Source organism: Nitrospiraceae bacterium (assembly GCA_019637075.1).
In the GTDB taxonomy this organism is placed as follows: Bacteria; Nitrospirota; Nitrospiria; order Nitrospirales; family Nitrospiraceae; genus JAHBWI01.
The window spans coordinates 230686-288356 of sequence record JAHBWI010000002.1 but is presented as its reverse complement, the minus strand read 5'-3'; the positions used below and the strand labels follow the sequence as shown (position 1 = coordinate 288356).

The 57671-nt window shown below is 60.3% G+C and carries 50 protein-coding genes (2 of these 50 only partly in view); 33 read left to right on the top strand and 17 right to left on the bottom strand.

Translation table 11 applies throughout. From position 1 onward, the window contains the following. The 3 genes in view from KF814_05545 to KF814_05535 are tightly spaced (at most 16 nt apart) and all read right to left on the bottom strand, a layout consistent with a single transcriptional unit that may run on beyond the window. Positions 1-15, bottom strand: partial view of a LamB/YcsF family protein gene (locus KF814_05545; GenBank protein ID MBX3235596.1) — the 5' portion only. Its footprint begins 762 nt before the window's first position; only the first 15 of its 777 coding nucleotides appear in the window; it begins with the start codon at positions 13-15; its stop codon lies off the left edge, out of view. Continuing rightward, positions 12-722, bottom strand: coding sequence for a 5-oxoprolinase subunit PxpB (gene pxpB / locus KF814_05540; protein ID MBX3235595.1), 711 nt, complete (start codon positions 720-722; stop codon positions 12-14). The genes KF814_05545 and pxpB overlap by 4 nt, the downstream gene beginning before the upstream one ends. A gap of 16 nt (positions 723-738) precedes the next feature. Beyond that, on the bottom strand, positions 739-2019 hold the full coding sequence (locus tag KF814_05535) for an MFS transporter (GenBank protein ID MBX3235594.1): 1281 nt from the start codon (positions 2017-2019) through the stop codon (positions 739-741). 304 nt (positions 2020-2323) lie between these two features. Here KF814_05535 and KF814_05530 point away from each other — a divergent pair, with 304 nt between their 5' ends. Beyond that, the gene (locus KF814_05530) at positions 2324-2962 is read left to right on the top strand and encodes a DnaJ domain-containing protein (protein MBX3235593.1); all 639 of its coding nucleotides are present in this window, start codon (positions 2324-2326) and stop codon (positions 2960-2962) included. A 65-nt stretch (positions 2963-3027) separates the two neighbouring features. Here the strand turns inward: KF814_05530 and KF814_05525 are convergent, their stop codons facing one another. From KF814_05525 to KF814_05515, 3 genes are read right to left on the bottom strand one after another with little or no spacing between them, the layout of a single operon-like run. Beyond that, positions 3028-4236 (bottom strand): amidohydrolase family protein, encoded by a 1209-nt coding sequence (locus KF814_05525; GenBank protein ID MBX3235592.1) that lies wholly within the window; start codon positions 4234-4236, stop codon positions 3028-3030. Next, positions 4233-4838 carry a DUF3365 domain-containing protein gene (locus KF814_05520; GenBank protein MBX3235591.1) on the bottom strand — a complete coding sequence of 202 codons (606 nt, stop codon included), beginning with the start codon at positions 4836-4838 and terminating at the stop codon, positions 4233-4235. Before KF814_05520 ends, KF814_05525 begins: the two co-directional genes overlap by 4 nt. After that, positions 4835-6052, bottom strand: a complete 1218-nt coding sequence (locus KF814_05515) for an alanine--glyoxylate aminotransferase family protein (protein ID MBX3235590.1) — start codon at positions 6050-6052, stop codon at positions 4835-4837. Before KF814_05515 ends, KF814_05520 begins: the two co-directional genes overlap by 4 nt. A 202-nt stretch (positions 6053-6254) precedes the next feature. Between KF814_05515 and KF814_05510 the strand changes: the two genes are divergently transcribed. Beyond that, the gene (locus KF814_05510; protein MBX3235589.1) at positions 6255-7748 is read left to right on the top strand and encodes a CPBP family intramembrane metalloprotease; all 1494 of its coding nucleotides are present in this window, start codon (positions 6255-6257) and stop codon (positions 7746-7748) included. 25 nt (positions 7749-7773) lie between these two features. Here the strand turns inward: KF814_05510 and KF814_05505 are convergent, their stop codons facing one another. Further along, entirely contained in the window at positions 7774-8379 is a 606-nt protein-coding gene (locus KF814_05505) for a helix-turn-helix transcriptional regulator (protein ID MBX3235588.1), read from the bottom strand. Positions 8380-8669: 290 nt separating this feature from the next. On the opposite strand from KF814_05505, the gene KF814_05500 reads away from it, so the two are divergent. Next, complete coding sequence (locus tag KF814_05500; protein ID MBX3235587.1) at positions 8670-9989, top strand: hypothetical protein; 1320 nt, start codon at positions 8670-8672, stop codon at positions 9987-9989. 28 nt (positions 9990-10017) lie between these two features. Here the strand turns inward: KF814_05500 and KF814_05495 are convergent, their stop codons facing one another. Further along, positions 10018-10839 (bottom strand): hypothetical protein, encoded by an 822-nt coding sequence (locus tag KF814_05495; protein MBX3235586.1) that lies wholly within the window; start codon positions 10837-10839, stop codon positions 10018-10020. A gap of 97 nt (positions 10840-10936) precedes the next feature. Between KF814_05495 and KF814_05490 the strand changes: the two genes are divergently transcribed. From KF814_05490 to KF814_05465, 6 genes are all read left to right on the top strand, one after another. After that, complete coding sequence (locus KF814_05490; protein MBX3235585.1) at positions 10937-12076, top strand: sensor histidine kinase; 1140 nt, start codon at positions 10937-10939, stop codon at positions 12074-12076. Continuing rightward, positions 12073-12717, top strand: coding sequence for a response regulator transcription factor (locus KF814_05485; GenBank protein ID MBX3235584.1), 645 nt, complete (start codon positions 12073-12075; stop codon positions 12715-12717). The genes KF814_05490 and KF814_05485 overlap by 4 nt, the downstream gene beginning before the upstream one ends. Positions 12718-12882: 165 nt before the next feature. Continuing rightward, positions 12883-13299 (top strand): response regulator transcription factor, encoded by a 417-nt coding sequence (locus KF814_05480; protein MBX3235583.1) that lies wholly within the window; start codon positions 12883-12885, stop codon positions 13297-13299. Between the two features lie 17 nt (positions 13300-13316). Beyond that, positions 13317-13517 (top strand): hypothetical protein, encoded by a 201-nt coding sequence (locus tag KF814_05475; protein MBX3235582.1) that lies wholly within the window; start codon positions 13317-13319, stop codon positions 13515-13517. Between the two features lie 55 nt (positions 13518-13572). Next, positions 13573-13998, top strand: a complete 426-nt coding sequence (locus tag KF814_05470) for a hypothetical protein (protein ID MBX3235581.1) — start codon at positions 13573-13575, stop codon at positions 13996-13998. A gap of 81 nt (positions 13999-14079) precedes the next feature. Then, the gene (locus tag KF814_05465) at positions 14080-18498 is read left to right on the top strand and encodes a DEAD/DEAH box helicase (GenBank protein ID MBX3235580.1); all 4419 of its coding nucleotides are present in this window, start codon (positions 14080-14082) and stop codon (positions 18496-18498) included. A gap of 150 nt (positions 18499-18648) precedes the next feature. Here KF814_05465 and KF814_05460 read toward each other — a convergent pair whose 3' ends face one another. Both KF814_05460 and KF814_05455 read right to left on the bottom strand, forming a co-directional pair. Further along, complete coding sequence (locus tag KF814_05460) at positions 18649-19494, bottom strand: universal stress protein (GenBank protein MBX3235579.1); 846 nt, start codon at positions 19492-19494, stop codon at positions 18649-18651. A 67-nt stretch (positions 19495-19561) separates the two neighbouring features. Continuing rightward, the gene (locus tag KF814_05455) at positions 19562-19963 is read right to left on the bottom strand and encodes a DUF3015 family protein (protein ID MBX3235578.1); all 402 of its coding nucleotides are present in this window, start codon (positions 19961-19963) and stop codon (positions 19562-19564) included. 548 nt (positions 19964-20511) lie between these two features. On the opposite strand from KF814_05455, the gene KF814_05450 reads away from it, so the two are divergent. Further along, positions 20512-20943, top strand: coding sequence for a hypothetical protein (locus KF814_05450; protein ID MBX3235577.1), 432 nt, complete (start codon positions 20512-20514; stop codon positions 20941-20943). A gap of 59 nt (positions 20944-21002) precedes the next feature. Here KF814_05450 and KF814_05445 read toward each other — a convergent pair whose 3' ends face one another. Both KF814_05445 and KF814_05440 read right to left on the bottom strand, forming a co-directional pair. Continuing rightward, a complete protein-coding gene (locus tag KF814_05445; GenBank protein ID MBX3235576.1) occupies positions 21003-22352 on the bottom strand; it encodes a DUF2330 domain-containing protein in 1350 nt (449 codons plus the stop codon). Then, complete coding sequence (locus tag KF814_05440) at positions 22349-23248, bottom strand: RnfABCDGE type electron transport complex subunit D (GenBank protein ID MBX3235575.1); 900 nt, start codon at positions 23246-23248, stop codon at positions 22349-22351. The genes KF814_05445 and KF814_05440 overlap by 4 nt, the downstream gene beginning before the upstream one ends. A gap of 250 nt (positions 23249-23498) precedes the next feature. On the opposite strand from KF814_05440, the gene ada reads away from it, so the two are divergent. Together ada and KF814_05430 are read left to right on the top strand one after the other, a co-directional pair. After that, a complete protein-coding gene (ada, locus tag KF814_05435) occupies positions 23499-24581 on the top strand; it encodes a bifunctional DNA-binding transcriptional regulator/O6-methylguanine-DNA methyltransferase Ada (GenBank protein ID MBX3235574.1) in 1083 nt (360 codons plus the stop codon). Between the two features lie 97 nt (positions 24582-24678). Further along, a complete protein-coding gene (locus tag KF814_05430) occupies positions 24679-25323 on the top strand; it encodes a hypothetical protein (GenBank protein ID MBX3235573.1) in 645 nt (214 codons plus the stop codon). Positions 25324-25345: 22 nt separating this feature from the next. Here KF814_05430 and KF814_05425 read toward each other — a convergent pair whose 3' ends face one another. Together KF814_05425 and KF814_05420 are read right to left on the bottom strand one after the other, a co-directional pair. Beyond that, entirely contained in the window at positions 25346-25600 is a 255-nt protein-coding gene (locus KF814_05425) for a hypothetical protein (protein MBX3235572.1), read from the bottom strand. A gap of 280 nt (positions 25601-25880) precedes the next feature. Then, positions 25881-26816, bottom strand: a complete 936-nt coding sequence (locus KF814_05420; protein MBX3235571.1) for a PAS domain S-box protein — start codon at positions 26814-26816, stop codon at positions 25881-25883. Positions 26817-27441: 625 nt separating this feature from the next. On the opposite strand from KF814_05420, the gene KF814_05415 reads away from it, so the two are divergent. From KF814_05415 to KF814_05395, 5 genes are all read left to right on the top strand, one after another. Continuing rightward, on the top strand, positions 27442-28518 hold the full coding sequence (locus KF814_05415) for a TonB family protein (protein ID MBX3235570.1): 1077 nt from the start codon (positions 27442-27444) through the stop codon (positions 28516-28518). An 86-nt stretch (positions 28519-28604) separates the two neighbouring features. After that, positions 28605-29027 carry a hypothetical protein gene (locus KF814_05410; protein MBX3235569.1) on the top strand — a complete coding sequence of 141 codons (423 nt, stop codon included), beginning with the start codon at positions 28605-28607 and terminating at the stop codon, positions 29025-29027. Positions 29028-29389: 362 nt separating this feature from the next. Further along, positions 29390-31540, top strand: a complete 2151-nt coding sequence (locus KF814_05405; protein ID MBX3235568.1) for a TonB-dependent receptor — start codon at positions 29390-29392, stop codon at positions 31538-31540. Between the two features lie 50 nt (positions 31541-31590). Continuing rightward, positions 31591-32397, top strand: a complete 807-nt coding sequence (locus tag KF814_05400; GenBank protein MBX3235567.1) for a DUF4198 domain-containing protein — start codon at positions 31591-31593, stop codon at positions 32395-32397. A gap of 1 nt (position 32398) precedes the next feature. Beyond that, on the top strand, positions 32399-33196 hold the full coding sequence (locus KF814_05395; protein ID MBX3235566.1) for a PepSY domain-containing protein: 798 nt from the start codon (positions 32399-32401) through the stop codon (positions 33194-33196). 9 nt (positions 33197-33205) lie between these two features. Here the strand turns inward: KF814_05395 and KF814_05390 are convergent, their stop codons facing one another. Then, complete coding sequence (locus KF814_05390; protein ID MBX3235565.1) at positions 33206-34006, bottom strand: hypothetical protein; 801 nt, start codon at positions 34004-34006, stop codon at positions 33206-33208. 300 nt (positions 34007-34306) lie between these two features. On the opposite strand from KF814_05390, the gene KF814_05385 reads away from it, so the two are divergent. From KF814_05385 to KF814_05340, 10 genes are all read left to right on the top strand, one after another. Continuing rightward, the gene (locus KF814_05385; GenBank protein MBX3235564.1) at positions 34307-35695 is read left to right on the top strand and encodes a hypothetical protein; all 1389 of its coding nucleotides are present in this window, start codon (positions 34307-34309) and stop codon (positions 35693-35695) included. Between the two features lie 11 nt (positions 35696-35706). Next, positions 35707-36477, top strand: a complete 771-nt coding sequence (locus KF814_05380) for a c-type cytochrome (GenBank protein MBX3235563.1) — start codon at positions 35707-35709, stop codon at positions 36475-36477. A gap of 253 nt (positions 36478-36730) precedes the next feature. Continuing rightward, positions 36731-38761, top strand: coding sequence for a HAMP domain-containing protein (locus KF814_05375; GenBank protein MBX3235562.1), 2031 nt, complete (start codon positions 36731-36733; stop codon positions 38759-38761). Beyond that, complete coding sequence (locus KF814_05370; protein ID MBX3235561.1) at positions 38740-40134, top strand: sigma-54-dependent Fis family transcriptional regulator; 1395 nt, start codon at positions 38740-38742, stop codon at positions 40132-40134. The genes KF814_05375 and KF814_05370 overlap by 22 nt, the downstream gene beginning before the upstream one ends. A gap of 155 nt (positions 40135-40289) precedes the next feature. Further along, positions 40290-41495, top strand: a complete 1206-nt coding sequence (locus tag KF814_05365; protein MBX3235560.1) for a sigma-54-dependent Fis family transcriptional regulator — start codon at positions 40290-40292, stop codon at positions 41493-41495. 545 nt (positions 41496-42040) lie between these two features. Continuing rightward, positions 42041-44659, top strand: a complete 2619-nt coding sequence (locus KF814_05360; GenBank protein MBX3235559.1) for a multicopper oxidase domain-containing protein — start codon at positions 42041-42043, stop codon at positions 44657-44659. A gap of 119 nt (positions 44660-44778) precedes the next feature. After that, the gene (locus KF814_05355) at positions 44779-45363 is read left to right on the top strand and encodes a hypothetical protein (protein MBX3235558.1); all 585 of its coding nucleotides are present in this window, start codon (positions 44779-44781) and stop codon (positions 45361-45363) included. A gap of 19 nt (positions 45364-45382) precedes the next feature. Beyond that, positions 45383-46153 carry a carboxypeptidase regulatory-like domain-containing protein gene (locus KF814_05350; protein ID MBX3235557.1) on the top strand — a complete coding sequence of 257 codons (771 nt, stop codon included), beginning with the start codon at positions 45383-45385 and terminating at the stop codon, positions 46151-46153. Continuing rightward, positions 46150-46671: a hypothetical protein gene (locus KF814_05345; protein MBX3235556.1), complete on the top strand. Its 522-nt coding sequence runs from the start codon at positions 46150-46152 to the stop codon at positions 46669-46671. Before KF814_05350 ends, KF814_05345 begins: the two co-directional genes overlap by 4 nt. Beyond that, complete coding sequence (locus KF814_05340) at positions 46671-47078, top strand: hypothetical protein (protein ID MBX3235555.1); 408 nt, start codon at positions 46671-46673, stop codon at positions 47076-47078. The genes KF814_05345 and KF814_05340 overlap by 1 nt, the downstream gene beginning before the upstream one ends. A 151-nt stretch (positions 47079-47229) precedes the next feature. Here the strand turns inward: KF814_05340 and KF814_05335 are convergent, their stop codons facing one another. After that, positions 47230-47856, bottom strand: coding sequence for a hypothetical protein (locus tag KF814_05335; protein ID MBX3235554.1), 627 nt, complete (start codon positions 47854-47856; stop codon positions 47230-47232). A gap of 23 nt (positions 47857-47879) precedes the next feature. Continuing rightward, entirely contained in the window at positions 47880-48776 is an 897-nt protein-coding gene (locus KF814_05330; GenBank protein MBX3235553.1) for an SUMF1/EgtB/PvdO family nonheme iron enzyme, read from the bottom strand. A gap of 483 nt (positions 48777-49259) precedes the next feature. Between KF814_05330 and KF814_05325 the strand changes: the two genes are divergently transcribed. From KF814_05325 to KF814_05300, 6 genes are all read left to right on the top strand, one after another. After that, positions 49260-54002 carry a multicopper oxidase domain-containing protein gene (locus tag KF814_05325; GenBank protein ID MBX3235552.1) on the top strand — a complete coding sequence of 1581 codons (4743 nt, stop codon included), beginning with the start codon at positions 49260-49262 and terminating at the stop codon, positions 54000-54002. 119 nt (positions 54003-54121) lie between these two features. After that, complete coding sequence (locus KF814_05320) at positions 54122-54889, top strand: carboxypeptidase regulatory-like domain-containing protein (GenBank protein ID MBX3235551.1); 768 nt, start codon at positions 54122-54124, stop codon at positions 54887-54889. 3 nt (positions 54890-54892) lie between these two features. Then, positions 54893-55393, top strand: a complete 501-nt coding sequence (locus tag KF814_05315; protein ID MBX3235550.1) for a hypothetical protein — start codon at positions 54893-54895, stop codon at positions 55391-55393. Positions 55394-55396: 3 nt separating this feature from the next. Further along, positions 55397-55960, top strand: a complete 564-nt coding sequence (locus KF814_05310) for a hypothetical protein (protein ID MBX3235549.1) — start codon at positions 55397-55399, stop codon at positions 55958-55960. Then, positions 55935-56408: a hypothetical protein gene (locus KF814_05305; protein MBX3235548.1), complete on the top strand. Its 474-nt coding sequence runs from the start codon at positions 55935-55937 to the stop codon at positions 56406-56408. Before KF814_05310 ends, KF814_05305 begins: the two co-directional genes overlap by 26 nt. Positions 56409-56838: 430 nt before the next feature. Beyond that, positions 56839-57671, top strand: partial view of an ATP/GTP-binding protein gene (locus KF814_05300; protein MBX3235547.1) — the 5' portion only. 148 nt of this gene lie beyond the right edge of the window; 833 of the gene's 981 nt are visible here — the first part of the coding sequence; its start codon is at positions 56839-56841; the stop codon falls past the right edge of the window.

Genomic DNA, 57671 nt, shown 5'->3' with positions numbered 1-57671 from the left:
AGGGGAGCTGCTCACTGAAGGTCCCTGGTAAGGTTGTCAAACTCAGCTACATCGATCGGGACGAATTTCACCCGGTCGCCCGGTTGCAACAGGAACGGTTTCTTCCTTGTGACGCTGAAGAGCTCGAGCGGCGTGCGTCCGATGATCCGCCATCCACCGGGGCTATCCTGGGGATAGATCCCGGTTTGCGCGCCGGCTAGACCGATCGATCCCGCCGGGACGTGCTTGCGCGGTGTCGAAAGCCGGGGCATGATCAACGGCTCGGCCACAGTCCCAAGATAGGGAAATCCTGGACTGAAGCCCAACATGTATACGCGGTATTGCACGGACGTGTGCAGATCCACCACTTGCTCGGGAGTCAGGTCGGCATGGGTGGCGACGTCTTGAAGGTCCGGTCCTGCAGCACCACCGTAGAGGACGGGAATCGTGTGGCTTGCGCCTTTGCGCTTCGCCCGCTGCGACGGCTGGGCAAATAGTTCAGCGAGGTGAGCTGTCAATTCATTCGAGCTGAGGGTCAATGGATCGAAATAGATCGTGATGGAACGGTAGGTGGGCACGATCTCCTCGATGCCCGATAGTCGCAAGCGTTCAAGTGCCGCCGCATACGCGAGCACCTGGTCATTCACCGCGAGGTCGATACGATCGCCGAACTCGACGGTCAGGGCCTGGTCCCCGAGGGACAGAATGCGAGGGGTAGGGTATGAACCGCGTGGTCCCAGCATTGTCGCAGGCCTCTCCTTACTCCGGTAGCGGCTTCCCCTTGGTTTCCTGAGCGAACGGCAATGCCACCAGACCGACGATATAGATCAGCGCGATCGTGCTTGCCGCCTTGTTGAAGGATCCGAGCGCGGTCACCAGCCAGCCGGTGATGAAGGGGGCGGCGGAGGCCAGGACACGGCCGGCGTTGAAGCAAAAGCCCGCACCGGTGGCTCGAAGACGTGTCGGATACAGTTCGGGCAGGTAAATGGGAAAGCCGCTGAAGATGCCGTTGTTGAAGAAGCCGAGCATCGGCAACAACCAAAGCACATCGCGATAATTGGACGAGAACAGGTAGACGACGGGGAGCATCACGAGACTTCCGAGACACATGATGCCGAACATGACTCGCCGCCCCACTCGATCCGCCAGCGGACCGAAGCTGAGATAGCCCAGCAGCGCCCCGACGTTCAGCATCATGATCGCATGGCTCACCGAGACGGTGGCGGAGGCCGGGTCCAGGCCTTTGATTTCCGGCATCGCCCGCACGAGGGTCGGTGTCCAATTCGTGGCGCCCCAGAGCCCGAACACCGCGACGAAGGCCAGGATCGAGCCAACCCAGGTGTTACGGCTCAATGTCGGTCCGAAAAGTTCCTGCAAATGTGTGAGGCTGCCGGCGGTCGAACCTGATTCACGGTCGTGCGCCTGAACCCACCGCTCCGGCTCCTTCACCCACCAACGGACCAGGAGGGCGACGAAGGCCGGCACGATGCCCACGAGAAACAGCGTGCGCCATCCGTAGTCTTTCAAGAGCAGATTGAACGACGCGGCAAGGAAAAAGCCGGCCGCCCAAGCCGACTGCAGTACCCCGGCCGCCTTGGCCCGACGATCCTCGGGCCAGGTTTCCGCGACGATTGCCGCGCCGGCCGCCCACTCACCACCGATCCCCAACGCGGTCAGGAATCGATAGATCGCCAGGTGCCACCAATCCTGGGACAGAGCGGCCATGCCGGTGAACAGCGCATAGATGAGGATGGTGGCAATCAGGGTCTTCGTTCGGCCGAAGCGATCTGCAATCAACCCGAAGCAGATCCCGCCGATGGCCCAACCGATGAGAAAGATCGAGAAGATAATGCCGCCATACCAGCCGATCTGCTCGGCCGACGCGGCGCCGTCTCCGGACCCGTTATGGAGGAGATCATGCAGAGCCGGATGCAGGACGATGGCGTAGATGGTGGCGTCCATCGCGTCGAAGACCCAGCCGAGCCAGGCCACGAACAAGACGAGCCATTGATACCGAGTAATTCCCTTCGTCCACGACACTGCAACCTCCTTTACGCTGGAATTCGGACCGCGCAAGGCTACGGGGGCGACGCGGCACTGTCAAGCCGATGGGATCAGATCGGAACAGGGTGAAGCGTATTTCACTAGAGGGGACACAGCATATAGCGAACGGCCAATGGCAAAGCCGAAAAAGACTCACTGCAAGCACTGCGAGCAATACGGTGCTGTGCCAACTGCCTCGGACCTTCGCGCCAGTCGTAAACGCGAGACAAATGACGCTTCACGAGATACGCCTTAGGGCTGATGAACGAGGCAGAGCCTGCATGCTATAGTCTGCCTCCATATGCCGCGTCTCGACTATTACCGTGTCCTGGGAGTCTCGCGCGAGGCCTCCGACGAGGACATCAAGAAGGCCTATCGCAAGCTCGTTTTCCAGCACCATCCGGACCGCAATCCTGGCAACACGCAGGCGGAAGAGAAGATCCGGGAGATCAACTCGGCCTATGAAGTCATCGGCGATCCCGATCGTCGGCGCACGTACGACCGTCTCCACTGGGGGGACGAGCCGCGCGGCGAGTCGGCTGATCCATCCTTCATCCTCCATGAAATGGAGAAGAAGTTGGCCGATGAAGGACGCAAGGAGATCTTCGCGATCCTCATGAAGGACCTATCTCGGGTCAAAGCGGAACTCAAGATCGTCCGGGAGCGGACCGTGGCGGAACAGGGCTACGATTCGTTCAAGGAATCCGTCATTGAAGAACGCGCGGCAGAGGTCATGGACGAGTTTCTGACGGCCGAGATGGATGCGCGCAAGCAACGGCTGGTGGAGGTGGCCCTGCAGATGATGATCTCACAGGGCGTGGCCAAACGGGGGGACGAGGGCGGTGTCCGGTCGCTTCGCGGACGACTGGAGGACGCGTTCCGGAAGGGGCGGATCACCGGTTTCCTGACCGCGCTGGAGCTGTTGTATGAAAGACGGTAGTCGGCAACCGTCACACGGAAGACGAAGACATTCCTTCTCTTGCCTTGCAGCTCACATCTTACATCTCACGTCTTAGACAGGGGACCAGCCACGAACCGTCCCCGCTGCATGACGCCGACCAGTTTGTCCTTCCGGCGGAGCAGTTCGATTTTCTTCAAAGGGTTTCCCTCGATAAACACCAAGTCCGCTTGTTTCCTCACGGCGATCGATCCGATTTCCTGGTCCAGCCGCAGTAAGCGGGCGGCAGCCGACGTGCCGGCGATGATCGCCTCCATCGGCGACATGCCGAAGGCCACCATCCGCTCAAACTCCTGAGCATTTTCTCCGTGATGATTGAACGGGGTTCCCGCATCCGTGCCGAATGCGATGGGCACGCCTCGGCGCCGTGCAGACCGGAAGCTTTTTTGATGCTGTTTCACCATGCTCCGAGCCTTGTCCCGCGCACTATCGGGAATGCCGCATCCGGCCGGACAGGCTGCGGTGGTCGCCAGGGCCGACAAGGTCGGTACCATGTACACGCCGCGTTCCGCCATCAAGCTCCCTGCTTCCTCATCCAGCAACGTACCGTGCTCGATGGAATGGACCCCGGCACGGACGGCATTTTTCATCCCGCTCGACCCGTGGGCATGGGCGGCAACATGTCGCCCGTGGGCGTCGGCTACTTGTACGGCGGCTGTGAGTTCCTCCACCGTCATTTGTGCTTGGTCGGGAGAGGTGCCGGGAGTCAGGACGCCGCCGGAAGCGATCAGCTTAATGACTTCGGCGCCGGCATCGAGTTGCGCTTGCACGGCGGCCCGGACCGCTTCCACTCCGTCCGCTTCGCGGCCGATGAATCGGGCATGGCCGCCCGGCATGCAGATCGCCAGCCCGGCTGCGACGATGCGGGGCCCTGCCGCCAGGCCCTGCTCAATGGCCCGTTTGAGCGTAAAAATTCCGTGATCTCGAAACCCCACGTCCCGCACGGTCGTGAAGCCGGCTTCCAGGGTGCGGCGCGCCAGTTCCGTCGCTTTCACCAGGCTTAGGGCGGATGATTCTTGCTCGCTCGCCGCCACGACGTCGGCCTCTGCGCCGAGGCAGAGGTGTACGTGGCAGTCAATGTAGCCGGGAAGGACGGTCAGACCGCGGCCATCGATCTTGGTGCTGCCACGGGGGATTCGAACCGTACGGTCAGATCCCATCCCGGTGATCCGTTCTCCGTCGACTAAGAGTGTTGCGCGTTCCACCGTGTTTCCGAGGCCGGTCAAAATTCTCAGGTGTTGAATCGCAATCGTCATGTGCCGGTCTCCGAAATGGGGATAGTGATGATGAGTCCGCCCATCACGTCGTTGAGTTTGTAATCCCGGCGTGGGCTGTTGGCATGGGAGTTGTGGCAAGAGACGCAAGTCTCCGCAACGGCTCGATCTGCATAGATTCCCTGGAAGTACCGGACCCCGCCTTGCTGGAAAAATCCCGTGAAAGGTTTCTCGGGGGCCTTGGAAACGGCTTCCAGCCCACGACGTTCGAACTCGCTGTTGGGGCCGTTCCACACATAGATCGGGGTAAGGCTGGCCAGGCGGAAGCTGAATTTGAGGTCCTTCTGCGCCACGAGGCGGCCGGATTCCAAGAGGAATTGAGCCGGCAACGGCAAGCCCTTTTCTTCCTTCCAATGCTCGACGGCTTCAACCACCCCCTGGTTGTGAAGCTTTTCAACCACGTTCTGCGTGTAGTTGGCTCGATTGGCGTCGATGAGCGCCTGGATGAACCCGGTCACGCGCTCAGGGGAAACCCGATCCTCCTTGCGGGATTCCGCTACCGCTAGGGCAATCACCCAGTAGGTAACTGTGGCGATAAATCCGGCGACCGCCGCGCTGATGATCCATAACCCGCTTCGATTCATCCGGACCTCCTTGTCGACAACTCGGCTGCCTCATAGGCCTCGACCGCAGCCTGAACGGCGCTTCCGGGGTTCGTCAGCCAGCTGTGTTGAGCGAAGATCTCTTCGAGCGCGTTCAACAACGTCAAGACGTGGGCTTGCTGGGAGGATTCCCCCATCAACCCAATGCGCCACACTTTGCCTTGAAGAGGCCCTAGTCCTCCTCCGATTTCAATGCCGTGATCGTGTAAGAGTTGTGCCCGAACCAGTTTGTCCTCGACCCCCGCCGGCAAGGTTACGCAATTGAGCATCGGTAAGCGGAGACCGGGCGGAGGCAACGGCATCAGACCCAAGGCTTCCAAACCGGCCAGCAGCGAGCGACTGTTCAGTTGGTGCCGAACATGGCGCGTTGCAAGGCCCTCTTCCTGCACTAGGCGGAGCGCCTCCCGCAAGCCATACAACATCGAGATGGGCGCCGTGTGGTGGTAGGCGCGCTTCCCTTCCGCCCAATAGTCGGCCACCAACGTCGCATCGAAGTACCAGCTGACGCAGGGGGTTCGTCGCCGAGCAATGGCCTCCATGCCTCGGGGGCTGATGGTCAGGGGGGCTAGTCCTGGCGGACAGCTCAAACATTTCTGCGTGCCACTGTAACAGGCGTCGATCCCCCATTGGTCGACTTCGACCGGTACGCCGCCGAGCGAGGTCACGGCATCGACGATCAGGAGTGCGTCGTATCGTCGGCAGAGGGAGCCTATCTCCTCCAGCGGCTGCCATGCGCCGGTGGAGGTTTCGGCATGGACCAAGGCAACAGCCTTTACAGGTGCCGATTGAGCCAAGGCGGATTCGATAGCCTCGATGGGGATGGGTTCGCCCCAGGAGGCTTCAACGCGTATGGCTTGACCGCCGCAGCGTTCGATCGTGGAGGCGAGCCTCATTCCGAATACGCCGTTCACCCCGACGACGGTTCGGTCTCCAGGCTCGATGAAATTGACGACCGCCGCTTCCATGCCTGCGGAACCGGTGCCCGACACTGCAATCGTGAAGGGGTTTTGCGTTCGAAAGACGAAGCGGAGCAAGCTCTGGATTTCGTTCATCAACTCGAGGAAGACCGGATCCAAATGTCCCAAGAGCGGCTGAGCCAATGCCCTCAGAACCCGATCATGCACCTGGCTAGGCCCTGGGCCCAGGAGCAGACGTTGAGGCGGAGCAAAATCGCTGAAGGTCTTTGTTGGAGCCATACGTCGTCGTGAATGTAAGCCGCAATCGCCGGTGGTAGCAACCGTTGTCCAGTCGCGGTTCCGGGCACCTGCGCCGCCAGTATAGCGAAAACCGGATGGGTTCAGCTATGAGGCAATCCGTACGGCGGGACCCTGGGCGGTTGGCGGGTTCGGCTTCGCGCTGAGCGGATGCGGTGGTATACTCCGCTCGCACGAGGAATCTGTGGAGTTCGACGACCAGCTGTCGCAACATACTGCTTCGACCTCTCCGACGCCCGAGTGCGTCGGCGCGCCGCCTCCTCCCGTCTACTACAATCCCAAGTTTTCTCGGCTGATCACGTTGCTGTCGGCGGTGGTGTTGCTCGCCTCGATCGGGGTGGTCGTGTGGCTTGCGTTCGAGGTGCCGCGGCTCGGCCGCGTGGCCGATGCGGGCCGGGCGCTCGACCACATGGTCGGCCGCCTTATGGACACTGAGGAGGGGTTCAAGACACTGCCGCCCTGGGAACGGTACCTCTACGAAATGACGATGGGCAGCGACGTCAACGAACGGACGCAGGCAATCGAGTGGTATCAGGAATTGGTGGAGGAGTCGGCGGATCCCATGGCCGATTTGCACCTGGCCATTCTCGAGGGCGAGGATGGGCGACTCGACGATCTGCGTCGAAAGGTGCCGCAGTGGGAACACCTGGGCGAGCCGTACCCCTTATACGCGGACCTGATCGCCTCGGGGTATTTGCGTGGGCATCTGTCTCCGGACGAAGCGCTGGACCTTCAGGCGGAGCTGGCGGAACAACCTATCACGGGATGGTTTTATGGGCGGCTGGCGACCCATCTCGCGGAGGTGTCCGGTGACCGTGCGCTGCTGGCGACGCTGCAGGATTCGGCCAATGCCAGAACCGGGGCGCTGTTGTGGCGGTCGCGCGCATTCGCCGTGGCGGAGATCTGCTTGATGGTGCTGGGCGGTACCGTGCTGGTGCTGTGGTTTGCGCGCCGGGGGCGAACCGATATGATTCGCGTGGCTGCCTCGGAACTACCGCCTCTCTGGGCCGGCAGTCTGGGCGTCGCGGTGCTGTTGCGCGGCGGAGCGATCGGGGCTTTGCTGACGATGGCGTTTCTTTTCGCTTCCGCCGATTACTCCTCGGTGCGCGTGTTGGTGGTGCCGCTGTCGAACCTGCCGCTGCTCGCGCTGGCCTATTACCACCTGCTTAGGCCTCAAGGACAATCGTTCGGGGGCGGATTTGGCCTGCGCATCGAGCCCCATCATCTGGGCAGGCTGCTACTGGCTGTCCTGGCTGTGGTCGCGGCGGGACTATTGGGAGAATGGGTCATGGGTCGGATTGCCGAGCCTCTCAAACTCTCCAGTCACTGGACCGAGTGGTTCGATGCGGATCTTGTATGGGCGCCGCCCTCGGTGCTGGTCATCAGCTTGATGGAATATGTGGTGTTCGCGCCTCTGTTCGAGGAATTGGCGTTCCGAGGCTTGCTGTTCGGCGTGTTGCGGCGCCGGTTTCAGTGGGGACCGGCGGCGGCGACGAGCGCGGCGATTTTTGCGATCGCGCATGGGTACGGAATCATCGGTTTTTTCAGTGTCTTTTGGAGCGGGATTGTGTGGGCCTGGGCCTATGAGCGGACGGGAAGCCTTTGGCCTGGCATGATCGGCCATGCGATCAATAATCTGCTGGTCTGTCTCAGCGTGATGGCGCTGTTGCGGGCGTGAAGGGAGAGAGCCGATACCGACGGCCTTATGCGCGTCGGCGGACCGTGACGATCAGGATTTGAGACGGTTTCCGGCTCCCGTTTCGCCAGCAGTGCTGATGTCTAGCCGGAATGCAGGCAGCATCTCCACGCTTTAATTGATGGATTTCCTCTCCCAGCGTCAGTTCAACGCTCCCCTGCAAAATCACGGCTAACTGCTCTCCGGCTCTCGTGTAGGGTTTATGCCCACTTCGCCCTCCGGGTTGAATCGTAATCACCATCGGCTCCAGCTGGCTGTCCTCACCGACGGGTCCCAGAGTTTCGATCTTGGCGCGCGACCACTCACTCTGGACGACGGGCCTGGCGTCGGCGCGAATGACGGAGGGGGAGGATGGGGCGAGGGCATGGAAGAACTCGCCCAGCGTCATGCCGAGGGCAGAGGCGATTTTCTCGGTGGAGGCAATCGAAGGGGATGCCTGACGCAGTTCCACCTGTGAAATGAAGCTGGGGGAGAACCCGCACTTGTCGGCCAGCGTGCGGACAGACAAGTGTCGGGACTTTCGGAACCGGCGAAGAATATCGCCGACGTGGGTTTCCTTAATCGGCGTCGCTGCGCCTCGGTTGGAGGCGCGTGCGGATGAACGTGCAGCCATCGTAGAAAGCCAGGACTCCAGGGCGTGAATCGGGGTGCAGATCTATCATGTTTCGCGCCCGTCCGCAACCGCCGCACACAGGCGGTATGCGTCTTGGCCGAAGATGAAGATTCGGGGTGCCGGGGAGGTCGCGCGAAGCATGTGTCCAGCTATGCTGTACATGCGTCCAGTAAGATGCTAGGTTGAATGACGATGGGAGGTGATGCTTGTCGAGGCGAACGCTGTGGCGACAGGTAGGGAGAGAATCTCCGCCTCGGCGCGGGGAACCGATCCAGCTGCGGACTGAGTCCATGACGGGAGCCGGCGTGCGGATGTTGAAGGATCGATCGGTTCAGGTGACGGTGACTGTGTTTGCGGTGGCCTTGGCCTTGTTGTGGTCGACCGGCGTTACGAATTTGCGGCACCTGTTTGACGATCTCATCGCGGTGTACCTCTTGCTCTGGGGCGCCTATGCGTTTCTGTCTGATCTCCCGCGTGCGGAAATCCGTCAACGGTTCACGTTGATGACAGCCGCCGTGCTCGTCGGTCTGGGTTGCCTGGAAATTCCCGCTGCTGTGGGATGGGTGGACTATAGAGTGCTTCTGCCTTCAGCGACCGTTGAGCTCTGGACGAAACCTGGGTATGTGCAGGACCGCGAACTCATATGGGTCCGTAAGCCCTTTTCTCGGGTGGCGGGGACCTTGGCCCGCGGAAACATCGGGGAGGCCTTATGCGTGGATCGAGAATCCGGCACCAGCTTCGATGTGCAATATGACGCCCACGGATTTCGCAACTCCCCCGATCTCAAGCAGGCTGATTTAGCGGTGATCGGGGATTCCAACGTCGAGGCTCCGATGGCGGCGGACGCGGAATTATTCACGAACCGACTTGGGCGGCAGTTGAACCGGAGCGTCGCGAATTTGGGCCAACTTGGATACAACCCCTACCAGGAATTGGCCGTACTCAGGCGCTACGCGCTCGATCTGAAACCGAACACGATCGTGTGGGTGTTCTTCGAGGGAAACGATCTGGCCGAGATGCGGTTGTATCCCGAGCGTCGAAGGATGGTGGAGGCCCGTACCCAATTTGACGTGCTCTGGGACCGGTCGTTCATGCGGAACCTTCTTGCCGCGATCGTTGCGCCGCGAACTTGTGTGCCGCACAGCCGGATTCAGCAGCAGTTCGGCAAGGTTCGAGATGAGCAGGGGCAGACGCAGCGGATGTACTTTGTGACGCCTCTTGACGAGGTGTCGTCATCCGATTCGCAGATGCTGCAGGAGACTCGCCGAGTTTTGGAAGTGGCCTATGCACTGTGCCGCGAGCGGCATATCGACTTCGTGGTGGCATTCGCTCCGGCGAAATTTCGCGTCTATCGAGACGTCGCGGATTTCAGTGAAACCGGCGATGTCATGAAACACTGGGGCCTCAACGACTTGCCCGAACGTGTGCGGTCACTTGTGGGTGCGATCGATCCCCAAATCGGATTCGTGGACCTCACTGCCGCTCTGCGTCGGGAATCCGTAAAAGGCCGGCTGACCTATTACTTGGATGATACGCACTGGACGGCGGCAGGACATCAGGTGGTGGCGGATGCGTTACAGGAAGTCCTGCGTCCTCGCTCGGAAAGGTGAGAACCGCCAGCCGGGCCGGTGAAGTCTCTCAGGACGGGGAACGAGGCTGCGATTTCTCCGGACGCTCGATGCACTCGATTGCACGATATAAGTCCGCATGGCGAAGGTCGTAGCCCAGGGAGCCGGCGAGTTTTCTATTCGAGATCCGTTTGCCGGGATCCCGTCGATCCCGGGCTTCGCTTGGCACCACTCCCCATCGCGTACGTGCTTCCTCGCAGATTTCACGCCAGGCGCGAGGTTGGCCGTCGCTGACATTGTAAGTCTCGCCGCTCTTCCCGCGCTCCAGTGCGCGAACGGCAATCTCAGCAAGATCTTCCACATGGATGAGGTTGACGAGCTTGTTGCTTGGGCCGACACGGCCTCGGCGGATCCAGTCCAGCGGGTTTCTCCCGGGCCCATAGATACCGGCAACGCGCAGAATCACGGCTCCATATTGAGTCCGGAGATGTTCTTCTCCTTGTACGCGGGGAAGCGCGTGATCGATTGGCGCCGATTCATCCAGCCAGGGGATCGGCCCGCTGGCCGGCTGGGAGTTCGCATCATAGGCCGAGGTGCTACCCAATACGACGAGAGGGCGTCCGGGGAGACAATGTGTGTGCGCAAAGGCTTGGACCTGCTCCGGGGGCGTCGCGGGAAAGGTCCAAATGAGGCCAGCTTCTTTGGGAATCGCTGTCCAGGTCGAGGGGACAGCCAGGTCAAACCGCAGTCGTCGATCAACCGGGACGTAGGGTAACTTCACGTCTGGTTCACGGCTGGTTGCGCACACGTGAATGTGGCGGCGTCCCAGGAGTTCGAAAATTACGCGACCGGTATAGCCTGACCCGAGGATGACGATCGGCGGTATGCGCATTCGTCCATCTTACCCGAACAGGGGCCTCATTTGCCGTCGGTGGGACAGCCGGCAGACATAGTTCCATTGCAGGTGATCATGCTAAGATGATCCCCCTATGCCGGTATGTTCATTTCAGAGAAGGCCGTCACGGGCTTCTTTCGAACCGGATGCGGGAGCGCCCCGGTGGCGGGAAGAGCTCATTCTTGCTGCCGGCGGAATTCTTGCCTGCTTGTTTTTTGTCCTGGATCTGCATCTTCCCTTAGGCGTAGCCAACGGGGTTCTGTACAGTCTGGTGGTCGTGCTGGCCGGCGTCTCCGAGCGACGTACGCTTCCGGCATGGACCGCGTTGGCCTGCTCGATCCTGCACATGGTTGGGACCGTCTTAGGACCTTCCTTGCCTGGACTCCCGACGTGGTTCGGTTGGGGCAACCACCTGCTAGGACTGTTTTCCATTTGGGTCCCTGTGCTATTTGTCTTTCAACGTCGGCGTACGGAAGCGCTCTTGAAGGAGGCCAATGAGCGGCTGGAGCAGCGCGTTTCCGAACGGACGGCGGATCTTGCGGAAAGCCGGTTGGCGATTCAGCGCAACGAAGTGCAGTTGCATGCCCTCACCGGCAGAATTCTGACGGCACAGGAGGAAGAACGCCGGCGGATCGCGCGGGACCTGCACGACGATGTGAATCAGCGATTGGCCATTCTCACGCTCGGGCTTCAGGGCGTTGAACGGCGGAACGGATCGGTTCCCGACGAGGTGCAACGCGAAGTCCGCAGCGCGCTACGGGGATTGGCTGCGTTGTCAGACGATGTGCGCCACATGGCGTACCGGTATCATCCGTCGATCCTCGATGATTTGGGGTTGGAAGCGGCGCTGCAACGGTTGCTGGATGAGTTTTCGGCGAGAACGGGGATCAAGACTCTCTTCGTCCGACAGCCGCTTGATCCGCCGCCGGGCAAATCAACCGCCACAGCCCTTTACCGTGTCGTGCAGGAGTGCTTATCCAATATCGTGCGGCATGCCGACGCCTCTCGGGTGGAGGTCGAACTGACCGGAGGCGGAGAGGAAGTTGAACTGGTGGTGCGGGACAACGGAATCGGATTCCAACCGCAAGTAGGCGAACCCGCGCAAGGCGGCCTGGGTCTCTTGAACATTCGGGAGCGGCTACTGGCGCTGGACGGGCATTGTCGCATTGAATCGGCGCCGGGGCAGGGCACCACCGTCTCCGTGCATGTGCCGATCGGAGAGGTGCATCCATGACCAAGCCTCGTGTCTTGCTGGCGGACGACCATACCCTGGTGGTCGAAGGGTTTCGGCGATTGCTGGAAGATCAATGCCAGCTCGTTGGCACGGTCGGGGACGGCCGCTCGCTGCTCGACGCGATCCCGCAACTCAAGCCCGACATCGTGATACTGGACATCTCCATGCCGGTGCTCAATGGTATCGATGCGGCCCGTGTCCTCAGGACCAAGCACCCCCAGATCAAGATTGTGTTCATCACCATGCATGCCGATCCGGCCTACGTTCGGGCAGCCTTTGAGGCCGGGGCGTCCGCCTATCTCCTCAAGCGCTGTGTGGGGGAGGAGCTGGCGCAGGCGATGCGTGCCGTGCGGAGCGGGAATTTTTACGTCACCCCCCTGATCACCAAAGAGGTGGTCGAGGGAATGCTCCGCGGTGGAGACAGTGCTTCGGCAATGGGGCCTGAGCTCACTACCAGGCAGCGGGAAGTGCTCCAGCTCTTGGCAGAGGGCCATACCGTCAAGGATATTGCCGGAAAATTAAGGATTTCCCCCAGAACGGTCGAGTTTCACAAGGGGCAAATCATGGAGCAGTTGAACCTCCACAGTACCGTCGAATTGGTCAAATATGCCATGGCACAGGGCCTGACCGGTCAGCTCTAGTCCTCCCCTTCTTTCGACCCTGTTTCACACAAAATACCAGCCCATATGCTCGTATCTTTACAGGCATAGACCTCGTGTTTGTACGCGTGTGGTTAGTCCTACAGGGGCCTAACATACCCATCCATTTTCGATCAGCGACTTCGTAGGGAGTTGAGAGAGAAAATCATGCGACCCCGTGTGTTGCTGGGCGATTCGTCCCGGGCCATGTTGGCCTTTATGGAGATCCTGCTCGAGAGCCAGTTTGAGGTGGTTGCGTCGGTCACGGATGGGGAAGCCCTCGTGCTGGCGGCTAAGTCCCTCACCCCTGACCTCGTCGTGCTCGATTTCTCCCTCTCATTTCTCGACGGGCTGTCGGTCGGCCGACGGCTTCAGGAACTCACTCCTACAACCAGAGTCGTCTTTTTCTCGTCCCATGAAGATCCTGTCTATGCGACGGCCGCATTCGAGGTCGGTGCGGCGGGATATTTGGTGAAACATCTGACGGGGGATCTCGTGCATTGCTTGCACCGTGTGATGCAAGGCGAGCGGGTTCAGTGTCCGGAAGGCATCTCGACGCGGACGTTGGCTCCTCGGAAAGAGTGACCCGAAGGAGGATTCGGATGGTGCGTGTCATACCGATGTGTGGTCTCTGCCGGAGGGTGCGAGACGATGGGTCGTCCGGCATGGGGATGATTCGATGGGTGGATTTCCACCACTACCTCGCGCGTCACGTCATCCCACCCTCCCAGGTGCTGTTCTCTCGCGGCTACTGCAACGAATGTTTGACCTCCTACGATATTCTCAAGACCTATGGCATGTAACGACGAGGACTCGTGAATGTGATGAGCGTCGCGATCGGCGCGTGGTGAGGGAATTATGCCGGGTGAGGCGAATGACTCCCAAACATCGACCATCGGCGTGGTGCTGTTCAGCAGCGCTATGCAGTTGCGATATGCGAATAAAGTCGCCGGCGATATGTTGGCGGTGGCGGGCCTGAAGCGACGGGATGTCCTGGACCGTCAGAGTTTTCTCTTCAAGCTGATCCTGTTGGGATCGCGCGTACGCGAGCAGTGGTGGGGCAAGGTCGAAGACCTTGTGGACGTCGATCCGGCAGCCGATCCCCTGCTGCCGGTCCGACGCTTTCGACTGACGGGCATGGCTGTGCACAGCGTCGATGAGGGCGATCGCGATTTCCAGATCTTGGTACTCATGCAAGCGGATGGTGGAATGGCCCCGAGGCCCTTGGCCGATCTCGACCAACAAGTCGAGCCATTGCCCCTTGCGCCCTCGTCGTCCTGTTGAGTTGGGGACTCGCGCCGCGGCTTGAGGTCGCCTATCGTGACCGGTGGTTTCCATTGATGCCGGATGCTACGATGACAACCCATGGCCGTCCTCCCGTTCCATTCCGTCATCGATGAGTGGTTCCGTGGGCGGTTCGGTGTGCCGACCGACGTTCAGATCAAAGCTTGGCCCGCCATTCAATCCGGTGGGCACGTTCTGATCGCCGCGCCGACCGGATCCGGCAAAACACTGGCGGCATTTCTTTCCTGTATCGACAGCCTCTTCCGGCAAGCTCTGGATCGAGACCTGCGCGACGAGACGCAGGTACTCTACGTCTCTCCGCTCAAAGCACTCAGCAACGACGTTCAAAAGAATCTCCAGCAGCCGCTCACGGAGATCGGCCAGGCGGCGATGGCGACGGGGCTGTTGCTGCCGGAACTCCGGGTGGTCGTTCGAACCGGTGACACGCCGATGCTCGAACGGCAGAACATGCTCAAGCGCCCGCCCCATATCCTCATCACCACGCCTGAGTCCCTCTTTATTCTCCTCACGGCGGAGAAGAGCCGCCGGATGCTTCGCACCGTACGCACGGTCATTGTGGACGAGATTCACGCGGTGGCACCGAACAAGCGGGGCTCACATCTGGCCCTGTCACTCGAGCGGCTGGAAGCTCTGACCAGTGCTCCGCCCCAGCGCATCGGGCTTTCGGCGACGCAACGTCCGATCGAGACCGTCGCGCGATTCTTGACAGGAGACCGGGCGTTGCCGCTCGTGCAGCAAGACGCGCCGCTCTTTGACTCCTTTGCGACCCACGAGGGTAAGGGGACGGGCGTGACCATCGTGGATGTCGGCCACCGACGGAAGATGGATCTCGCGGTGGAAGTGCCGAAGGATGAGCTTGGCGCGGTCGCCACCAATGCCATTTGGAGCGATCTGTACGACCGTGTGGCTGAACTCGTGCAAGCCCATCGATCGACGCTGGTATTCGTGAACACGAGGCGGCTGGCCGAGCGAGTGTCGCATTATCTCGAAGACAGGCTGAAGCACCTGGGCGATGGAGTCGTCGCGGCACATCACGGCAGCCTCTCCCGACAGATCAGACTCTCGGCGGAGGATCGATTGAAAGCCGGCGCGGCCCGCGTGGTGGTAGCGACGGCCTCGTTGGAACTCGGCATCGACGTGGGCACCGTGGATCTGGTGTGTCAGATCGGATCGCCTCGTGCGATCGCTACCTGCCTGCAGCGAGTGGGGCGGGCGGGGCATTGGATTCACGCTGTGCCCAAAGGCCGGCTGTTTGCCACGACGAGAGACGAATTGATCGAATGTGCCGCGCTGATCCGGGCCATGCGGGCCGGCCTGCTCGATCGGATTTCGGTGCCGCCGGCTCCGCTTGATGTCCTGGCGCAACAGATCGTTGCCGCCGCTGCCACCCAGTCATGGGACGAAGATGAGCTGTACACCCTCTGCCGACACGCGGATCCCTACCGGGAATTGGCTCGACGCGAGTTCGACGCGATTCTGACGATGTTGTCCGAGGGCATCGCAACCAATCGTGGGCGGAGACATGCGTATCTACACCATGACCGGATCAATCGCCGGATTCGAGGCCGTCGGGGTGCGAGGTTGGCCGCTATTACGTCCGGTGGTGCCATACCGGAAACCGCCAACTATGCCGTGATTGCCGAGCCCGATGGCACGGTGGTGGGTTCCGTCGACGAGGATTTCGCCGTAGAGAGCCTGGCTGGAGACATCATTCTGCTCGGCAACACCTCCTGGCGGATTCGCGGCGTCGAAACGGGCAAGATGCGTGTCGAGGACGCCCACGGCGCACCGCCGACGATCCCATTCTGGCGGGGGGAGGCGCCTGCGCGAACGGCCGATCTGTCGGCCGAGGTGGCCGGTCTTCGGGTGGAGATTGCGAACCGGTTGGATGAACGGGCCGAGTCGGCTTCGATGCTCCGGTCGTCCGCCGCAGCCTGGTTGAAGGCCGAATGTGGACTAGATCAACGCGGCGCGGAGCAGGCGGTACTCTACATTGCGTCCGGACGAATGGTCCTTGGGACTATTCCGTCACAACAGATGGTTGTCGCGGAACGGTTTTTCGATGAGAGCGGGGGGATGCAGTTGGTGATCCACGCGCCGTTTGGCGGCCGGGTGAACCGGGCGTGGGGCTTGGCCTTGAGAAAGCGGTTCTGCGTGACGTTTGATTTCGAACTGCAAGCGGCGGCAACCGACGAAGGGTTGGTCCTCTCGCTCGGCGAGCGTCACAGTTTTCCGCTGGACACGGTCTTTGCCTTTCTCAATGTGAAGACAATACGGGAAGTTCTGGTGCAGGCCGTCCTTCAGGCGCCGATGTTCATGACCAGGTGGCGCTGGAACGCGGCGCGAGCGTTGGCCCTGTTGCGCTTTTCCGGCGGCAAGAAGGTGCCGCCGCAGATTCAGCGGATGCGGGCCGAGGATTTACTGTCGACGGTTTTTCCGGACGCGATCGCCTGCCAAGATAACTTCCAGGGGGAGCGGACCGTGCGCCAGATTCCCGACCATCCGCTCGTGCAGGAAACGATCCGAGACTGTTTGACCGAGGCGATGGACATCGAGGGATTGGAAACGGTCTTGCGGGCGATCGACGAGGGCACGATCCGTTGTGTTGCGGTGGATACGCCGACCCCGTCCCTGTTCTGCCATGAGATTTTGAACGCCAATCCCTACGCGTTCCTCGATGATGCGCCGCTGGAAGAACGGCGGGCCCGCGCGGTTGAGATGCGGCGAAGCTTACCGGCCGAACTGGCCGGCAGTCTCGGCGCCTTGGACCAGGCGGCAATCGACCAGGTAGTCGAGGAATCGTGGCCGGTGGTCCGCGACATGGATGAGGCGCACGATGCCTTGTTGTCGTTGATGTGGGTGCCCGGCGAGTCAGCCCAGCTTTGGATCCACTATTTCCATGAGCTCGAGCGGAGCGGCCGCGCATATCTCCTATCGCCTCCCGTCTCACGTCTGACGTCCTCCGAGGCCTCAGGCTGGATCGCAGCAGAAAACCGGGAGCGAGTTGCGGCCTGCTTCATCACGGGTGATGAGGCGACGGTCGACGCGATCGTCTTAGGCTGGATGGAATGCATCGGCCCGACGACAAGCGCCGAGCTGGCTGCAAGGATTCATGTGTCTCCGGATGATATCAACGGCGCGATGCTGCGACTCGAATCCCAGGGGCAAGTCTTACGGGGGCACTTTCGTCAGGCGCCGGAAGGGAGCGGGGGGATACGGGATGGTTCGGCTGAAGCCTCAGGACTTTCGTCTCAGGAGTGGTGCCATCGCCGACTTCTGGCGCGAATCCATCGCTTGACCGTCGGCCGGCTCCGCAAGGAAATCGAGCCGGTTACCGCGGCCGAGTTCATGCGGTTCCTTTTCCAATGGCAACATGTCTCTCCCGGCGCCAGGCTGCACGGGGATACCGGAGTGTTGGAGGTGGTCAAGCAGCTTGAAGGGTTTGAGGCTCCCGCCTCGACCTGGGAGCCGCATCTGCTGCGCGTGCGGGTGGCCAAATATGATCCTGTCCATCTCGACCGGCTCTGTCTCGGCGGGACCGTGATGTGGGGGCGGCTCACGCCCCCTCCGAAGCTCCTCCAAGAATTGGGGGGCATGGCAGGGCGGCGTGTCGTGCCGACACGGGTGGCGCCGGTCAGTCTCTTCACGAGGGACAACGCCTCGCTGTGGCGAGGGCTTGCTATGCAGAATGTGGAGGGGATCGATCTCGATTCGAGATTGTCGTCGGTGGCTCAAGCGATTCGCACGATGTTGCAGTCCCGCGGAGCCAGCTTTTTCGACGAGGTCCTGCATGCGACGCGGCTCCTGCCCGCCGAGGTGGAAGAGGGGTTGTGGGAGTTGGTCGCGGCTGGGTCGGTAACGGCCGATGGATTCGACAATCTGCGGGCGCTCATTGACCCGAAGCGGCGGCGAGCGGACAAGGGAGATCGAAGTCGGCGACCTCGGCATGTCGGCGGGCGATGGTCGCTGCTCAGGCCTGCTGAACGCCATCAGCCGTCAGCGCTCAGCCAGATGAGTCCCAATGCACCACCGAATGCACCACAGTCATCATCGGCCAGCGAGCATCTCGCCCGGCAACTCTTGCGCCGGTACGGCGTCGTGTTTCGTGATTTGTTGGGGCGGGAATCGCTCGTGTCGGCCTGGCGGGATCTGCTGGTCTGCTATCGGCGTCTGGAAATGGCGGGGGAAATCCGTGGCGGTCGATTCGTGTCAGGATTTACCGGGGAACAGTACGCACTGCCGGAGGCGGTCGAAGCCTTGCGCGCGGTGAAGAAGCAGGGCTCGACTACCGCTTCGCAAGAGATCAAGCTGTGTGCTGCCGACCCGCTGAATTTGGTCGGGATCATTCTGCCAGGGGCGCGTGTGCCCGCCATTCCGACGAATTTCTTGATTGTTCGCGACGGCCAGGTCGTAAGGACGGAGTTGGGGAAGGATTCGAAAGGCCAGGCAGCCGTTCAGCGGCTACAACGTATCTTGTGAAGCGTCGTTAATAGTTTGTTCAAGAGTGGGTTTGCAGTCTCGCTTGCAGCGCGATGACGAATTCCGCTCCCTGCCCGTGCCATGAACCGTACGGTCCAGGCTCTCTTTTCCGTCGAGATACGAGTCACGAACCACCGACGTCGCGCCCCGCTATACCGGAATCGCCAGCAGCGGGCATCTGGCCCCGCGCAGAACCCGTTCGGTCGTGCTGCCGCGGAGAACATCCAAGAAGCTGTCGCGGCCTTTGGTCGTCATCGCAATCAGGTCGACATCGAACTCCTCACCGGCCGCCAGAATCCACTCCACCGGATGACCCTTCCCGAATAATTGCTCGAAGTGCCAACCCGCTCGTTCCGGGAGCGTCAGCACGGACGCCCCATCCTTTGCTCCTGCGTGGACCAACGTAAACTCAGCGGAGGAGCTACCCAGGCTGGTCACGAGGGCCTCAGCCATATCGAGCGCCGGTTGCGAGGGGATGTCGGCGGAGATCGGGAGGAGCAGCCGGTTCAAGGACGTGTGACCGTCCTCCAGCGAGACGAACCCCTGCACGTGATTTGGGACAAAAAGCGTGCGCACATGGGCTGCCCGCAAAACCGGTTCCGCCACAGGGTGGTGTGACCAACGAGTGATTCCCTCATGCTGGTGGGTCGTCAACACCATCAGGTCCATGGCATGTGAACTCAGATGGTCGAGAATGGCGAGTTTCGGATTGTCCGCCAACGCTCGAACTTTCTTGATCTGAAGTCCGAGGTCCACGACGTCACGCTTGGAACTACCGGCCGGAAGGACGCCCCACCGCTCCAGCGTCGGGCGCACGCGAGGAAAATCTTCGAAGCCCTCCGGCTCCACCGTCGGGTCGACGTGCATGATGGTGAGTTCCGCTCGGTGGAGCAGTGCCAGCTTGAGTGCATGGGCGAAAGCCACCTGACTGTCTGGGGAAAAGTCCGTGGGATGGAAAATACGTTGGAGGCCGACGGCATCAGGGATCGTGGTCATAGGGATGACATTCCCCCGATGCGGCCGGCGATGCCTGTTGGCGACATCCGACGTCGGTGCATGCGTCTCAGTGCGTGGCGCCCTGTTCCCGGAACCGATGGACTAACTGATCGGGCGAGCGGTCGCCGGCGGCGCGCCCCGTTTCGTAGGAGACCTGGGCGTTGGGCGAGAATTGGCCCGGATTCGGCATGTCCAGTAAGGTTTCCAGCGAGGCCAAGTATTCTCCGCGTCCCCGGGCGAGGTCCGTTTCAAGGTTCTCATGGCTATAGGCGGCAAAGGCAGCGATCTTGTGTTCCGGCTTCAGTATCCCGTCTTCATTCCACCAGGTACGGCCGGAGGTGGTGCCGGTGATATTCGAGGTCGTATCGGTCGTTTCTTTGAAGGTGGCTTTGAAACTGCAGGCGGCAAAGAGTAGTGGGACACAGAGTGTGCTGAGACATGTGGTGATGCGAGAAGGCAACGCGCGCATTTCAAGGCTCCTTCCGTCAAGGTCGTCCGGCCCTTCGATTTCGGCGCACTATACCACACTCCGGTAATTTTGTAGCGCGGCGCCAGGCCGGTATCGAAGGGAGACGCGCGGTCAGGATTTGCGGGGGCGCGGTGTTGCGGAACAGAGTGCGAGGGGGAAAATATAGTTGTGCCCTGGATTCGACGGCGAGGGCAGTTGTAAATACTGAATCGACTCTGCCTCCTGCTGTGGTGACACGGCGGGGGATTTTGTCCAGCGCGTGGCAAGCCGGTCTTCGTGCGTGGGGCGAATCTGTGGGCTACGGTCATCCATCGATGGTGTCCTTTGCGCCGTGGTCTGCGACGCGCCTCGGGTCCGATGCGTAGCAATGTCTCAACTATACCGCAATATCTGAAATTGTCATGTTGCTGCCGGAGTCCTGCGCATCGTACAGACGAGGATCATCGGAGGGCTTTCGTTGACAGACCTTCGGGGAACTATCAAAATGCCTGAGTCGGCGAGAGGCGTATTGAATCGGATGCCGGTTCCCACTCGAGGAGGGGATGAGAATGATGAGATTCGGGGCTTGGTTTACGTTGGGAGCGATCATGTTCTGGGCCGCTGCGGCAGCGGGGGAAACCCTGCCGCTTACGGCAGGGTATTACGAGGTGCAGGTGTCCGGGTTGCCGGGCGGCAGTACCGAGGCGCGTGATCGTTGTCTGACGCCGGAGCACCTCGGCGATCCGGAGGGAGTGTTCACGTATGCATTTGCCAAAAAATATACGCCGCTTCCGGGACACAAGGTGCTGAATTTCTCGGCCCAGAGCGGCAAGATCAGGTATGACGTCGATACCCCGGCGTCGAACATCCACGTCGAAGGGACCGCCTCCGCTACCGAGTTTTCCGTCCTGCGTAGCGCCAAGTCCAAGTCTGGGAAGGGAGTGGCGATGTCGATGAAGCTGGACGGGAAGCGCACCGGCGATTGTGACAAGGGCCACTAACGGAACCTGTCCATGAGGAGGCCGGGTGTGCCCGGCCTCCATCTCCGCCGTTCGTTTCCTCAATTCGACCATAACCGTTGGTACCATTTTCGCTCGCCCGGTGCAGCGGCCGTGTCGATTTTCATCGTGCGCCTGATTTCCTCGATGTTCCAGCCGGTCAGCGATGCCAAGGTTTGAGCCTCGCGTTCGTACCGCTCGCGCAACTGTTGCCGATAAGCCGTGGCGGCCGCGCATTCGTCGGTTCCCACCCAAGGATGACGAAGGATATAGCGGGCCTGGAAGTTGGCGCGGTCTGAGGTCTCCTGGAACAGCAAGTCCTCGGGAAAGTGGGTGGCATCGTAGCGGACGTGGAGGCGGGTCAAGAAAACGTTTTGCCCCTGGGGCACGGCGCCTTTTCCGCTTCGACCGTGACCGTCCTGCCAGAAGACACCCAAGCTACGTAGTTCGTCTGCCGAGAGTGGGTTGGCCGCGCAGGGGTCGCACCAATTCATGTCCCAGGCATACTCCAAGAAGACGCCCCGTTCCTGCTCCCGTTTGACCTGTTGCGTGAACAGGTCGCGGTAGAAGTCACCGAACTTGTCCTTCACGTAGAGGGGAACTTCCTGGGCTTCGGGGAGCCGCACCGTCCGATAGTTCGTCGTCTCCACCCGGCCTTGCTTCGTCAGCATGTAGATGAACAGTTCCTGGGCGCCGTCGGCATTCACAGTCCCCAGCCTGATTGGCAGCATGAATTTCGGTGATTCGAAGGCAATCTGCAGCGGTCGAAGATGCGTCATGCCGAGTTTGGCTTGTTCGCCCAGGTTAACCTTGGCGACAAAGAATTTCATGCCCTGTTTCAGGTAGCTGTGCAGTACGGGGGAAGCTCCGGAGGGGATCCGGTATCCATTTTCCGTCAGCCAGGTTTCCAGTCCGGCGCTTTCTTTCGCCGACAGGATCAGGATGTCGTATTCCCCGACCGTGTATTGCGCCTCGATGGTCACGCCCAGCGCCTTCTCACGTTCACGTGCGGCGGATGCCGCTGGCATCATGTTTTTTGCGGCGCCGAGCGCACGGTCCTCCATCATTTCATAGCGAAGACAAGGATTCGAATCGAAGTATTCCACCAGTCGCGGGGCCGAGTAGTCAGCCAGGTGTTTCATGACGGCCGGATCGCCTATGTGAATCTGTTCCTTTTCGAGGAGTGTGGGAACCGGCACGACCATCGCGAACTCCTTCACATCCCCTTTGAAATCGTTGGCCATGGTAATGACGGTTTTATTGTCATGGCGCGCAATAACAACTTCGGATGCCTTGTTGAAGAGGGAGCTGTCGGCTTTTGCGACATAGAACCCGCAAAAGGCTGAGGCCTCGCCGCTCCAAAGAAGCAGCCAAACCATCAGGGTGAGCATGGGGGGCAGCCAACGTGTCATGAGATCCTCCTTGGTTGTGAGATGGACAGTGGCACTGGAAGGGAGAGAGCCGGAGTTGAAGGCACGTGCCCGATTGAAGGGGCCTTCCATGCGTAGCGGATGCCAGGAAGCCAGCGGTCGATCACGGGGACGAGGGGTGCACAGAAGACCAGTCCCCAGAGCGGACCATTCGGGCGGAAGAATCCGAATTGGACATAGAGGGCGACCAGGGCCACGCACAGTGCGTAGAGGATCCGGCCCGCCCGGGAATCAGGTGTGGTCTTCGGGTCTGAAATCATGAAGAAGGCAAAGATGAGCAAGGCGCCGCTTTGGATTTGGTGCAACGGGATTGTGAGCGGATCGCCGAGCCAGACAGTACGGGCGATGAGGAGACCGATGTAGAACCCGAGAAACGAGATCGTCACGTCGGCCCGAGCGGCGCGGGTCACGACCAGGCTCCCCAAGCAGGCAATGAGGAAGCCGAACCACGCGACCTGCCCCCATTGTCCCGGAGAGATCCAGCCGAGGCCGCTGGCCAATAGGACGGTCAGTGCGAGGTTGGTCGGGTTAAAGATGTGTTTGTCATGCCAGCGGAAGAGAAACTTACTCCCGATCGCAATGAGCGAGGCGAGCACTGCGGCCACGGGGTCGTTGGTGCGGAGCAGGAGGCAGAGCGAAAGAGACGAGATCAGCGCGCTCTTGGGATCAAAGCGGGGCAGTCCGGCGAACCGCGTGCCGGCATACTGTGTGAGCAAGGCTGTGCTGATGGTGATGACGATCTGCCAGGTCGACAGGCCGAAGTCGAGCCGGAACAGTCCGTAGGTTAACAAGGTACTGAGGCTTGCAATTTGGTACAAGCGTGGGTCTTGCCAGTACGATAGCTTGCCTGTTTCTGTCTTCTCGTCGGCGTATCCCATCTCATCCTCCGTTCGCCCGACTTGGCCAATGTGGTCTGGGTCTCACAAGAGGAGATGGGATGAGGCCAGGAATCCTTTCACTTGATGGAGGAACTGCATAAATCCCTGTCAGGTGAAGGTGATCGTTGATCTTGCCGGTGCCTCTCACCGCGTGCCGTGGCCGATGTTGTCCCTCCAACTTTGACCGCAAGAATCGGATGGTACGAGGTTCGCGGCAGGGGTAGGATGGGACTGCCGTTGGGAGTACGCAATGCAAACCATCAGCCCACACCGCGCGTGGCAAGCCGTATTGCATCGCGATCGTCGCTTTGACGGCCGATTCGTGTACGCGGTCGGCTCCACGGGAATCTATTGCCGTCCCACCTGCCCATCCCGGCGTCCTGCCCGGGCATATGTGACCTTCTTCCCGACGGCGAACGAAGCTGAATCGTCCGGCTACCGTGCGTGCCTGCGTTGCCAGCCAGCAGCACCGGGCGGGAGCCGCAGCGACGAACTCGTTACGCAAGCACGGCGCTACTTGGATGAGCATCTGACAGAGCCGGTCACGCTGGCTTGCCTGGCCCGGGAGGCAGGGGTGAGTCCCTGGCATCTCCAACGAATCTTCCGCGAGCGGGTGGGTTTGTCTCCGAAGGCCTATCAGTCAGTCCAGCGTACGGAACGGTTGAAACGGCTCCTGCAGGCAGGCGACACGGTGACCTATGCCACTTACGACGTGGGGTTTGGTTCCGGGAGCCGCGTGTATGAGCGGTTCTGCGCCGAAACGGGAATGACGCCGGGGCGGTTCCGTGCTGGTGGCCGCGGCGTGACACTGCGGTATTCGACGGCCTCGACCGAATTGGGGCGAGTGCTGGTGGCGGCGACGGAGCGTGGGCTCGTCGCCGTCAGTCTCGGCGATGACGACCATTCGCTGCTGGCGTCGTTGCGCGAGGACTATCCCTATGCGGTGGTGTGTCGTGATCGTGTTGGGCTGCGAGGATTCCTGCAGGCAGTGTGTGACAGTCTGACGGGAGAGACGATCATACGTCCGCCGGTGAGTGTGAAGGCGACGGCGTTTCAACGATTGGTCTGGCGCGCACTGCAGGGGATTCCGCGTGGGCAGACCAGGTCGTACCAAGAGATTGCTGATTCGATTGGTTCCCCAGGAGGCGCCCGTGCGGTGGCGAGGGCCTGCGCCGCCAATCCCTTGGCGATTCTGGTTCCTTGCCACCGGGTGGTGCGAGGCGACGGCCGTTTGGCCGGCTACCGCTGGGGTATCGAACGGAAGCGACGATTGCTCGCCTTGGAGCAAGTCTCTTCAGCAGGTCGTGGCCGGCCCAGGCGGGTTGTGGTTTGATTTTCTGCGGTCCCGACTCATAGAATCGCCGGAGCCGGTCCGAAGAATGAGCAGGCGGAATTTTTGTGACAGACATGTAGCGGAAGAGGTTGATCCGATGGGAAGCGTGACGCGGCGGTTGTATCGAGTCGGGCTGATGATGGCGATCATTGGAGCGGCGGTGTGGGGTCAGTGGGCGCCCTCGGCGGAGGCGGCACGGGGTGGGGGCAAGACCGAAGTGCTGCCGATGCAGAAAGCGGCTCCGTCAGTGGTGACGGTGGACCGTCAGGCCAGCGAGCAAGAACTCCGGAAAGCCTTGCGGGAAAAAAACGGGGTTTCTGAGCTGAGCGGCAATGGATCTTTTTCGCGGGCTCCGATCGAGCGATTTGGGTTCATTTCCGCCCGCATGCTGGGAATGGCGCTGGTGACGCAGAGTCCGGACTTGGGGCTGGAGCGGGTGGCGCAGAATAGCGGTATGTTTGAGGTGCACAAACTCGCGGATGGCAGCGGGATGGTCGTGGGATTTGTGGGACGGGACAACCTGGCGGAGCTGACTGCGGCTCAACGGCCGAAGACGTTGCGTCTGGCGCTACACTCAAGCCCAACCGAGAAGGCACCGGTCATCGTGGCGGTACCGATTGTGAAGTTGGTGGCGGACCGTATGCCGTTTCGATTCGATCCCCAAAAACCGGACGGGCCGATGGTATTCGATATGGATCTGCAGGGAAGTGCCAATCGCCAGAAAGCCCAGGGCGGGCCTTAGTCTGCTTCGCCTGCACTCGCAATCAGGGCGCGACGCACTCATCTTCCAACGTTGGTTCGCTCAACGCCTGTAAGGCACGGGCCCCCTTGGCGAGCACGATACCTTCATACACCCGTCGTGCACCGGCCGACCAGGTTGGATTGAACGGCTCCCCGCGGAACGCGGCCTCGGCCGCCTTCTTTTCATCGTACGTCAGGCTACGGGGGATGGCGTCGCTTGTGCTCGAAGCGGCGGTCAGGTTTCCGGTCGGATCAGCGTTGCTGTGACTCAATGCCATGCTGCCTCCTTGTGGATCCGTGAGCGGTCTCTTGCACGTGCTCCCGATGGGTGGTCGTTTCGAAGCGTCTCTTCTTTCTATCTAACATGAAAAGCAATCTTGGTGCCAGGGCTGGTGCTTTAATGGTTGCAAACCTTGATCTTGGCCTACTCCTTGTATGGCGCGGGGAACGGCCTGTTTGACCGGCCGCATTCCACTCCAACCCCTGTGAATCCCTGACGGTTCCGTCAAGACCAGGCGTCACAATTCAGGCTACAGCTGTGTCAATTTCGAGACGGGATCACGTGATCTTGTGCTTGAGCTGCTGCATCGTCGATTCAAAACAGGTTGGGCAGTACCCGTGCGAGAATACCGCTTCGGAATGCTCGGTGATGTAGCGTTCGAATGGGACCCACTGACCGGTATCGTCCCGAATCTTTTTGCAGGCCGAGCACACTGGGAGAAAGCCCTCGAGTCGTTTCACCTTGGCGAGAGCGGCCTGCAACTCGTTGAGCAGCCTCGCACGTTCTTCCCGCGCCTCCTTTTCTTCTGTAATGTCTTGAGAGATTTTCGAGGCGCCGAGGATCGTACCCTGTTCGTCAATAATTGGAGAGACCGTCAAGGCGACGTGACGCAGTTCACCGCGCTTATTCTTTCTCACGGTTTCGAAATGCCGTACGTGTTCGCCGCGTCTGATGCGCGCGAGGATCTCAATCAATTCATCTTTTCGGTCGTCCGGCAGCAACACTGTAATCGGCTGTTTCTTGATCTCCTCGGCGCTATAGCCGTACATCTGCTCAGCCCCGGCGTTCCAGGTGTCGATTCTCCCATCAAGGGACATGCCGATGATTGCATCATCGGACGAGGTCACGATAGCCGCCAGCCGTGCCATTTCCCCTGCAGTGCGACGATAATTTCTGACGAGGAGGGCGGTCACCCAAATGCTGAATAAGGCAAGAAGGCGGTTCGTAATCACGAAAGGAGTCAGGACTTCGGTGGTCGGCAAGGGAAACGTCCCGAGGAGGACGAGCAACGTGCATAGGCTGGACAGTTGTATGGTAGAGTTCGGGCGGGTAGACCGCAGCGTAGAAAAAACAGGTGCGACGTAGAGGACTCCGACGGCGACTCCGGTCGGGGTCAGAATATCGAGCCCGAAGACCAGTCCGGTGATAATGAGCGTCGTCAGGTCGACCGGCGACAGGATGATGATCCTCCGCGCTGACTCAGTCTGCGACACGAGGGGTACAACCTTGAGTGTTGCCGGATTTCAGTTTGTATCATAGGACACTTCGTTCGGGAAAGCGAGGTAAGAATGATTGAATTGCAGTCTCGATCCAGGTTGGTGTCGTTGCCTTCGCCGGCTCGGTGTTTGGTGATGGCATAGCACGACGATGCTTCATTGGTAAGGAAGCGTAATTTCCGGATCATTCGATTCCTTGATTGGCGGGGGAGTCCTACTGAGGAAATATTCTACGGCAGTTACATGGAGCGTTCACCCCAAAGGCGATTTGGCGGCGTAGACTCCAGACTCCTTCGGTGATGCCGGTGTTGCCGCCTGCAGCGAGCTTTTGAGCGGATCCGGCATTGCATCTTCTGCATCCGACGTTCACTAGGCAATATGATGTCCCCGAGGTTAGGGATCTCTTCTGCGGAGAGGCCCTTGACAGAGCTTTCCATTATATGATATTGAGAATTGAAATCAAGAAGAGCGCGCTCCAAAGCCACCGTTTCGCCCAGCGCGCAGACTCATAAGGCCAACGGTCCCACGAGATCAGAGCCCAAGGTTGCCTTCTCGGCAGCTTTGGGCTTTTTTGTTGTCTCTCGCTCGATTGCGAAGGCGGGATTTGAGAAACGGAGCCGGTATGACACCAGTTGGAATGGGAGTGGAGTGGTCAAGGCCGGAGGATTTTCGCCGAAGCGGCTGGCTGATTTCCGTCCTGCTGCATAGCGGTGCCCTTGCCTTAGCGCTGCAAGGTGTCGTCGATCTCCAGCCAAAGCGTGAACCTGCCCCCTTTCGTTGGGATGTAGTGTTGGCGCCCACGCCTCCTCCGCCCCGTTCACCGAGCGACTCGATCCCAGTGGTGCAGCCTCCACCAACGGTCCCGCCACAACAAGCGATGCGGTCCAAGCCAGTGCCAGTCGCCCTTCCGAAACCCGTTGAGCGGCGGGTAGTGGAGCGGACGGCGATGGTGCAGCCGATACAGGCTGCGCAGACCGAACAGCGGCCGATGTCAGTGACGACTCCCGTTGAGCGGGAGGTTGCCGTTGAGACTGCGCCGCCCATTCACGCTGAGCCCGTGGAGACAAGCCACCCAATTCAGCAACTCGCCACTCAGGATCGCCCGATGGGCGAACCCATAGAGCGGGTGATGGTGCGGGAAGCGCGCGAGGCGACCGGTGTGACGCAGGCGATTGTCCAACAGGAGGTTCAGCAGGTCCATGAGGTAGAAGCGAAGGCAATGCCAGTAGCAGTATCAGCGGAGGGCGTCGCGTTACCGCATGAGGTGGCGCAGCAGATTGTGGGTCGGCCCGTGCTCGAGCCGGTAGAAGCGATCACTCAACCGGTGCCGACGGCGGAACCGCCGACCGAAACCGTGACGGTTTTGCCTGTGCCCCAACGACGGGTTGAAACGGTGGCTCCGGCGAAGGCGGACTTTGGATGGCTTGCGGAGTCGCTTTGGAAACGGATTGAGGATCTCAAGCGGTATCCCTCGATTGCTCGGTCTCGCCGTTGGGAAGGTAAGGTCATCGTCGAAGCGGTGATTCGACACGATGGGAAGATCTTGGATTGTCAGATTGCGCAAAGTTCCGGACATGGCGTGCTGGATCAGGATGCCTTGACCGTACTGCGGCGAGCATCGCCGCTGCCGCTCAAGCATCCGCTCGGACGGGATCAGGTGACGATCCTCGTGCCAATTGCCTACCGTTTAGCGGGGTAGAGTGGAAAGTCGTTCACGTGTTCGATCAAAGGAGACACATGATGGGAGAACGGGACAGGACATTCGGTGTTAAGGCCTGCCGGTTGATGGTGCGATCAGGGATCGGGGTATTGGGTCTGCTGCTTTCTGCCGGAGCGGTGTGGGCCGAATCGAAATCGGAAAGATCCTTTCATGCCGTGGCCACCGATGCAAAGGGAATCGAAACCGAAGTCAGAAATCTGTTGTTCTACTGGGAAGAGAAGGTTACCGAGACGTCGTTTGTGCCGCACGAGTTGAAGGAAGTGCCGGTCAAGCGCGGGACGGCCACAATCAAAATCAAGTTCGATGCGATTAGAACCGTCGAGGTCAAGCCTTCGACCGAAGGCGCTGCCACAGCGGTGGCTATTACGCTTCTCGACGGTAAGACCGGCGAGTTCACGATGGCGATTCCCGGCCGATTCAAGGGCCAGTCCGACTTCGGCGATGTGGAGGTGCCGGTCGGAGATCTGAAGAAGTTGGTGTTCAAGTAATGAACCGGGGGCTGCGGACAAGCGCGACCGACCAATCCGCCCGGTCGGCGGAAAGGGCTACGCCAATGACTCGGGCGACGAAGCAGGCTGCGCCACGTTCCTTGCGGCACGACGATGTACGCTGTCAGTGCGGGCAATTGATTGCCCGGTGGGATGAGCGGGGGATCGTGATCAAGTGCAAACGATGCCGGCGGTTTGTGACGATTGCTTTTGCTGCGATCAGGGGAAGTTGTCCCTTCTGAAGCGAACCGGATCGCAGTAGGCGAGATCAGTCGAACAAGGCCAGCGGACTGTCAGTCCAGAGCCCAAGCCTGCGTGAGCAGCCTTGGGCTTTTGTGTGTCCGCAACATAAAGGAGCGATCATGTTGTTGAGGTTTGTGCGGGTGGTGGGCGCGATATGTTGTCTCGTGGCGATAGTGGGGCAAGGAGCGACGGTCTTGGCACAAGACGCGGAAGCGACACCCGCAACGCCGGTCGAGGCCACAGCGGAGGGCCGCGAGGCGCCGCCCTCCAATGCGGTCAAGTTGCCCGAGGTAGTGGTGCAAGGGGCGCAGCAGCGCGACCTGCCTGATCAGGAGGCGGTGAAAGAAATCCCCGGCGTCGTCAATGTCGTGACCCGGGAGGAATTGCAGCGCGCGCGGCCTAAGAATGCCGATGAAATGCTGCGGCGCATTCCTGGGGTGACCATCATGGAGGAGTACGGACAGGGCTTGCGGCCGAACATCGGTATCCGTGGCCTCAATCCCACGCGCAGTCGCAATGTGCTGGTTTTGGTGGACGAGATCCCCGTTCAGCCGGCCCTGTTCGGCGATCCGGCCATGTACTACATGGTGCCGATCGAACGGGTCGATCACATCGAGGTCATCAAGGGTGGGGCGAGCGTGCTCTACTCGCCGAACACGCAAGGTGGATTGGTTAATCTTGTCACGAAGCATATTCCGTCTTCGCCGAGCTTTTCTACGACCAACACGTTCGGCAGCTTCAATATGTTTCAGAGCAGCACGACCTACGGCGGGCGCTTCGGCAATCTCGGGGCGCAGATGGGCTACGTACGGCGGCAGTCCGATGGGTTTCGCGAACATGGTGCTTCGCAATTGGACGACTTCACCTTCCGCTTGGAGATGAATCCGGACCTCCGCACCCGCGTCGTAGCGAATGTCGATTGGTACAACGAAACCTCGCAAACGCCTGGCGGGATCACGCCGGCGCAATTCGCGGCTGATCGAACCAGGGCAGGCAAACTACTCGATGAGTTCAAAGGGCAACGGGGCAGCATCGACGTGACCGCCATGCATGAGTTCGACAGCCATCACACGAGCAAGCTCATCGTCTACGGGAACGTGTTCGAACGCAATTGGTACATTCAGGACCAGAGCGGAACGACCGGAGCGCTCCTGCCGACCAGCACGAACTTTCTGCGCAAGTTCAACGTATTCGGCGTGGTGCCGCAACACCAGATCACCTACGGACTGTTTGGGCAGGAACACAAACTGATCATCGGCGGGCGATACCACGCTGAGCGATTGACCGACATCACCGGCATTGGGACGGCCGGATCCAAGATCTCGCGGACGACGAACAATGCGGATTTGGAAGCGATTGCCTATTCCGCCTACGTCGAAAACGTTCTGCGCATCACCGATCGATTGACCTTGACGCCGGGCTTTCGCTTCGAACAGGTCAACCAAAGCCGCGAAACTTTGAATGCCATTCCCCCGGCGACTGTGCCGAACTTCCGCAGTTCCTCCACCACGCAGGGATTGGTGTACGGAACCGGCGTGAAGTACGACCTGCCGATGGATCTGTCCCTATTCGGCCATATCCATACGACGTTTCGTCCACCGACGTTTGCGAACGCCATCGATCCCACCAACGGTGCGGATCGGGATCTCGCGGCGGAGCGAGGATTGAGTTCCGATATCGGCCTGCGCGGGCAAGTGGTGCGGGGTGTCACGGCGGAAGTCGCGTTGTTCCGCATCGACTTTTCCAACCAGATCGTGCAGGAGGGCAGCAGGCTCGTGAACGGTGGGCGGACGGTACATGAGGGCATCGAGAGTTCGGTGATCCTGGATGGAGGACAGTTGGTCGAACCGCTCGAGGGATTTGTGGCTCGGGGAAATATCACGCTGTTGCGGCCGAAGTCACTTTCTGGTGCCACGGACGGAAAGGATCTGCCGCTGGCGCCTCGGATGACCGTGTACGGCGCACTCGGGTACTTCCATCACAGCGGTCTTTCCGTCGAATTGGATGCCACCTATATCGCAAGGCAATTCACGGACCTTGCCAATACCACACCGGAGAATGTCCTTGGCACCGTGGGGGTCATTCCCTCCTACACACTGTGCAACCTGCGGCTGAACTATGAGCCGCCGAATTCGCGATGGGCGATTTTTGCCGGCATTCGCAATTTGTTCGACGAAGCGTTTATCGCCCAGCGACAGACCGCGAGCTTTGTGGGAATCCAGCCGGGGGAAATCCGAAATTTCTACGGCGGAGTCTCCGTGAGATTCTGAACAGCACGGCAGCAGGAATGAACGAACACAACAGAAGGAGCAGGGTCGCTATGAAAACCATCACAAAGGGCGGGATGTGGATGTTGGGGCTCTCGATGAGTTTGGCTGCGGCTGGGCCCGCCCGGGCCCATTTTGCTTGGATCGAGGCGGAGGCGACGGCCGCTCCCGCTTCCGGCCAAACAATGCATGTCTATTTCGGCGAGTACAGCGAGTTTCTTCGGGAAGAGCGAGGTGGGCGGCTGGATACGATGGACGGCATCCGACTGCGGGTCACCCACCCAAAGCAGGGACCGTCGGAGGTTGCCTTGAGCAAGGACATCAACCGCTTCTCCGGCAACATGTCGGCTTGTGCACCCGGTCGGCATGAGGTGGTGGCCGAACAGCGGGATGCGCCGGTGCAGGACTTACGGTCGCACGATCTCGGCGTCGTGAAACCCATGTACTACGCGCGCACGTCGTTCATTTGCCTGGAGGAAGGCAGAGTGAGCGAGCAGGAGAGGCAGGCGCCGGTGCCGCTCGATCTGGACATCATCCCTTTGAGTCGGGGGGTGAATCTGGCGACCGGCCAGGTGGCGCACGCTCCGGGCGGGGAGATCGTCGTGCGCGCGATGTTCAAGGGGCAGGCATTGCCCTCCGTCCAGGTAATCGTGCATGCGCCTATCGGATGGGACAAGGAACTGCATACTGGCTCCGACGGGGTCACGACGTTCACGCCGATGTGGCCGGGACGATATGTCCTCGAACTGCTTCACGTCGAAAAATCCGGGGGAGAGTTTCAAGGCAAGCCCTACGAGGTGGTTCGACACCGCAGCACATTGGCCGTACAAGTACGGACCGATCGTGCCGAGAGGCCCTGACATGAGCCGCGCGGGACATGAGCGGATGACGAGGGGGGCGCATCGATGGCTCGCGGCCTGGGCGGGCGGGTTTTTCTTTCTCTCGCTGATCACGGGGTTGCTGTGGGCCGATGCGCGTTTTCTCTATTGGGACGACCACTACAAGGAGAAGATGCGTGCCGTCGGCGGTCCACCGGTGACGGCTGCGAAGGTGTCGCTGCCGGACGCCATCGACCTCGCGCGGGCCGCCTCCGCGGGTCGGACGTTTGTCGAGCAGGTGGTGTTGCGGTCTGATTTCGGCCGCTTGTTGTATGAGATCCGGTTGGGTGGTGCGGGTTCATCCGTGACGGTCCTGATCGATGCCTCGACCGGCGAACGCCTGTCGCCAATCTCCGCCGAATTGGCGCCAGCGTTAGCGGAGCAGTATGTGGCACCGCCGGCGAAGGTCATCGGGGTTGACCTGGAACGGTATCAACCGCGCAAGAAGAAACGGACTCACGACGCCGTCCGAGTACGCTTCGACGACGCCAATGCGACGGAGATCATTCTGGACCGCTACACCGGGGAAATCCTCGAAGACGAAGGTCGATGGCGCAAGGTGCACTTCTTCGTCATGCAGCTCCACCAACTCAATTTCTTTGGGTTCGAGAAAACCTTACTCAATGTGCCGGGTTTGCCGTTGTTGCTGATGGGCCTGTCCGGTGTGTCCCTTTGGCTCTCACATCGTGCACGGGCACGACGAGCCAAGGCAACCGAGGAGCACCGAGTGGGCTCGCCGACTGGTTCGACGTCGCGTATGTCGAGCAGGTTGGAAGTCTGACGCGGATGGTTACTTCGCAGGAATGTCGAAGAGGACGGTGACGTCACCGCTTTCCGGTACGACAATCTCTTTCTCCATCATTCCCGCGCGAGGGTGCCAGGCTTTGACTTTGTGATGGCCGGCGGGGACGTTCGTGATCTCAAACGTCCCGGCATTCGCGGTGACGGCATAGTAGGGGTTCGTGATCGGTAAGAACCAGGCCTGCATGTAGGGGTGCTGGTCGCAGAGCAGCAGGAGTGAGGAGCCGAGAGGTCGTTTCCGCAAGACCACGGGCTTGTTCAACTGTGCGCCTTTTTGCGCGAGGCCGATGTTGAACAGCGTCCGTGAGTTGGACCCTTGGACTTCCATCCCGTGGGGATTGTGAGCCGCGCTCACCGTCATATTCTGCGCAATGCGATGATCGGTGGGGTCGAGATTGAGCACGTGGAAGTTTCGCTTTTCCACGACCACACTGGTGTAGGGATGGAACTCGCATTCCTCGATCTGTACGGTGGTTCCTTGGTAGGAGGCGAGGAATGCGGGATCGATCACATCCTGCACTGCGACAATCGCATCCTTCAGCGCGCCGTTCGGCGATACCTCGATTGTCTGAAGTAGTCTGGTTTTTCCCTCATGCAAGAAGACTTCGGGTTTCTGTTGAGCGAGGGTTGCGCAGTAATCGCCGTTGGGCAGCTTGGTCGTGGGGAATTCCTCCCTGACCGAGGCGCCCTGGTACGAGACCGTGCCATGGATGTTTCCGCCGGCCCCCGCGAGACCAGGCCATGCAATGGCCAGACCGCACAGTACCCACAATAGAGCGATTCGTAACACGTCAGCCTCTTGGAATTCTTGGGGAATTTCCCCAGTATTAAAGGGTAACAGGGGGCATCTTGGCGTCAAGCATGGGGGAAACGTCGGCCACGCTCCCACTTTGTTCGGTTGCGCCTTGACCATATGAACTGTCGGGTAGCATGCGGTGTTGATCGCAGAAAGCCGTTCTGTCCGGTTTGGGCAATTTGGTTGCGACTGGAGTCGGTTTTGTTATTCTGACTCTTGACGCGACGACTGGTACTCACCTGGTAGTACGTAGGGTCTGGGCTGTTTCCAGCGTGTGATGAATGGAGGCCGGTTGTGTCGAGACCCCGCATCTTGACGGTCTGTGCCCTGCTGGGGCTGGTTTGTTCCGGCTCCCTTCTTGCCGGCCTGTTTGCACCCCCGGCGCAAGCCATTCCTGCCTTTGCCAGAAAGTACGCGCTAAACTGCACCGCCTGCCACACGGCTCCGCCTATCCTGAATACCTTTGGTCAACGCTTCCTGGAAAACGGTTACCAATTGCCGGGAACCGAAGACGGGGGCATTGTCGGCAAGAAAAAGTTTGGGGATCTCTCTTTGGATGATGTGTCGAACTACGTGGGATTTCGCATGGTCGGCAACGGTGTGCGGCATTGGAGTTTCAAACGGCAAAATCCTTCCGGCGTCGACGCGGGGATCGCCGAAAACAAGACCGAATTCACATTCCCTGAAGCGTTCTCGATGTTCACGGCGGGAACCTTGACCAACAACGTCGGGTTTCTGGTGGAAGTGGCCCACGATGTGGAGGCGGGGAGCACGGGGGTCGAGCGGGGCTTCGTCACCTTCAACAACCTGGGCTCCCAGGACTTGGCGCATGTGCGGGTCGGTCGATTCGATCCATCGGCATGGTATTCCTACTCGACCATCAGACAGCAATTGAATGATGTTGGAGAGCATCTCTCGTCGAACGGCTGCGGGGCCGGCGCATTCTCCCCTTGCACCATCAATCGTTTCGGCCTTACTCCCAGTGCCTTTGCGGCAAAATTCTATGGGCTCTACCAGCGTGACGGCACGTACATTTCGCCCTTGGCCTCGTCGCTATTCAATTCCGGCGCTGAAACCGGAATTGACGTGCATGGCCGGCCCATCGGAGATTTTTTCTTTTACCAGATCGGGGTGTTGAACGGCGCCAACGAAGGGTTCGGCGATTCGAACAAGGGCAAGGACCTGTATGGCATGGTCCGGTTCGACTATGCCAAGTCACAGTATTTTGCGGCCAATGTCTCGGGGTTTGCCTACATGGGCAACAGCAATGCCAAGGTCCAATCTCAACAGGACGTCAATTGGAATCGGTTCGGGGTCTCCGCACGCGTCACCTATAAAATGGTGGATGTCTATGCAGCCTACGCCGTGGATCGGATCAATAAGCTACCCAGCAGCGTGCAGGGAAACTTCGATGCCACCGCGACCGGCTTGACCATTGGAGCGGATGTCTACGTGAGCGACCGCACCATGCTCTCGGTACGATACGACAACCTGGACGCCGGCGGCCAACTGGACCAGAGAAAGTCTTCAACGTTCGTCGGCCTGCAGGCCAAGCATTTTCTTCGCAGCAACGTGGCGATCTTTGCCCGCAATGACTTCAATGTGCGGAAACCGGAAGACGGGGACAGTGCCGCCAGAAACCTGCGCAATGCGTTCTTTTCGGGCATCGACGTGTCGTTTTAGGAGACTTCACTATGCGTCTGCGTCTCATTGCGTGCCTTGCCGCCGGTCTGATTGTTATGGCCGCGGGAGAAGCTGCGGTCCGCGCAGCCAAGCCGGAGGATAATCGGCTGACCCGTGAAAAGGGGCGACAGATCTTCGAGCGCAGCTGTATTTGGTGCCATGGCGTAGGAGGTCGAGGCGATGGGCCGGTGGCTTTCTATTTGGGCCGGTACTCGTCCCCGCGTCCGAGGGACTTCGTTCAGGAGAATTTCAAGTTTCGCAGCACGGCTTCGGGGGAGTTGCCGACGGACCAAGACCTTTACCGCACTGTGACGCAAGGTATTCCCGGCTATATGCCGTCATTCGCCTTGCTTACCGAGGAGCAGCGGTGGCAGGTCATTGCCTATGTGAAATCGTTCAATCCCGCGTTCCAGGAGGAGAAACCGGTGCCGTTGCCGATCGGCGTTGCTCCCTATCCGTCATCCGAGGAAAGCATTCAGCGCGGGCGTGCACTCTACGGCAAGTACGGCTGTCAGACCTGCCATGGGACGGAAGGGCGCGGAGACGGACCAGAGTCAGAGGGACATCTCCAGGACAGCCGTGGGTTGCGGATCAAAGCGGCCAATTTGACCGAACGCGCTTCCTTGAAAGGCGGTGCCACTCCGCGCGACCTCTATCGAAGCTTGATGACGGGCCTGGATGGGACGCCGATGCCGTCATACGCCGATCAGGTCGCCGGGAATGACAACGAAGCCTGGGACTTGGTTTACTATATCCTGTCGTTGTCTGCAGAGATGAAATAGCGCCTGCTATTGTGCCACTCGCATCTTGCCCGCATTGGCCATGAACATTCTTCCGACTCGTGGCGTGCTCTTCCCGACGTACTCACAGGCAGCCTGACCGGGACTGGGGCCCGTCGTCGGCCCTCGGCCGGCCTGTCCACGGTGGGAACGGCCGCCTTCTCGATCCCATTCTTCACATCTTGGTTCCCCTCCCTCGACCGACCGGTGGCGTTTTCTCGCGTACGTTGTTTACAATATCGTGATCCGGTTGACGATGAGAATTCGAACCATCAAAGGCCGCATCGTACTTGCCATCGTGCTGGTCGGCTGTATTCCATTGTTGATCGGCCTCCTCCTCGCCCACGTCTCCGGCATGCGCTCGCTCCGGGACGTCATCGGCAGCAATTTCCAGACGATCGCCGAGCAGGCTGCCGAACGGTTGACGCTATTGGTGCAAAGCGAAATCCAGGGGGCACGGCTGCTGGCCTCCGCTCCCCTTCGAGTGCGGCAACCGGTCGAGATGGCCAACCGGTCGTATCCCGATGAGTGGTCCGCTGCACAGCAACTTATCCAAGTGCGGATTCAGGAGTGGGAACGGGGACAGGACCATGGAGTGCGACTCCTCGACGGAGAGCTTTCGCGTTTTCTGCGCGAGACCAAGGTGCGCGACGGCGATAAGATGGTCGGCCTCTTGATCACTGATCGGTACGGAGCGTTGGTCGCTGCGAGTTCTGAGCCCGACCATTATTTTTTAGGTCAGGAACCCTGGTGGAATGCGATCCAGTCGGGCGGCCTTGACCGGGTCTATGTGAGCGGACTGATTGCCGGACAGGAAGGGTCGTTTCGCACGCCGGAAGAAACGATCGACATTGCCGTGCCGATTCTCGACGACCGCCAACATACGGTGATCGGCGCCATCAAGGCCTCATTCCGGTTCGATTCCATGTTTGCCATGATCAAACAGCTTCGGATCGGGGAGACCGGCCATGCGATGCTGTTTGATGCGGCGGGCAATCCGCTGGTCTGTCCTATCTTGCCTCGGCAGGCGCACCGGATTCCCAGCCAGTTGATGGCGATGATCGTTTCTTCGGCTCCAGGCTGGGCGATTGCAGAGGACGACGGCCACGGTGCAACACAGACGGTCATCGGCTATGCACCCGTGACCGGCTTGACCTTGCCCGATAATACCTGGCACGTGTTTGTCCGCCAGCAACCGGAAGAAAGCTATGCCCCCATCCGGGACCAGATTCGCAATCTGGCCGGCATCGGGCTCGTGATGGTCGTCTTGCTGTGGGCGATGGGACGCTACGTCGCGGCAAGGATCGCCCGGCCGATTCACGTCCTGCATACCGGAGTGGAGGCAATCAGTCAGGGGACATATGGCGGCCCGCTCGATATTCAGACAGGCGACGAGTTCGAGGAACTGGCGGCGGCGGTGCATCGGATGTCGGATCGATTGCGAGCCTCCCGGGCGGAACTCACCAAGCTCAACGAAGACTTGGCTCGCCGTGTCGAGGAGAAGACGGCTGAAGTGACCCAACAGATGAAGAAATTGCAGTTCGCGGAACGACTCGCGACCTTGGGGAAGGTTGCGAGCGGCATCGCCCATGAAATCAACAATCCGCTCGGGATCATTTTGAACCGAATCGAATGCATGGAGGAAGAGGCGGCCTACTTGCACTTGCCGGAAGAACTCCAGCGGGATCTGACGGCGATTCGCTCCCAAGCCGATCGCATCTCCCGGGTGACCAGGAGCATGCTGGCTCTGTCGCGGGGAGCCGCCACGACACTGAAGCCGATCGACCTGAATTGTGTGGTTCGTACCTGTATTGAAGCTTCGAAGGAACGGGCATCGGTGAAAGATGTCACGATCGATACCCAGCTTGCTTCCGAATTGCCTCCTGTTATGGGCGATCGCGACCGGTTGGAAACCGTCGTCATCAATCTCATCAACAATGCCATCGATGCGATGGCCGACGGCCCCAAGCCCCGCGTGATCACGTTGCGGTCTGACCGCGAGACGAGCAAGGACGGGGTTTTTGCCGTAGTTCGTGTGTGTGACACGGGCCCCGGCATTCCGGAGGAAATGTTGGGCAGGATTTTCGACCCATTTTTTACGACCAAGGATGAAGGGGCCGGTACCGGGCTGGGGTTGTTTCTCAGCTACGGCATCGTGGCGGACCACCGTGGTCGTCTTGATATCAAGAACGGCCGGCGCGGGGCGGAGGCTTCGGTCTCGCTCCCTGCGCTGGCATCGGTGCCTGGCGCACCACAGGAGGCCGGATGGGGACAGGCAAAATATTAGTGGTCGACGATGAAATCGATGCGCTGGACAATTGCCGGCGCATCTTGAGCCGTTTGGGCTACGAGTGCATGACGGAGAGCGATCCATTGCGCGCGATCGAGCGCATCCAGCATGAGCGTCCGGAATTGGTATTTACCGATCTGCGCATGCCGGTGCTGGATGGGATCGGCGTGCTGGCTGAGACCAAGCGAGTGGATCCCAATATCGGCGTGGTATTGATGACCGCCTACGCGACGGTTCAGACGGCCGTGGAATGCCTGCGGCGTGGCGCGCTTGATTACATTCTGAAACCCTATAGCAGCAAGGACTTGGAAGACGTCGCCCGCCGTGCCTTAACCAAGCTATCGGAACCCGGCTCAGACGGGGAGGCGATTCAGTCGGAGGCCGTTGGGCAGGAGGGGGAGCGGGGGGCCACCGACCGCATTCTCGGCAAGAGCCGAGCGGTTGTCGATGTCAAGGAACTGATCAAGCGGGTGGCACGGACCGATGCAAACATTTTGATTTACGGCGAAAGCGGAACCGGCAAGGAACTGGCCGCGCTTGCCGTCCATGAGCAGAGCGAACGGTCGGCAAAACCATTCGTTCCGGTGGACTGCGTGGCAATGCCGGATACATTGCTGGAGTCGGAGTTGTTCGGCCACGAGCGCGGCGCGTTTACCGGCGCCCATGCGACCAAAGCCGGTCTGTTCGAGGTGGCCAACGGGGGAACGGTGTTTCTCGATGAGGTGAGCGGGATGAGCCACACGCTCCAGGCGCGTTTGTTACGTGTCCTACAGGAGCGTCACGTCAGGCGGGTCGGGGGCACTAGGTACACGGACGTCAATGTCCGCGTCATTGCCGCGTCCAACCGCGACCTCGAGGAACTGAGTCAGAAGGGTGTGTTCCGAGAGGATCTGTATTACCGACTTAACGTCATCCCAATCGTGTTGCCTCCGCTGCGGGAGCGGGAGGGAGATGTCGAACTCCTGGCACAGGCCTTTCTTCGCCGCTTCATGGCCCGCCAAGCCTATCCTGGCGGACCGCAGTTTTCCGTCGAGGCCCTGGCGCTGTTGAAACAGTATGCCTGGCCCGGCAACGTGCGCGAGCTGCAAAATGTCATCGAACGGGCATCAGCGCTGGCCGACGGACCGGTCATTCAAGCCCGCCATTTGCCGGAACGTCTCAGGACGGCCCTGCGGGAAGAGGCCTTGGCTCAGGAAGGTGCCTCCTACAAGGAAGCCAAACAGGAAATGGTTCGTTCCTTCGAACGGACCTTCCTCCTAGACCTGCTCAAACGTCATAACTGGCACATGGGGAATGCGGCGCAGGAAGCCAACGTCGATCGCAAGACGATCGAGCGCATGGTCAAACGTCACGGACTCCGCGAGTCCTAGTTCCTCCATCGAGTAGTCAGGGTATTTGAAATGGGGCGATCTCGCCCCATTCTTGCCTGTTCCGTACCATCGGCATCCAACTTGCTTCGTGTAGAAACTGTTCTGCTCGGACGGTTGCCGGGCCGTCCCTTGCCATAATTGGAACGGGGAATACTATGCCACTGACGAAGATCCTCATCGTCGACGACGAGCCGGACGCGGTCGAAAATTGCCGACGGATCCTGACCGGGCCCTCGTGCAACTGCATTGTCGAGACTGATCCGCAGCGGGCGCTCGATGCCATCGAGCGCGAGCATCCCCAGGTGTTGGTCACCGATCTGCGTATGCCAGGGCTGGACGGAATCGATCTGTTAAAAGCCGCGAAGCGCATTGACCCCGCGATCAAGGTGGTGTTGTTGACGGCCTATGCCTCGATTCGCACCGCCGTGAGTTCCATGCGTCACGGTGCCTTTGATTACCTCGCGAAACCGTTTACCGGCAGGGAACTCCGGACGGTGATTCAGCGGGCGTTGGGAGACGAGCCGGCCGACGTCGCAACTGAGAAGCCTATTGCGAAGCAGGCAGCAGCACGACGAGGCCCGGAGACAGGCGGCGAGCCGGTGTTGTCTGGAACTAGTCTCGCCATCCGGTCAGTCCGCGCATTGGTCGACCGAGTTGCTCAGACCGAAGCCGCCGTCCTGTTGTTCGGTGAAAATGGGAGTGGCAAGGAGCGGATCGCTCGTCAAATCCATGCCATCAGTCCACGGCACAGCAAGCTGTTCATGCCTGTGGACTGTCTGGGGGCGGAGGAGGCGATGGTCGAGGCCGAGTTGTTCGGCCTCGAAGCATTGCGTCCGACAAAATCGAGCGGCGCACGGTCGGGCTCGCTGGAAGCCGCTCACGGCGGCACCCTATTCTTGGACGAAGTTTGGGGTTTGAGCCTACGCATTCAGGCGAAGTTGTTGCGCGCACTGAAGGAACAGCGCGCCAGACGGGTCAATGGGAGTGAGTTCTACCGGTTGGATATTCGTGTGATCGCCGCGTCGACCAAGCCGCTTGAGCAGGCCTGTCAGTCGGGCGAATTTCGCGAGGATCTCTACCAGCACCTCAGTGTCGTGCCTGTCTCCGTACCTCCGCTGCGCGAACGGTTGGAAGATCTAGAGCAGTTGGCGCGAGTGTTCATGACGCCGCTGTTGCAGCGTAAGTATCCCGAGCCGGTATCAGGATTCGGTTTCACGCCGGATGCGCTTGCCCACCTGTGCCAATATGCCTGGCCCGGCAATGTGCGGGAATTGCAGCGCGTGGCGGAGCGTGCGGCTATTGGGGCCGATGGACCGTTGCTTGGCTGCGCCAACCTCCCTGAACAAATCCGCCATCTCTGAGCCTACTTCCCTTCCGTAGATTCTCGTGCGCCGATTCTCGCACTGTTCCAACTCGCCACATTTTCCCGGTTTCACTGTGTAAGCCGATAGACAACGCTATGTGGTTGATTATCCTGGCGCTCGGTGAGAGCGCTGGCACAATCATGGGACGAGTCCGTCCCATATTCGCGAAAAATGCCCGAAAGCGCTCTTAGGCAACGTAGGAAGTGAAAACCTGCATGAACAGAGGAGAATCCACGTATTCGCTCGCGAGGCATCATTATTGCGGAAGCGTGGGGGCGCTGGTGAAGTATTCGGGATTCGGACCGGCCTCCGAATAACCCGCGTCTCGGGGAGATGCACTTCACCAGCACCAATAGGGCCGGTGAGGCATGAGGGAGGCAGGTGACAAGCTTCTGGGGATTCGTCGATCTAGCGATCCGTTGCACAGGCAGCCGGATCGGTGGATGTACCAATCATCAGATCTGAGTGTGGTTCAGACGGACGGAGTCACCCACAGATTGCCGCTCTCGTCATGGAGGGCGGCTGCAGAAGGAGACCGGTGTATGAGAAGGCGGTTCGGTTTCAAGAAGCGCCGAAGGGCTGGACTGGCGGCGGGCTTACCCGCCGTGCTGCTGGCGAGCAGCCTGCTGACATCCCCCATGGGATTCGCAGCGGATCCGCACAGCCACAAAGGCGACACCGGAACGGCGTCGTCGGAGAAAGTCATCTACCGCGATGGCGGGTCGGTTTTGCGTGACCGCATGATGGAGGAGGTGAAGCGGCAGCAGGAGTACATTGGGCAAAAAGGCGGGTACAGCCAAGGGGCCAACAGTCATATGCTCCAGCAAGGTGTATTGTTGGTTGCGGATGACGCAGTGAAAGTGGGCGATGGGCAGCGTTGTCCGGCCAACGCACCGGTGAAGGAGTATCACGTATCGGCGATCAACGTGGAAATTACGTTGAGCCGATTCCTGGATTATTTCCCCGGCTACATGTACGTGTTGACCGAAAACGTGGAGAAGGCCCGAGCCGAAGAGACGGCCAACAGGACGGCGAGAGATAAGGAAGACGATCCCGGAGCCGTCTCGAACGGCTTGCAGGGCGATGTCATCCAGCCGCTCGTGATTCGGGCCAACCAAGGCGACTGTCTCAAGCTGATGCTCCACAACGGCATCACCGAGGAGGCGACCAATCTCATCATCAACGGGTCCTCGATGGTGGTGGCTTCCACCGGGAAGCCGGCCACGCCGTCGAATCCCGAAGCCACGGTCCCGGCGGGCGGCCAGCAGAGTTTCGAGTGGTACATCAAGCCGGACACCCAGGAGGGCGCCCGGTTCTTCCGTTCTCATGCCTCGCGTGATCAGTTCAACCAGGGCTTGATCGGCATGCTCGTCGTCGAGCCTCGCGGCTCGCGCTACTTGAGCCCCTTCGACGGCAAGCCGATGACGAGCGGTTGGGAAGCGATGATCGAAGACCCGACCGGCCCGGACTTCCGTGAGTTTGCGATTTTCTATCATGAAGCAGGAGACGAAGCGTTCCGCCTCTTGAACAAGAAGGGCGAAATGTTGCCGCAGCGCGATGCCCATACCGACTCGTATCGTCCGGGAGCGCGTTTGCTGAACTATCGCAGTGAGCCGCACGGCACGCGGATCGAATTGCAGGCCCATATGGGCTTCTACGGCGACGAGTCGATGGCCTACGGATCCTATACGTTCGGCGATCCGGCGACCACGATCCCGCGTTCGTACCTTGGCGATCCTGCCAAGTTCCGGATGGCGGGCGGCTCCGAAATCGTGCACTCGCATCACCTGCACGGCGGTTCCATCCGCTGGGCTCGTCAGCCGCAGATGGCGGGCGACTATATGTACTACAGCGGTCGCGCGTCGCATTTCGCAGAAGGCAGCTGGGGCCTCTTCCGGGTGCTCGACAAGGCGGATGGTACGTTGCAGTCGCTCCCGGGCCGCGAGGAGATCCCGCAGCAGGCCAAGTCGGTGTGCCCGGCTGATGCGCCGGTGAAGACGTTCAACGTGGCCGCCATTGATAAGGCGATCCGCTACAACAAGGGAACGCCGGGTGCGATGGAAGTGGACCTGGAACGGAAGATGGTCCTCGGCAATGAGAGCGGCAAGATGTATGTGCTCGAAGGCGAAATGACGAAGGTCGCCTCGGGCAGTCTCGAGCCGAGCCCATTGACGCTGCACGTGAACGTGGGCGATTGCATCAAGGTCAATCTCAAGAACGAGATGGCTAAGGAACGGGCCGGGTTCCACGTGGACAACCTGGCCTATGATCCGAAGGAGTCCATGGGTATCAACGCCGGCAACAATCCGGGCGACCAGACCGTGGCGCCCGGCCAGAGCCGGATGTATACCTTCTTCGCCCATCCGGAGTTCGGCGAGAACGCGGCCCTGATTCAGGACTGGGGCAACGTGGTCGAGAACCCGCGGAACGGCCTGTTCGGCGCCATCATCATCGGTCCCAAGGGCTCGCAGTATCGGGACCCGGTGACGGGCGAGGACTTGGCCCAGAAGAGCTCCTGGCGCGCGGACGTGTTCGTTGATCGGAGTGTGGCGGGGAATGAAACCCGGCAGAACTACCGGTCGTTCGCGTTGCTCTTCCAAGATGAAGACAACATCATCGGCACCAGCTTCATGCCCTACATCCAAAGGGTGGCCGGTGTGACGGCGGTGAACTACCGGTCGGAACCGACCGATTATCGAACCGAAAAGGGCTGTGCCTATAGCGAAGTATTTGCCTGCGTGAAAACGGGCGATCAACCGGTGACGCCGACCATTGCGGCGCACGTCGGCGATCCCGTCGTGATTCACGTCCTGGGCGCCTTCAGCGAACAGGTGCAACTCTTCAGCGTCTCGGGTCATGAGTGGAAACATGAGCCGTACCTGAGCGGCGCGGACCTCGTGAGCACCATGGAGTTCGGCGGTGCGGAGGTCATCAACGCGTGGCTGCACGGTGGAGCAGGAGGACCGAATTCAATCCCCGGCGACTACCTGTGGCTGAACCAGCGGCCTGGCTATCTCGATGCCGGTCACTGGGGCATGTTGAAGGTACTGGACCGCGACAGCCGGGCGATTCTGCCCTTGAGCGGACAGGTGCCGGCGACTCAACAGGCTGAGGAACAGGCACCGGTGCAAACCGTACCGGTGTCCATGAAGACGAACTAGCTGAGAGGAGGCCAGTCCTGGAGCGGGGGGATCCGGCGGTTTCAATCCGGGTTCCCCCGTTTCGTTCTCGAGTGAATCTTGCGGTGCGGGTCCGCTCTGTCGGACCGATGCAAGCGAGCATGCATGAACGGCAAGCGACAACGGGGTTGGTGCTGGCGGCGGCCCTCTGTGCAGCGTTCCCTGGGGGGGCGATCGCGGGAGGAGACTTTTCCGCCGAGCGCGTGGTCAAGCAAGGCAAATCGGTGCTAACGACCCATGTGAATGCCAAGTCTGATCGCTGGCGACTGGAATTCTCGCATCCGCAATGGGGAGCTGACGTGATCATCGTGCGGGGCGATCGTGCGGTGGCGTGGCTGATCCTCTCAAAACGGCGGCAGTTTGTGGAGGTGCCGATTGCCGATGCCTACCGGTTGGAGCTCGGCGAGCGGATGGAAGGGGAACTGTCTCGGGAACTGGTCGGCGAACAGACATTGAACGGGTTTGCGACCGAACTGTTCGATGTGGCCGTGGCCCAGCGCGGAGAAACCAAGCATTACTATCGATGGATTACCAAGGCCGAGCGGTTTCCGCTCAAGACAGTCAGCAAGGAAGGCGAGTGGTCGGAGGAGTATCGGCATCTGGTCTTCACGGAGCAATCTCCCTTGCTGTTCGACGTTCCACAGCGGATGGACCGGGCGAACCCGCCGGCCAATGTCGAGCACTAGGAAAGGAGACGTGACGAGGGTGAAACAGTCGAGAATCATATGGGCCGCCGCGATGGCGGCGGGATTGGCGACGGTGGTGGGCGTCGGGAGCGGGGAGGCGGCGTACGAACCCGGAACGGTTACCGAGGGAGCGACGGTGCGGGGAACCGTGTCGTTGAAGGGGAGCCTGCCGGAACCGAAACAGTTCGAGTTGCGCCGGTATCCGGACCGAACCTTCTGTGGGACGCTATCTAATGGCGAGGGATTAAGGCAAATGACGGAGGTGACGGTCGGGCAGGAGGGTGGACTGAAAGACGTGGTGATCGTGATCGAAGGAGTTCAACACGGGAAGCCCTTCGATGCGCAAGAGGCGACGGTGGAAGCCAGGACCTGTCAGTTCCTGCCGTACGTGACGGTCGTGAGCGAGAAACGGCAATTGACCGTGACGAACCGGGACCCCGTGTCACACGATATTCAAGGGTACACCTATGACCAATCGGGCGTGGATATCGTGCTCCATCGACCGTCGCTGAAGGCGACCGGAACGACGGAGACGGTGCATTTGGTCAAGGGACGGAAGGTCTTCACGATGCAGTGCGGGGTCCATCCCTACATGCAGAATTGGGGCTATGCGGTCGACAATCCCAATTACGCCGTGACGGCAACGGACGGCGCGTTTGCGATCGCCGATCTGCCGGCCGGGACTTACAAAGTGAAAGCCTGGCATCCGACCTTGGGTGAGCTGGCGCGTGATCTGATTGTGGAACCGAATAGGACCGTGCAGCTTGACCTGGAGTTCAACGCCAAGTGAGCAAGAGCATGATCGACCTGTGTCGCCGGATGTGTTGTGTATTGGCCCTTGTGGCGGGAGCGGCCGGGTTGCCGCTCGCCGCCGAGGAGGATGGCCTCTCGGTGGGCAGGGTTGAAGCCGTGTTCGTGCAAGAACACCGCGCCCAAGCGAACACGATCAAGCTGGAGTTCGCCGAGGCCGGGCTGGAGAATGTACATCTGCAGTTCATGAAGGCGGGACGCCCGCCGACTAACGTCGGGATGGGACCAAGCGTCTCCGTTGCGCGTGCCCAAGCGGCGCTGCGGTTGGCGAAACGCTACAACGGTGCCGTGACGATCCTACTGCCGGAGCGCCTGTTTCCGGCCCATTACATCGCGATCGCCTCGTCGAGCTTCGACGATACCGTCGAGTACCAGATCGATGAGGCGACGATGAAGGAATTGGAAAACCCCGCCTTGACAACGGAGCAGTTTCACGAGTTATATCGCCGACTGACGCCGGCGGATCATCCTCCGGTAAAGAAAGGTCGGGTGTTTTGATGTATGCAAAGCAGGTGGGGCGGGCGATAGTTCTCTGTGCGGCGTTGGGGGGGGCGGTGGTCTATGCCTGGTCACCCAAAGATGTGCAGGAAGCCGGCAAGGCGATGCTCAAGGACGCCGAAGAGATGGTCATGCACGGCGGAATGGGGGACGGTTCAGCGATTGTCCACCACTGCGGGGAAGTGACCAAGCACGCCGAATCGATTTTGAAACAGCTGCCGTCCAACAACGAAGAGGCCAAGGCCGCAGTGCCGCACTTGCAAGATGCTATTAAGCATTGCCGACGGGTTGCCGAACTAGGGGACAAGGTCGATCCCGGCATGAGTTTGAACCCAGCCGTCAAAGCTCGCACTGCGGTGAAGGAAGCGGTCAAACGGCTGCAGGCGATCCGGGACAACGGCGCGTAGCGGGCCCCCAAGAACGCCGGTGGATCCGCTCGGTTGTAGCTGGGATGCTCAACTGTGCCATGTGACGCGTGAAGCTCGGTTCGTGGCGAGGAAACAGATTCCCTCTGTTCACACGCCGGCGAAATACGGACGACGAGGTATGCATCACGCTTTATTGTGATTGCTGCTTCGGTACGATCGGGCTGACCGCATTTTGGTCCCGCCCTGGTTGGTAACCGGCCAACATCGCGGCGATGGCCGGTTCCAACTCCTTCTGCGACGTGGCCGGCATCTTGATCCGCACGCCACGCCCCTCATTCCTTCCCAACGAAAACAGGTGAACCTCGACCATGTGCACGCTCCGTTCATCTTGGTAGGTGAAGCTCAATCGTTTAGCCGGGAACCCCGCGAGCGTCGTCTCCTGATCCTTGCGCCAGGTGAGCGCGACATTTTTTTTCTGGAACAGCTCGGTGATGATTCGGCGATGCGCCGCGGCAAATTCCTCGAGTGTCTGCCGGCGGTCCTGGCTTGTGCCCTCGAGCAGGTTCATATGGCCCGAGAGGGCAACCAGACTGTGTTCGACGGGGGGAAGCAGTGTGACGCCGATTCCGTCGGGCAACGGTTTTCCCATTTGCCAGGTGTCCGGGTACCGCACGGAAAATCCAAAACGCGCATTGGTGTAGAGTCTCCAGCCCTGCTGGTCTGGAACCGCAGCTTGGGTGTAGGCACTGGATAGGCTCGCACACAGTATCGCCAGCCACAGTCCAAGCCATCCACCTCGTGTCCGGATCATGTTCATGCCTGTCTCGTTCCTCTTTCCGGTTACTGAACCGAGCGCGCACAACGAAATCCGATCGTGGCCGCTCGCTGATCCGGTGCCGCGCCGCTCCTGGTGGAGGTACGTAGCAGCGCCGGGGTGCTTTTCCACGACCCGCCCCGCACCACCTTGTACCGACCTGTAGTAGGCCCGGGCGGGTTCCGGTCCGGCATCGTCACATAGTAATCGATCCCAAACCAATCCGCGACCCACTCAGCGGCGTTGCCCGCCATATGTCGAACGCCATAGGGGCTCTGCCCGGCCAAGCCGTTGTCCACGGCGGCCACGATGGGAATCTCATGGACATGGTACTGCCCGAACATGGCGAGCTCTGCTGTTGGGGCATGGCTTCCCCACGGGAAGAGTTTGCCGTCGGCTCCGCGGGCCGCCTTCTCCCATTCCGCTTCGCGCGGCAGCCGCTTCTTTTGGGATAAGCAGTAGTCCCTGGCCTCACTCCAGGTGACATAGAGCGCGGGCCAACGAGTTAGGACCGCAGGCGACACCGAGTGCACGGCCGCGACGTGGTCGATGAGTTTGACCAGCAGCTCCGAAGGCGTCCGATCGGTCTTGTATAGCCATGCGAGGAACGATCCGAGGTTCACCTCATCGCGATCGATTTCGAAGGCGTCGATTTGCACGCGTCGCTGCGGTTGTTCTGTGTCGTCATACTGGAGTTCGAGGCCGAATGTGCTTTCGATCGTGCGCGGCGTACCCATGAGGAACGGGCCCTCATCCACTCGGACCATCGGTGACTCGGCGGCGAGTGCCGCGATGGCTTGGAGCCGCTGCCGGGGCTCTTCGCTGCGAACCAATGCGGTCTCCGCGCACAAGGGGAAGCCGCAGAGCGTTGCGATCGCCAAGACCTGATACTTGCCGAGAAGCCGAGCCATCAATCGCTTCATGGGATCCCGTTGACGCGTGCAGGGAGCAAGAGCCCCAGAGGTAACACAATGAACCACTGAACGGGAATTAGATTCTATGTCTGTTCTGAGGGGGCGGAGCGAGAAGGGGTTTCGGATGGGGCGTTGTCGCCCTATTTCAATTTGCGAATGGGGCGTAGAGATCCCATTTTTCGGCCATGCCAGGGTGTGGTCGGCGACATTTGCCACAGAATTCGACATCACCGTCTTACGGATTTGACAGGAACATTAATTGCTTTTCTCGCACGAGCCGAATGCTAACCAGGCTCTCGGTGGTCTGACCCCTTAGTGAATTCGAGTTGTCTGGCGGAGGAGTCGGAATAGAAGGACCGGCCTCCTGATGTTCCTCCAACGCAATTGGCCTCCGCCAGACTCCCATATTTGTGACGGTGTGTTTCATGTGCCCTGTTAGTTGTGTCCGCAGTAGTCAGCGTAACGACCGTTAGTCAGAAGGAGGCCGAACGTATGGGTGTACCAAGGAAATGGATGCGAGCAGGTGTGCTGGGGCTCACCACCTGTCTCGGCCTGGCCGGCGCTATGCCAGCTGGGGCCATCATGAGCCATGACGGACATGTGGCGACGGAGTCCAGTACGGACCTCGCGACACCAGTCCACCAACCGGCTGGTCCGATCCTGCAGGACAAGATGTCCAAGGCGATCGACCAGATCGAACGGGAAGTGAATTCCCAGGGCCCGTTCCGGGGCGCAAGCGCCCACGCCATGCAGCAGGGTGTGTTGCTGGTTGCGGACGATCCCGACAAGGTGCAGGTGTCGCAGGGCGCTCGTTGCCCGGCGAATGCGCCGGTCCGAGTCTACGACGTGACCGCGATGAACGTGGAAATCACGGTCAACCGTTTCGGCGATTTCTATCCCGGCTATATGTTCGCGTTGACCGAGCAAGTGGCCGGTGTGCGCGACGAGGAAGCCAAGAACAAGGCCGCGCGGGACAGCGAAGATCCGACCTTTGCGGGCGGTGCGGTCTCCAATGGCTTGCAGGGCGACTTGATCCAGCCGTTGGTCATCCGGGCCAATCAAGGTGACTGTCTCCGGATCACGCTCCGCAACCAGATTGAGAACGAAGCGACGAACATGATCATCAACGGCTCCCAGATGCTTGTCGCAAGCACGGGGAAGCCGGCGACCGCGAACAACCCTGATGCCCTCGTGCCTGCCGGGAAGACCGGCGAGTTCGAGTGGTACATCCCCCTGGACCTGCAGGAGGGAGGACGTGCGTTCCATAGCCATGCGAGCCGTGACCAGTACTCGCTCGGCATGGTCGGTTCCCTTGTGGTCGAGCCCCGCGGCTCCCGCTTCCTGAGCCCGTTCTCAGGTGAGGACATGAAGAGCGGCTGGGAGGCCATCATCGACGTGGCGGGCGGCTCGGACTTCCGCGAATTCGTGATTTTCTATCACGAAGCGGGCGACGAGACCTTCCGTCTCCTCAACCGCAAGGGCGATATGTTGCCGCAGCGCGACGCCCACACCGATACCTATCGGCCGGCCGCGCGTTTGCTCAACTATCGCAGCGAGCCGCACGGCGAGCGGTTGGAAATGCAAGAGCATTTGGTTGGGTTTGCCGACGAATCACAGGGCTACGGCTCCTATACGTTCGGCGATCCGGCGACCACGATTCCCCGCTCCTACCTCGGTGATCCGGCCAAGTTCCGGATGATCGGTGGTTCGGAGATCGTGCACTCGCACCACTTGCACGGTGGTTCCATTCGTTGGGCGCGTCAGCCGGGCACGAGCAAGCTGGACCCCACGCTTTCCAAGAGCGGTCCGGTGAAGTTCCCCCCGATCACCGACACCTCCGACCGGTTGGACGTGCAATCGATCGGTCCGTCCGAAATCTATGATGAAGTGATCGAGGGCGGTTCCGGCGGGTTGCAGGCGCTGGCCGGCGAGTTCGTGTTCCATTGCCACATTCCGCAGCACTATGTGACCGGCATGTGGGGTTTCTGGCGCGTGTACAACACGCTGCAGCAGCCGGGCTTCCAGAACGACGTGATGAAGCCGTTGGTTGAATTGCCGGATCGCAAAGGCAAGATCAAGGCAGGCGTCAGCTCCGATCAGTTGGTCGGTAAGACGGTCGACTGGTATGGCGGCAAGAAGTTCGAGATCACCAAGGACAAGACCGATTGGAAGTCCAATCCGGTGAAGGTGTCCATCAAGGATTGGGTCGAGTACATGCTTCCGCCGCAGGGCCTCCCCGGGAAGACCGAGGACCAGCTCAAGCAGGCTCAAGCGAACGACCCGACCGTCGTGAACTGGAAGTGGAAGGGCGACACCGCCCTGAATGAGCCGGAAACGCCGCACAAGTGGGCCGACTATGTGTCGCCGACGCCGAACGAGCGCCCGGCGATCACGTTCGATCCGCAGACCGGTAAGCTGGCGTTCCCATGGCTGCGTCCGCACCTCGGCAAGCGGCCTCCGTTCGCGCCGAACCACGGCGGGGCGCCGTGGCTCGAGCCGTTCCGCGTCCGCGAGGACGGCACGAAGAGCACCGAGCCGGCGAAGCCGGGTGAGCAGGGGCCCTGGAGCCTCTGTCCGGCCAATGCGCCGCGGAAGTTCTTCACCATCCACTCGATCACGCTGCCGATTACCCTGAAGCCGGCGACCTCCAAGACCGCCGCGATCGTGGACCCGATCGGCATGATCTATGTGCTGCACGAAGAAGAAGAGGAAGTCCGCAAGAACCCCGCCAAGCAGGTTCCGCTGGTCATCCGCGGCAACGTGCATGATTGCGTCGACGTGATCTTCAAGAACGAGATCCCCGACGACGCTCGCACCGGTTGGGCGAACAAGATCAACCTCCATCCGCACTTCTTCCAGTTCGACACGAGCGCGTCGGACGGCCCGACCATCGGGTTCTCCTACGACATGTCCCTGCGCGCGTTCACGATGCTGGAAGACCCGCAGCCCACGAAGGGTATGCCTTTGCCAGCCAACACCGTGTTGACGGCGGACAGCAAGGCAGGTGCGCGGAGCATCACGGTCAAGAATCCGGCGAAGTTCCACCACAACATCGAGTTGGGGGTGGGCATGGACGATCCGAAGTTCTTCGAGGTCGCCCGCATCAAGGAAATCAAGGGCAACACGATCACGTTCGATGCGCCCTTGAAGCACGCGCACAAAAAGAACGACATCGCGAGCGTGGAGTTCATCCGCGAGCGCTGGTATGTCGACGTGGACTTGGGCACGGTGTACTGGCACGATCACGTGTTCGGCACCGACACCTGGGGACACGGACTGTTCTCGGCATTCATCACCGAGCCGCGCGGGTCAACGTATCATGACCCGGTGACCGGCAAGGAACTGCGGAGCGGACCGATCGCCGACATTCATACGATGGAGCCGGTGTCTGCCCACATCCGCGGCAGCTTCCGCGAAGTCATGATGCACATCATGGACAGCAACGCCCGGTCGGCGGAGTTGATCACGACCGACAATCCGCAGGCGAGGATGGGCGCGGTGACGGTCGATGGACCGCCGTCGCACCAATTCCCGGATCGGATCAACAAGTCGGCGATGTGGTTCCTGAACGGCGGCGAGGCGACGACGGGCAGCGGCTACAGCATGCGTGTGGAGCCGTTGAGCGTCCGGTTGGCCAACAACCCGGATCCGTCGAAGTTGTTCGTGTCCGGATTGCACGGCGATCCGGGAACGCCGTTGTTACGGGCCTACCTGGGTGACCCGATTCTCGTTCGGGCGCTCGTGGGATCCGCCAACGAAGTGCACACGTGGCACGTGACCGGCCACTGGTTCCCGATGGAACGGTACGGCACGACGGCCATGCCGCGCAGCACGGTGCACCTGGTCATCGGCGAGCGGTACGATCCGGCCATTCCGGCGGCCGGTGGTCCGCAACAGATGGCGGGTGACTACCTGTACTACAGCGGTCGGGCGTCGCACTTCGCCGAAGGCAGCTGGGGCATCTTCCGCGTGTTCGATGAAGCGCAGAAGGACCTGAAGCCGTTGCCGGGTCGCGAAGAGATCCGTAAGTCCGCCCAGTCGGTGTGTCCGGCGGATGCACCCGTGAAGACCTTCAACGTCTCCGCGGTCGACCAGAACATCCGGTACCACGAAGGGGCACCGGGTTTGATGGAAGTCGATCTGGAACGGAAGATGGTCTTGGGTAACGAACAAGGCAAGATGTATGTCCTCGACGGAGATCGCGGTAGGGTCAAGGCCGGTGAATTGAAGCCGAGCCCGCTGACGCTGCACGTCAACGTCGGTGATTGCATCAAGGTCAACCTCAAGAACGAGATGGCCAAAGATCGGGCCGGGTTCCACGTCGACATGATGGCGTTCGATCCGAAGGACTCCTTCGGCGCCAACGTCGGCAATAACCCCGGTGATCAGACGGTCGGCCCGGGCGAGAGCAAGACCTATACGTACTATGCGCATCCTGAGTACGGTGAATTGGCCGCCTTGATCCAAGATTGGGGCAACGTGGTGGAAAATCCGCGGAACGGCCTGTTCGGTTCCATCATCGTCGGCCCGAAGGGCTCGCGCTATCGCGACCCGATGACCGGCGACGACATCACGATGAAGAGCAGCTGGCGCGCTGACGTGCTGGTGGATCGCTCGGTTCCCGGAAACGAGAGCCGGAAGAACTACCGCGACTTCTCGCTGATGTTCCAGGACGAAGACAACATCGTCGGTGTCAGCTTCATGCCCTACATCCAGCAGGTCGCCGGTATCTCGGCCGTGAACTATCGGTCGGAACCGACGGCATGGCGGGTGGAGAAGGGTTGTGAAGTGTCCGAGGTCTTCAGCTGCGTGAAGGCCGGCGAGACGCCGTCGACGCCGTTGTTGCAAGCGCACGTCGGTGATCCTGTGGCGATCCATGTGTTGGGCGCATTCAGTGAACAGGTTCAGCTGTTCACGGTCGACGGTCACGAATGGCCGCACGAGCCCTACATGCAGGGTGCCGACCAGGTGAGCACGATGGAGTTCGGTGGTTCGGAAATCATCAACGCCTACCTTACGGGCGGCGCGGGTGGACCGAACAAGATCGTCGGTGATTACCTGTGGAAGAACCAGCGGCCGGCGTTCGCGAATGCCGGACAGTGGGGACTCTTCAAGGTACTGCCGGTCGAGGATCAGCGGATTCTTCCGTTGACGCCGCAGCCGCCTGCGACCAAGACGGCGGACACCGAATCGAACGGGGGACATGCTTCGAAGACCTCCGTGTCGGTGCGATAAGGAGTCTAGGACGGCGTTGCGAGACCGGGGCGCCGTCCGCCGCTAGCAGTGCCGGTCCGTATCACCCGTGGTGGGGGAGCCGCAAGGCTCCCCCACTTTTGCTTGAACACGAGGACCTCATGAAGCCAACCTTGCGGAGCATCCTGTGTAGTTGGAGCCTTGCAGTCGTGTCAGCGCTCACCGCGGCGCCAGCCGGTGCCTATGATGAAATCGCCGTCCAAGACGGCGGGACCGTCACCGGCACCGTACAGTTCGATGGAGAGGTGCCGGATCCGACCCGTTTTGAGTTGCGTCGGTCTCCTGATCGTGGGTATTGCGGAGCCTTGTCGGATGGGTCGGGCTATCGGTTTTTGCGCGAAGTCGCGGTCGGGCCGGGGCATGGCTTGAAGGACGTCGTCATCACCATCGACGGCGTGGAGAAGGGCAAAGCCTTTGATTTAGTGGAAACGAAACTGGAAGCGAACATTTGCCAGTTCGTCCCGTTTGTGTCCGTCATGCGCGACCGTCACATGTTGACCGTGACGAACATCGATTCCGTGGCGCACGACCTGCAAATCTACGAGCGGGACCAGGATCATATTTTCATCATGTTTCACCGACCTGCCCTCACGAAGGCCGGGACGCGGGATCTCATTCGCATGACCGGTGGGCGTCGGGCCGTGATCATGCAGTGCGGGATGCATCCGTACATGCAGGGACACGGGGTGGCGGTGGACAATCCTTACTATGCCATCACGAATCTTGACGGGACGTTCACCATTTCCGACTTGCCGCCAGGGTCCTATCGGTTGCGGGCGTGGCATCCGACCTTGGGCGAGCAGGTTCGCGAGATTACTGTGGCAGCCAAGGGTACCGTGCAGACTGAGTTGACCTTCAAGGAGAGGTAAGCCATGATCGTCCGCATGTCGCTTGCAGTGTTGTTGTCCGGGGCGGCGCTGATGGGCCAGGCGTCTTCTGTTCTTGCAGATCAGACACCCGTTCCTCCGGTCACTCGCATCGAAGTCGTGTTGGCGAAACAGTATCAACAGAACCAGGCGCCGGTGAAAGAAGATTTCGTCCAGGCGGGGATGACCAATGTGCACCTCCAGTTTGCCCGGATGGGACAGCCTCCACCCAACATTGGGATGGGGCGTGACGTCCCGGCCGATAAAGCCCGGGAAGCGATTCGCTTGGCGCTGAAATATAATAAAGACGTGACGATCCTTCTTCCGGAACACCTGTTTCCACCGCGGTTCGTGACGATTGCCTCTTCGAATTTCGACGACACCGTGGAGTTTCCCATCGACCATGCCAGCCTGGAGCAATTGCAGGACGAGCGTTTGTCGACGGCGGAGTTCCACGCGCTGTATCGCCGGCTGACGACTCCCAAAGACGCCGGGGGACGGTATTGACGCATGCTGTCGGCTCTCCGTGGATTCTTGTTCGCCTCAATGCTATTTACGTTGGGGGCATGGAGCGGATCAGCGGACGCCTTTGAGTTTTCTGCGGAGCGAGTCTATCGATCGGGGGGGAAGACGGTCCAGACGCGTGTCTTTGCCAGCGATGACCGCTGGCGGCTGGAATACCTCTTCCCCCAAGCCGGTAGCGACGTCGTCATCGTCCGTCAGGATCGTGGGGTTGCCTGGTACCTCTACCCGAGAAGCCGAATCTATGTGGAGCGGACGGTACCTCCTAGCCTCCTTCTGCATGTCGATGAGACGATTCCTCCTGACGCCACCAGGGTGCTCATCGGAACCGAGGATCGGAACGGTTACCCTTGTGAAGTCTTCGACGTGACCCTGTCGGTTAGGGGACGGACTCAACGATTCTATCAATGGGTGACAAAAGACCGCCGTTTTGTGATAAAAACTGTGCACGAACAAGAAGACTGGTCAGTCGAGTACCGAAATGTCCGATTTTCGACTCAGTCGAGCCGTCTCTTTGAACCTCCCTATGCCTATTCGCTGCAACCGGACTGACGGTTCCACGGCGATCAATCTCCCGTCTCTTTCCTCTTCAGTTCGTTCTGTCGTCACCGTCTTGTTGATCCTGGGGCTGTTCCCCGCGGGTACCGCTTGGGTGGGGGCAGTGGAGCCTTCTGCGATCAAGGAGCATCGTGAGGCGATGCTGAAAGACGCCGAGGACATGATCGCACACGGCGGGATGGGCGATGCCAAGGCTATTGTTTACCACTGCGGGGAAGTCTCGCAGCATGCTCAAGCGATCATGAAAGATCTCCCGGCGAAGGATCCTCAGGTGAAGCCGGCGATCTCATTGCTTCAGGATGCCATTCGGCATTGCCGTCGCGTCCAACAGATCGGAGACAAGGCTGATCCTGGCGCCAGCCTGAATCCCGCCTCCAAAGCCCGCAACGCCGTAAGAGAAGCCGTCCATCTCCTCCGTACGCTCCAAGACCATAGTGCCTAAGGGCTGACTCCGACGAGGCGGGCCCTCTGATAAGCGTGTCCTCGCCGCCCCTTGTCGTACGGCGTGACGGCTCGGCTTGTGCTTGGGAAGGGACGGAAATTGGCAAGTACTGACGAATTCGCACAGTAGGGCGACGTTCTGCCGAGAGATACGCATCGGTACGGTCGCACTTTATCGGTGCGTCAGCCGCGCCTGTGGTCTCCCTGCTTGGGTCCAATCTCCCTAATCGCCTGCAACGTATACCATTGAATCGTATCATCTAGGGCCGTTCGGCCCCCTTGTCGGTTCGTCGGAGAATTCTGGCTTCTCATATAGATGTCATCCGATCCCCCCGTAAGTGGCATGCTGCCTGCAACTACCCTAGTGCCAACCCATGGGTTGCTAACGACCAACCCCACTCAACTCCTGCGCGTCGAGGTGACGGTTTACCATGGATCAACTCACACTCATGACAGAGGGACTGCCGGAGCCGGAGGATATGCTGTTGTCGATGATTCTCTCCTTCGCCTCCGACCAGCTGCAATGTCCCTGTTCGGTGATCAAGTCCGGAAATCCCCATGCGGTGCTGTACGATTTATCCAATCCTCGGAGCAAAATGATGTGGGAGCAGGCATGCCACACCGTGTCGCCGATTGCCGTGGCCGTGTCTGATTCGCCGGTGCCCGGTGCCCAATGGGTATTGCGTAAGCCCATCCGGACCCACAGCCTGACGGCGTTTCTCAATGACCTGTCCAGCCATGTCATGAAGGCGTCCCTTCCGCTAGCGACCCCGTCGGACGAACCGCTTGTAGCCGATCCGTATGCAGCCCTGAAGACCCGGTTGACGTCGGTGGCGACAAGGCGGGCCGTCCAGGATGGCGGGTTTCGAGAGATCAAATTGCTCTTTGCAGGGAGTGTGGCCGCAGGGAAATCCACGGCCATCGAGTCCATCAGCGACGTTCCCACGATCAGAACGGACGTGGCGGCATCCGACCATGTCTCCAAGCTCAAGCCTTTGACGACGGTTGCGATGGACTATGGAGAGATGGGATTGGACGATGGACGACGGTTGCGGTTGTATGGAGCTCCCGGGCAGCGCCGCTATGACTTCATGAGCAAGATTCTTTGCAAGGGGGCATTGGGGCTCGTCATTCTGCTGGATAACCGCATCGTGAATCCGCTGGCGGAACTGGACTACTACAGTTTCATATTTTCCGATCTGATCGAGTCCACGGCCATGGTGGTCGGGGTGACGCATCGCGATCAAGCGCAGGAACCGGCGCT

Bases quoted from the DNA above. Each gene is read 5' to 3' on its own strand.
- pxpB (MBX3235595.1), bottom strand. From the start codon at position 722: ATGCTGGGACCACGCGGTTCATACCCTACCCCTCGCATTCTGTCCCTC.
- KF814_05530 (MBX3235593.1), top strand. From the start codon at position 2,324: ATGCCGCGTCTCGACTATTACCGTGTCCTGGGAGTCTCGCGCGAGGCC.
- KF814_05525 (MBX3235592.1), bottom strand. From the start codon at position 4,236: ATGACGATTGCGATTCAACACCTGAGAATTTTGACCGGCCTCGGAAAC.
- KF814_05520 (MBX3235591.1), bottom strand. From the start codon at position 4,838: ATGAATCGAAGCGGGTTATGGATCATCAGCGCGGCGGTCGCCGGATTT.
- KF814_05515 (MBX3235590.1), bottom strand. From the start codon at position 6,052: ATGGCTCCAACAAAGACCTTCAGCGATTTTGCTCCGCCTCAACGTCTG.
- KF814_05505 (MBX3235588.1), bottom strand. From the start codon at position 8,379: ATGGCTGCACGTTCATCCGCACGCGCCTCCAACCGAGGCGCAGCGACG.
- KF814_05500 (MBX3235587.1), top strand. From the start codon at position 8,670: ATGACGGGAGCCGGCGTGCGGATGTTGAAGGATCGATCGGTTCAGGTG.
- KF814_05495 (MBX3235586.1), bottom strand. From the start codon at position 10,839: ATGCGCATACCGCCGATCGTCATCCTCGGGTCAGGCTATACCGGTCGC.
- KF814_05490 (MBX3235585.1), top strand. From the start codon at position 10,937: ATGCCGGTATGTTCATTTCAGAGAAGGCCGTCACGGGCTTCTTTCGAA.
- KF814_05485 (MBX3235584.1), top strand. From the start codon at position 12,073: ATGACCAAGCCTCGTGTCTTGCTGGCGGACGACCATACCCTGGTGGTC.
- KF814_05480 (MBX3235583.1), top strand. From the start codon at position 12,883: ATGCGACCCCGTGTGTTGCTGGGCGATTCGTCCCGGGCCATGTTGGCC.
- KF814_05475 (MBX3235582.1), top strand. From the start codon at position 13,317: ATGGTGCGTGTCATACCGATGTGTGGTCTCTGCCGGAGGGTGCGAGAC.
- KF814_05470 (MBX3235581.1), top strand. From the start codon at position 13,573: ATGCCGGGTGAGGCGAATGACTCCCAAACATCGACCATCGGCGTGGTG.
- KF814_05465 (MBX3235580.1), top strand. From the start codon at position 14,080: ATGGCCGTCCTCCCGTTCCATTCCGTCATCGATGAGTGGTTCCGTGGG.
- KF814_05460 (MBX3235579.1), bottom strand. From the start codon at position 19,494: ATGACCACGATCCCTGATGCCGTCGGCCTCCAACGTATTTTCCATCCC.
- KF814_05455 (MBX3235578.1), bottom strand. From the start codon at position 19,963: ATGCGCGCGTTGCCTTCTCGCATCACCACATGTCTCAGCACACTCTGT.
- KF814_05450 (MBX3235577.1), top strand. From the start codon at position 20,512: ATGATGAGATTCGGGGCTTGGTTTACGTTGGGAGCGATCATGTTCTGG.
- KF814_05445 (MBX3235576.1), bottom strand. From the start codon at position 22,352: ATGACACGTTGGCTGCCCCCCATGCTCACCCTGATGGTTTGGCTGCTT.
- KF814_05440 (MBX3235575.1), bottom strand. From the start codon at position 23,248: ATGGGATACGCCGACGAGAAGACAGAAACAGGCAAGCTATCGTACTGG.
- ada (MBX3235574.1), top strand. From the start codon at position 23,499: ATGCAAACCATCAGCCCACACCGCGCGTGGCAAGCCGTATTGCATCGC.
- KF814_05430 (MBX3235573.1), top strand. From the start codon at position 24,679: ATGGGAAGCGTGACGCGGCGGTTGTATCGAGTCGGGCTGATGATGGCG.
- KF814_05425 (MBX3235572.1), bottom strand. From the start codon at position 25,600: ATGGCATTGAGTCACAGCAACGCTGATCCGACCGGAAACCTGACCGCC.
- KF814_05415 (MBX3235570.1), top strand. From the start codon at position 27,442: ATGACACCAGTTGGAATGGGAGTGGAGTGGTCAAGGCCGGAGGATTTT.
- KF814_05410 (MBX3235569.1), top strand. From the start codon at position 28,605: ATGGTGCGATCAGGGATCGGGGTATTGGGTCTGCTGCTTTCTGCCGGA.
- KF814_05405 (MBX3235568.1), top strand. From the start codon at position 29,390: ATGTTGTTGAGGTTTGTGCGGGTGGTGGGCGCGATATGTTGTCTCGTG.
- KF814_05400 (MBX3235567.1), top strand. From the start codon at position 31,591: ATGAAAACCATCACAAAGGGCGGGATGTGGATGTTGGGGCTCTCGATG.
- KF814_05395 (MBX3235566.1), top strand. From the start codon at position 32,399: ATGAGCCGCGCGGGACATGAGCGGATGACGAGGGGGGCGCATCGATGG.
- KF814_05380 (MBX3235563.1), top strand. From the start codon at position 35,707: ATGCGTCTGCGTCTCATTGCGTGCCTTGCCGCCGGTCTGATTGTTATG.
- KF814_05375 (MBX3235562.1), top strand. From the start codon at position 36,731: ATGAGAATTCGAACCATCAAAGGCCGCATCGTACTTGCCATCGTGCTG.
- KF814_05370 (MBX3235561.1), top strand. From the start codon at position 38,740: ATGGGGACAGGCAAAATATTAGTGGTCGACGATGAAATCGATGCGCTG.
- KF814_05365 (MBX3235560.1), top strand. From the start codon at position 40,290: ATGCCACTGACGAAGATCCTCATCGTCGACGACGAGCCGGACGCGGTC.
- KF814_05360 (MBX3235559.1), top strand. From the start codon at position 42,041: ATGAGAAGGCGGTTCGGTTTCAAGAAGCGCCGAAGGGCTGGACTGGCG.
- KF814_05355 (MBX3235558.1), top strand. From the start codon at position 44,779: ATGCATGAACGGCAAGCGACAACGGGGTTGGTGCTGGCGGCGGCCCTC.
- KF814_05340 (MBX3235555.1), top strand. From the start codon at position 46,671: ATGTATGCAAAGCAGGTGGGGCGGGCGATAGTTCTCTGTGCGGCGTTG.
- KF814_05335 (MBX3235554.1), bottom strand. From the start codon at position 47,856: ATGAACATGATCCGGACACGAGGTGGATGGCTTGGACTGTGGCTGGCG.
- KF814_05330 (MBX3235553.1), bottom strand. From the start codon at position 48,776: ATGAAGCGATTGATGGCTCGGCTTCTCGGCAAGTATCAGGTCTTGGCG.
- KF814_05325 (MBX3235552.1), top strand. From the start codon at position 49,260: ATGGGTGTACCAAGGAAATGGATGCGAGCAGGTGTGCTGGGGCTCACC.
- KF814_05320 (MBX3235551.1), top strand. From the start codon at position 54,122: ATGAAGCCAACCTTGCGGAGCATCCTGTGTAGTTGGAGCCTTGCAGTC.
- KF814_05315 (MBX3235550.1), top strand. From the start codon at position 54,893: ATGATCGTCCGCATGTCGCTTGCAGTGTTGTTGTCCGGGGCGGCGCTG.
- KF814_05310 (MBX3235549.1), top strand. From the start codon at position 55,397: ATGCTGTCGGCTCTCCGTGGATTCTTGTTCGCCTCAATGCTATTTACG.
- KF814_05305 (MBX3235548.1), top strand. From the start codon at position 55,935: ATGCCTATTCGCTGCAACCGGACTGACGGTTCCACGGCGATCAATCTC.